Consider the following 56,988-nt stretch of genomic DNA (forward strand, 5'->3'; position numbering starts at 1 on the left):
GCGGCTTCGGCAAGGACGACTTCACCGAGGTCGCCGACGTGATCGCCGAAGCGCTCAAGCCCGGCTTCGACGAGTCCGCCAGCGCCAAGCTGCGGGCCCGCGTCGAGGCACTGGCCGCCAAGCACCCCCTCTACCCGAACCTGGACGGAGGTCGTTGATGGCACCGCGGACCCCTGGGGCCGATCTCCCCGAACACCCGGACTGGTTGTGGCGCACGCCCGATCCGAAGGCTTCCTACGACGTGGTGATCGTCGGAGCAGGCGGGCACGGCCTGGCCACTGCCTACTACCTGGCGAAGAACCACGGCATCACCAACGTCGCCGTGCTGGAGCGCGGCTGGTTGGCGGGCGGGAACATGGCCCGCAACACGACGATCATCCGCTCCAACTACCTGTGGGATGAAAGCGCGGGGTTGTACGAACACGCGCTGAAGCTCTGGGAGGAGCTGGAAGCGGAGCTGGAGTACCCGCTGCTGTTCAGCCAGCGCGGGGTGCTCAACCTGGCCCACTCGCTGCAGGACGTGCGCGACAGCGTGCGGCGCGTCAACGCCAACAAGCTCAACGGGATCGACGCCGAGTTCCTGGATCCCATGCAGGTGGCCGAGATCTGCCCGATCCTCAACACCTCGCCGGACATCCGGTACCCGGTGCTCGGCGCCACCTACCAGCCGCGTGCCGGTATCGCCAAGCACGACCACGTCGCCTGGGGGTTCGCCCGCGCTGCCGACCAGCTGGGGGTGGACCTGATCCAGGGGTGCGAGGTCACCGGTTTCGACGTGGTCGGTGACCGGGTGGTCGGGGTGCGGACCAGCCGGGGAGCGATCCGGGCCGGCAAGGTGGCGTTGGCCGCCGCCGGGCACACCTCGGTGCTGGCCGACATCCTGGGCTTGCGGCTGCCGCTGCAAAGCCACCCGCTGCAAGCCCTCGTGTCCGAACTGCTCGAACCCGTCCACCCCACCGTGGTCATGTCCAACGCCGTGCACGTCTACGTTTCTCAAGCGCACAAGGGCGAACTCGTCCTCGGCGCCGGGATCGACTCCTACAACTCCTATTCCCAGCGCGGCGCCTTCCACGTCATCGAGCGCCAGATGTCCGCCGCAGTGGAGCTGTTCCCGATCTTCGCCCGCGCCCACGTGCTGCGCACCTGGGGCGGCATCGTCGACGTGACCCCGGATGCCTCGGCCATCATGGGGCTGACCCCGTTCGACGGCCTCTACGTCAACTGCGGTTGGGGCACCGGCGGTTTCAAAGCAACCCCCGGTGTCGGCTGGTGCTACGCGCACACCATCGCCAACGACCGGCCGCACCCGCTCAACGCGCCGTTCAGCCTCGACCGCTTCACCACCGGTGCGCTCGTGGACGAGCACGGCGCCGCGGGCGTTGCCCACTAGAGAACCTCCTCGAACGCGGGGTGCGCGGCCGAACGAGTCGAGCCCGGCTCCGCAGCTCGGAAAACCCCTGGAGTCCCTGATGATGCTCATCCCCTGCCCGTGGTGCGGGCCGCGTGACGAGAACGAGTTCCACTACGGCGGTCAGGCGCACGTCGACTACCCGGACGACCCCGCGTCGGTGTCCGATGAGGACTGGGGTCGTTACCTGTTCTTCCGCAGCAACCCCAAAGGCGTGTTCGCCGAGCGCTGGGTGCACGTCTCCGGATGCCGGCGCTGGTTCAACGTGCTGCGGGACACCGTCACCAACGAGATCGAGTCCGGTTACCGGATGCAGGAGCGCGAGGAGGTCGCCCGGTGAACGCGCAGCGGCTACCAGCAGGAGGCCGAGTGGACCGCTCCCGTCCGCTGACCTTCCACTTCGACGGCGTGCAGCACCAGGGCTACGCCGGTGACACGCTCGCGTCGGCGTTGCTGGCCAACGGGGTCCACCAGGTCGGCACCAGCATCAAGTACGGCCGTCCGCGCGGCATCGCGGCCGCCGGGGTGGAGGAGCCCAACGCCCTGGTGCAGATCGAGGCGCCCTTCCCGGAACCGATGCTGACGGCCACCACCGTGCCGCTGTCGGACGGGCTGCGGGCGTCGGGCCTGTGCGGGCGTGGCCGGTTGGCCGCGGAAGCCGATCCCGCGCGCTACGACACCATGCACGCGCACTGCGACGTGCTGGTGGTCGGTGCGGGACCGGCCGGACTGGCCGCAGCGCGCCAGGCGGCGCGCACCGGGGCCAGGGTGATCGTCGCCGATTCCGACACCGAGTTCGGCGGGAGCCTGCTCGGTGCTCCCGAAGAGTTCGACGGCGCCCCGGCACTGGACTGGGTGCACCGGGTGACCGAGGAGCTGCGAGGCAGCGACGAGGCGCGCCTGCTCCCGAATACCACGGTTTTCGGGCTGTACGAGGACAACTACGTCGTCGCCGTGGAAAAGCGGACCGGCGGTGGGTCCCGCCAGCGGATCTGGCGCATCCGGGCGCGCGAGCTGGTGCTCGCCACCGGTGCCCACGAGCGTCCGCTCGTGTTCGCCGACAACGACCGGCCGGGCACGATGCTGGCGGGTGCCGCACGCACCTACCTCAACCGCCACGGAGTGCTGGTCGGCAGCCGCGCGGTCGTGTTCACCACCAACGACAGCGCATACTCTGCCGCGATCGAGCTGCACGACGCCGGCGTCGACATCGCCTGCATCGCGGAGGTCCGGGAGACCGCGCCGGTGCACTGGGCGGCGCGTTGCGCCGAGCGCGGCATCCGCATCCTGACCAGCCAAGCTGTCGTCGGCACCAGCGGTGTCGAGCACGTGACCGCAGCCCACCTCGCCGCGCTCGGCGAACCGAACCAGTACCGCAGCGAGGAGTGCGACCTGCTGCTGGTCTCCGGTGGCTGGAACCCCGCGGTGCACCTGCACAGCCAGGCTCGGGCCGGACTCCGGTTCGCCGCTGATCTCGGTGCGTTCGTCCCCGTCGAGACGGGCAAACCGGTGCGAACGGTCGGTGCAGCAGCGGGCCTGCTGACCACGCGCGAATGCCTGGCCGACGGAGCCGACGCCGCGACCGCGGCCAGCGAAAGGCTGGGCGTCGCAGCGGACCCGGTACCGATCCCGCGCACCCGGCCGGTTCCGGTCGAACCGGGGAAGCCGACCTGGCTCGTCCCCGGTGCGCAGGGTTGGGACCACCACTTCGTCGACCTGGCCAGGGACGCCACGGTGGCCGACGTCCGTCGCGCGACCGGCGCGGGCATGCGCTCCGTCGAGCACGTCAAGCGCTACACCACGATTGGCACCGCTCACGACCAGGGCAAGACCTCGGGAACGCTGGCCACCGGGGTCATCGCCGAAATCCTGGGCCTGGACCTCGCGGAACTGGGCACCACGACCTTCCGCGCGCCGTACGCGCCGGTCGCCTTCGCCGCGCTGGCGGGTCGTGAACGAGGCGACCTCTACGACCCGATCCGGGTGACGGCGATGCACGACTGGCACGTCGAGCAGGGGGCTCCGTTCGAGAACGTCGGCCAGTGGAAGCGCCCCTGGTACTACCCGCACCCGGGGGAGGACATGGCGTCGGCCGTGCTCCGCGAGTGCCGGGCGGTGCGCGAGGGCGTCGGCATCCAGGACGTGTCCACATTGGGCAAGATCGACGTGCAGGGACCGGACGCCGCTGAGTTCCTGGACCGGGTCTACACCAACATGATGAGCACGCTCAAGGTCGGCCGGATCCGCTACGGCCTGATGTGCAAGGCCGACGGCATGGTCTTCGACGACGGAACCGTGATCCGCATTGCTGCGGACCGGTATCTGATCACCACCACCAGCGGGGGAGCGGCGGCCGTGCTGGAGTGGCTGGAGGAATGGCTGCAAACCGAGTGGCCGGACCTCCGGGTGCACCTGACCTCGGTCACCGAGCAGTGGGCCACCGTCGCGCTGGTCGGGCCGAAGTCCCGCGCCGTGCTGGCCCGGGTGGCACCGGAGCTGGCCGTGGACAACGACAGCTTCCCGTTCATGTCCTGGCAGGACGCCGCGGTCGCCGGGCTGCGGGCCCGGGTGTGCCGGATCAGCTTCTCCGGTGAACTCGCCTACGAGATCAACGTTCCGCGCTGGCACGGACTCGCGCTGTGGGAGGCGCTGGTCGCCGCGGGCGAGCCGGAGGGCATCACGCCGTACGGAACCGAGACCATGCACGTCCTGCGCGCCGAGAAGGGATTCCCGATCGTCGGGCAGGACACCGACGGCACGGTCACCCCGCACGACCTCGGCATGAGCTGGGCGGTGTCGAAGAAGAAGCCCGACTTCATCGGCAAGCGGTCCTTCTCCCGAGCCGATACGGCGCGGGAGGACCGCAAGCACTTCGTCGGCCTGTTGCCCCAGGATCCGGACCTCGTGCTCGACGAGGGAGCTCAATTGGTCGAAGCCGCGGAACTGCCCGCACCACCGGTGCCGATGCTGGGCCACGTCACCTCCAGCTACCGCAGCGCGGTGCTGGAACGCGGATTCGCGTTGGCGCTGTTGGAGAACGGGCGGAACCGGATCGGTGAGTGCGTCTACAGCCCGGTCGGTGACCGGCTGGTTCCGGTCACCGTGACCGAGCCCGTGTTCTACGACAAGGAAGGAGCCCGCCGCGATGGCTGACACCGAGGCACTTACTCCGCTTGCTGACCGGGTGATCTCCACGGCCGATGCGACGGTCGCGCGGATCGCGGAGGTCCCGTTCCGGGCGCAGGTGGGACTGCGCGTCGATCCGAAGAGTTCGGCCGCCGAGCGGATCGCCACCGCCATCGGCGCGATGTTGCCGGGTGACCCCGGTGGCGTCGTGGTGACCCGCGATCTGGTGGTGCTGTGGCTGGGCCCCGACGAGTGGCTGATCATCGGCCCGGTGGGGGCGCAGGATCGGATCGAGCGGACGCTCAACTCGGCGCTCGGTGGCGGTTTCGGTGCTGTGGTGGATGTTTCCGCGCACCGCACCATCATCGAGGTGTCGGGGGAACGCGCTCGAGACCTGCTCAACTCCGGGTGCGCGCTTGACCTGCACCCGCGCGCATTCCCCGCCGGCCGGTGCGCGTCGACGTTGTTGGCGCGGGCGCAGGTCGTGCTCGTGTGCTGCGATGCCCGAGCGCCCCGGTACTGGGTCGTGGTGCGGGCGTCCTTCGCCCGCTACCTGGCCGACTGGCTGGCCGACGCGACCACCGAGTTCGCACCGGATGTCAACGACTTGGCGCAGTTGTGAGCATCAGTGTCTTCGACCTGTTCTCGGTGGGCATCGGGCCGTCGAGTTCGCACACCGTGGGGCCGATGCGGGCGGCCAAGCGGTTCGCGCGGCGACTGCGCGATGAGGGCCGGTTGCTGCAGGTCACACGGGTCAAGGCGGAGTTGTTCGGTTCGTTGGGGGCGACCGGTCACGGGCATGGCAGCCCGAAGGCGGTGCTGTTGGGCCTGGAGGGCCACAGCCCGGAGGTCGTGGATCCGGCCGCGGTGGCGGACCGGGTGGTCGAGATCGGTGCGACGGGGCGGTTGCGCCTGGACGGGACGCATGAGATCCGGTTCAACGGTGATCGGGATCTGGTGATGCACCGGCGTCGGTCGTTGCCGGTGCATCCGAACGGTATGCGGTTCACCGCTTTCGCCGGGGACGTCGAGCTGGACAGCGCGGTGTACTACTCGGTGGGTGGTGGTTTCGTCGTCGACGAGGACGCGACGGGGTCCGACCGGATCAAGCCGGATGAGACCGAGTTGCGGCTGCCGTTCCGCACTGGTGTGGAGCTGCTCGAGCGCACCGCGGAGTCGGGTTTGTCGATCAGCGGCGTGATGCTGGCCAACGAGTTGTCCTGGCGTGGCGAGGATGCCGTGCGCAAGGAGCTGTTGGAGATCTGGCATGTCATGCGGGAGTGCGTGGACAACGGTTGCCGCAACACCGGTGAGTTGCCGGGCGGGTTGAAGGTCAAGCGGCGGGCGGCGGAGCTGGCCGGGTCGTTGACCGCGCAGGACGATCCGCTGGAGTGGGTCACGCTGTTCGCGCTGGCGGTGAATGAGGAGAACGCGGCTGGTGGGCGGGTGGTGACTGCGCCGACCAACGGTGCGGCCGGCATCGTTCCGGCGGTGCTGCACTACTACACCCGGTTCGTGCCCGGTGCGGACGACGACGGTGTGGTGCGGTTCTTGTTGGCGGCCGGGGCTGTCGGGGTGTTGTTCAAGGAGAACGCCTCGATCTCCGGCGCGGAGGTCGGGTGCCAGGGCGAGGTCGGTTCGGCGTGCTCCATGGCCGCGGCCGGGCTGGCCGAGGTGCTCGGCGGGACGCCGCGTCAGGTGGAGAACGCCGCTGAGATCGCGATGGAGCACAACCTGGGGCTGACCTGCGATCCGATCGGTGGGCTGGTGCAGATCCCGTGCATCGAGCGCAACGCGGTGGCATCGGTCAAGGCGATCACGGCGGCGCGGATGGCGTTGCGCGGTGATGGCAACCACTTCGTCTCGCTGGACAAGGTGATCAAGACGATGCGGGAGACCGGCCGGGACATGAAGGTCAAGTACAAGGAGACGGCCCGCGGCGGACTCGCGGTCAACGTCATCGAATGCTGAACCGGCGCGGGGATTCGACTGGGTTCCCTGAACGGCATGGGTGGCGTGAAGATCTCCACCAGCGGTCCGCTGCGCGAGCGGAGCGTGCTGTGCGACCTTGTGGGGCGTCATTGCTGCAGCAGCGATTCGGAGCGAGTTCATGCTTGAGCGTGCCGGGAGTGCGGCATTCGACTACGACATGCACGGCGGGACCGCGCTGACCAGGGTCCAGTGGTACTTCCTCGACCGCGCGCGCCTGCCCGTGGCGGTCCAGCTGTGGGAGTTGCCGCCAGGCGGCGCGGAGGGCATGCACGCCCATCGCGAGGATGAACCGCTCGAAGAGCTCTACCTCGTCGTCGAGGGCACAGCCACGATGCGCGTCGACGAGCAGACCCACGTGCTCGGGCCGGGGGACGCGGTGCTCGCTCCCGTCGGATCCGATCACGACTTGCACAACACGGGCGGGACGGTGCTCAAGGTCGTGGTGGTCTGGGGGCGTCCGGCCGAGGCCGACTGGTCGAACTTCGGCACTGCCAGGGCGTCCCGCCAGGCGCGGGCCCGATCTGATCGAGACGAAGCCTGAACGCCTGAGACAGCCTGCTCAGTGCAAGCTGCAACGAGCTGATCCGGGTTCGCTGTTCGCGCGGCCGCGGCCCGCTTTCCTGTCGATCGAGACGATTATGTCAGTGGCAACTGAAATTAACCTTGAGTCGACCGCGGGCGGGGTGTCCCGTTGATCCGTGCGGATCAACGGGACACCGGTGCGATCACGTGTAGGGGCAGAGGTATGCGACCGTGTCGGTGATGCGCACGGTGAAGGACTCGTTGCCCTCGATCTGGAAGGAATCGCCTTCGCCGAAGGTCTTCCACTGGTCGGAGCCGGGCAGCTTCACGTCCCAGGAGCCTCGGGTGAGGATCATCCATTCCCGGGTCGGTGCTTCGAAGGTCCACTCGCCGGGTTCCATCACGCCGACGGTGAACTTGCCCTGCGCGTTGGCGAATTCGAGGCTGCGGACCTTGCCCTCGTAGTACTCGTTCTGCCCGATCATCGCGTCTCCGATCTTGCGGTTCGACGGCGGTGCGTCGAGGTGGCCTGACGTGTCCACGCTATGGGCGGCGTCAGACGGCAACAATCTCCGCGACGTACAAATCAACACCGCATTCTCGCCTCCTTGGCGAACTTCCGGAGCAGTACGCTGTCCGGCATGGCAAGTGCTGCTCGCGCGCTCACGGTCGCTGACGTTGTCGCTCTCGACGGGTTGCACCTATCGGTCGCGCATGCCGGATCTCGGATGGATGCGGTGGTCGACGCCCCGCACGTCGTCGAGCTCTGCTCGCCGGGGCCGTGGTTGGACGGCGGCGAGCTGGTGATGACCACGGGTGCGCTGCTCGGGCACGATGTGCGGGCTTGGTCGCAGTACTTCGACGAGCTCGTCGAGGGCGGTGTCGTCGCCCTCGTCGTCGGTCTCGGTCCGCAGGTGCCCTTCGACGAAGTGCCGGAGGTGCTCGTCGAGCTCGCTCGGGAGCGCGATCTGCCGCTGCTCACCGCTCCGGCCACGACGTCGTTCGTGTGCATCACGCGCGCGATCATTGCCGCGCAGGTCGAGTCCGAGCGGCTGGTCCTGCAGGAATCCTCTGCCATGCAGGTGCGGCTGACCGGGATCGTGTCGCGCGGTGGAAACATCGACGACCTGCTCGAGGAATGGCGTCAGTCGACGGGGGAGGGCGCCGGGGTGCTCGACCGGGTCGGGCGGGTGTTGGGGAAGAACTCGGGACTGGAAGCCGAGGTGCTCGAAGCGGTCAGCGCGAAGGTGCGCGAGGAGCCCCCGGGCCTTGGCGACCGGTTGTGTCTGTCCGGTGAGGACAGCGGTGCTGAGATCGTGGTGTCCCCGTTCTCAGGGGAGGCGACGGTGCGCGGCTACGCCGTGCGCACCTGCTCCCGACTGCCGAAGGCCGAGTTGGCGGTACCGACGCTGTTGTCCTTGCTGGCGCTCGAATTCGAGCGGCGCTGGTTCCTGGACGAACCGACCCGGCGTCGGCGGGCGCAGGTGTTCGCGAACCTGTTGGCGGTCGACGATGACGGCCGGGCCCGCGCCCTGCTCCGCGGACTCGGCGTCGAAGCCCGCGAACTGCGGGGAATCGCGGTCGAGGCGGACTCGGACACCCATGCCGAGGTGCTGCTCGACGATCTCGCCGTGGTGCTCGGCACGCCGTTGCTGCGGCACCGCGGCCGGCTGGTGGAATGCCTGGCGGTGGGGGAACCGCAGCGGATCCTGCAGGACTACGGGCTGAAGGTGCCGGTGGGGATCGGAACCGCGGTGTCCCCGGGTGGGGCATCGCGGACGATGCGCCAGGCGGCATCGGCGCTGGAGACCAGTCGTCGCACCGGGTCCCCGATCGAGTTCGTCGACGGCGTGGCGCACGAGTTCCTGCTCAAGGTCGCCGACACCGACTACCTCAGCGCGTTCGCCGGTGCGGTTCTCGCCCCGATCGAAGCCACCGGCAACGGCGAGGTGCTGCTCCGCACCCTGCACGCATGGTTGATCGAACGGCGGTCGGTCGAGGCCTGCGCCGAGCGGATGGGCGTGCACCGGCACACGGTCCGCAACCGGATCCACCGGATCACCCAGCTGACCGGACGCAGCCTTGAAAGCGTCGACGCGCAGACCGAGCTGTGGCTCGCGCTCAAGGCGCGCGGTTTCCGGGAGGACTGAGGCGCCGCGCTTCGCCGCAGCGGACATCTCGCGGTGCGATGTTGTCCGAGGCGGCGATTTACCAGCGATGAGGCCGCTGGCATCGTGTGTGCACCACACCGGGTGAGTGTCTTGAACCAGCTCTGAACGATCCCGGCGCCGTGCGGATCGAGGAGGCAGCTCATGTCCACCGCCACCACCAGCAGACCCGCTGCGGAGAACCGCGCGGTGCTGCGTCGAGTCGTCACCGCGGGCGGGGTCGGCACGCTGATCGAGTACTTCGACTACGCCTCCTACAGCTACCTGGCGACGACCATGGCGACGGTGTTCTTCCCGACCGAGGACCGCTCGGTGGCCCTGCTGAGCACCTTCGCCGTCTTCGCGCTGTCCTTCCTCGTCCGGCCGATCGGCGCACTGCTGTGGGGGTCGCTCGGAGACCGGTTGGGGCGCAAGCGGATCCTGGCGACGACGATCCTGCTCATGGCGGGTTCGACCTTCGCCATCGGCCTGATCCCCGGCTACGCCTCGATCGGTATCGCCGCGCCCGCCCTGCTGCTCCTGCTGCGGATGACGCAGAGCTTCTCGGCCTCCGGGGAGTACGCCGGGGCGGGCACCTTCATCGCCGAGTACGCGCCGGACCGCAAGCGCGGGCTGTTCACCAGCATGGTGCCGATGAGTTCGGCGGCCGGTTTCCTGCTGGCTTCGGCCATGACCACCACGCTGTACTCGGCGCTGTCCCCTGCGGCGATGGAGACCTGGGGCTGGCGGGTCCCGTTCCTGCTGTCCGGGCCGCTCGGTCTGGTCGGGCTCTACCTGCGGTTCCGCCTGGAGGAAACGCCGCAGTACCGCCGGCTGGTGGAAGCCGAACGGGCTGCTCGGCCCGCGCCGCAGCGGTCGAAGCTCGCCGATCTCCCGGGCATGGGCAAGCTGTTGCTGATCATGGCGCTCAACGCCGGTGGTTACTACCTGCTGCTCGGGTACGTGCCGACCTATCTCATCGAGCAGGTCGGCATGAGCGAGGCCGACTCGAACCTGGTCGTCATGATCGCCCTGGTCGCCTACGTCGCCATCATCCCGGTAACGGCGTCGCTGTCGGACCGGCTCGGCCGCAAGCGCATCCTGATCGCGGCCTGCGCGCTGCTCATCCTGCTGAGCTACCCGATGATGGTGGCGCTGTCCTTCGGTGGCATGGTGCTCACCACCTCCGTACTCGTCCTGCTGCTGGCCATGTTCTCGCTCAACGACGCGGTGTTTCCCGCCTTTTTCGCCGAAGCATTCGCCACCCGTTCCCGGTACCTGGGTTTCGCACTGCCCTTCAACGTCGGCGCCGTCCTGTTCGGCGGTGTCGCCCCCTACGCGGCGACTTGGTTGATCGCGCAGACCGGCAACTCGCATGCCCCGGCCTTCTTCCTCGTTGCGGTAGCAGCTCTGTCCCTCATCGGCGTCCTGCTCGCGAACGAAACCGCCCGAAAGCCCCTACCGGAGGATCGGGCGTCCTAGCTCGGGTCACCCGATGCGGGCGCGCAGCAGGATTCAAAACCCTTGCTGCGCGCCCACGTTCGTATTAGGAGAACGTTCCTGGTGAAGGACACAGGTGCTGCAGATCGCGACCGATCAAGTGGCGCACGTGCTTGGTTGTCCGGTGTCGTGGGCTGGTCCGGCCGAGGACGAGCACCTGGTCATGGGCGTGCATCACGGTCTCGAGTCCGGAACGGCGAGCAGCTGACGGCGCTTCGCCGATGGCGAGCGTTCCGGCGCTGGGGTCAGGAGTGCAGGGCGCCGTCGAAGACGGTGTCCAGCAGGATCTCGATCTCGTGCCAGAAGTCGAAGCTGGGCGGATCGTGGGAGATCCACCGGTAGAGCACTGAGAAGTAACCGACTGCGAGCAGGCGTCCGACGTGTTCGGGGTCGGCGCCTGGTCGCAGCTTCCCGGCGTCGGCGGAGTTTCCGATGACGTCGGCGAGTGCGTGTCCGAGCGCGGGGTCGACGATCAGGTTCGTCGCGCGCAGCCCGGGAAGCAGGAGGGCCATGGCCTCGGCGCGGGATTCCTCGTTGGTGGCCACGAGCTCGGCGAAGAACGTCCGGAGCTGCTCCTTCGCGTTCGCGGTGCCCGACACGCTTTCGGCGAGCACGCGTGCGGCGCGCTCGCGGCGGCGGAGCGTCCACTCCTCTAGGAAGGCCGCCTTGCGCGGGTAGTGGTTGAAGACCGTGGCCCTCGCGACGTCGGCGCGCTCGGCGATGTCGTCCATCGTCGTGCTGTCGTAGCCCCGGTCGACGAAGAGCTCGATGGCGGCGCGGAAGACGTGGTCTCGCCGTTGTTCCCGCTTGCGGGTCTGGCGGCTCTGCCCGGCAGGTGGCACCTGCTCGCCCGGTTCGGCATTCATCTCGGCGCTGCGCATTCGATCCCCACGTCGGCTTGAAATCTTGACACCCTCCAGTCGCCAACCCTATGGTGCGAAAAAACTTGGATCCAAGTCCAATAATGTACTCGAGTTCATGTTACTGGCTGCGTCCGCGCGCGACGTCCACGTCAGAACCAGCCGCACGACACCTCGGCCCGGCCGCTGGCCGGCGACGGGGGTGATCGCGGAGGAAGGGACTTCATGAGCAGCTCGACGTACGACAAGGGCCTGCACGACCTCGGGAACGGCTGCTACGCGTGGATGCTGCCCGACGGCAGCTGGGGGTGGAGCAATTCCGGGCTGATCACCGGTTCCGGCACCTCGCTCATGGTCGACACGCTCTTCGACCTCGCGCTCACCCGCGAAATGCTCGACGGCATCGCGCCGGTGCTCGGGCAGCACCCGCTCGGCACGCTGGTCAACACGCACTCCGACGGCGACCACGTCTTCGGCAACGAGCTCGTCGCGGCACGAGGTGTGGAGATCGTGGCGTCCGCGGCTGCCGCGGAGCTGATGACGCAGGAGGCGGTGGAGCAGCTCGCCGGGATCAAGAAGGTGGCCGGGCCGACCGGTGACTTCGCTCGGCACATCTTCGCACCGTTCGACTTCGAGGGGATCACCGCGACCGGGCCGGACCGGACGTTCGAGGGCGAGCTGGGCCTCGACGTCGGTGGCCGGGAGGTGTGGCTGATCCAGGTCGGCCCGGCGCACACCCCGGGCGACGCGCTCGTGCACGTCCCGGACGCGAAGCTGCTGTACGCGGGCGACATCCTGTTCGTCGGCGGCACGCCGATCGCGTGGGCCGGGCCGATCGACCGGTGGATCAACGCGCTCGACCGCATCCTCGACATGGACGTCACGACGATCGTGCCGGGGCACGGGCCGGTGTCCGGGAAGGCCGAGGTGTCGGCCATGCGCGAGTACCTCGTGTTCGTCGAAGCCGAGGCGCGCAAGCGGTTCGAGGACGGGCTCGACGTCGACGCGGCGATCGCGTCCATCGACCTGGGCGAGTACGGCGAGTTGCCGGAGCACGGCAGGCTCGCGCAGAACGTCATCAACGTCTACCAGCAGCTCAACCCGGACATGCCGCGCGAGGAACGGCTCCTCGTGCTCGGCCGAATCGCCGCGCTCGAGGGCTTCCCCGAGCTCGACGCCACCGCGGGAGGGAACGACTGATGCGTTTCGTCACCTACGCCTCGCCGGCCGGCGGAGACCGCGTCGGCTTGGTCGTCGACGACCAGGTGCTGGGCCTGGAGCCACGCGTGACGCTGCTCGACCTTCTCGACGCCGACGACCTCGCCGCTGCGGGGGAGCGGGCCGCAACCGCGCCGAGCGAGACGTTGCCGCTCGAAGGCCTCACGCTGCGCGCCCCGCTGCAGCCCCGGTCGATCCGCGACTGCACCGGGTTCCTCCAGCACCTGCGCAACTGCCAGGGCGCTGCCGACATCCCGGTCGACGAGCGGCACAACCAGTTCCCGGCGTTCTACTTCTCCAACGTGGCAGCCGTGATAGGCCCGCACGACGACGTGGCGATCTCGCCGGGCAGCGAGAAGTTCGACTACGAGCTGGAGATCGCGGCGGTCATCGGCCGGGCGGGCTCGAACATCCTGCTCCACCGGGCCGAGTCGCACATCGCGGGGTACCTGCTGCTGTGCGACTGGAGCGCCCGCGACCTGCAGATCAACGAAATGGCGATGCAGCTGGGGCCGGCCAAGGGGAAGGACGGGGCGAACACGTTGGGACCGATGCTCGTCACGCCGGACGAGATCGAGCCCTTCCGCAGCCGCAACGCGTTCGACCTCGGCATGGCCGGGTACGTCAACGACGAGTTGGTGAGCGAGGGCCGCTGGGACTCGATCGACTGGGGCTTCCCCGACATGATCACCTACACGTCGCGGGGCACCACGCTGCGACCCGGTGACGTCATCGGCTCCGGCACGGTGCCGAGCGGATGCCTGTTCGAGCACTTCGCGATGAACCCGGACGAGTTCAGGGGCTGGCTGCAGCCCGGGGACGTGGTGCGGCTGGTCGTCGAGCAGCTGGGCGAGATCCGCCATCGCGTGATCGAGGGGGAGAAGCCGCAACCGCTGAGCTCGGGCTTCTGAGAACGTCGGTGAGGGCGAGCCCCGTGTTCTGCTCCTCGATCATCGTCCTTTGTGGACTGCGCGGCGGCTCGAGCGGCCGCGCGCGCGAATCCTGCCAGGATCAACTGCGGATCCGGGTTGTAGAACTCGGCTTCAAGAGCTTCTGGATGCGGGTTAGGGGTGCTTCAATCAGGTGGTGACTGCCAACAGCCAATCTCCGAACGTCGTGACCAGTTGCCGGGTGATCGCCGCCAGTGCGGAGCGGATCTTCGAACTGATCGCCGATCCGGCACAACAGCCGCGGTGGGATGGCAATGACAATCTCGCCGAAGCTCCCGAAGGGCAGCGCGTGCGCGCCGTGGGAGAGGTGTTCACCGTGAAGCTCACCCAGGGCAGCGTCCGCGAGAACCGCGTGGTGGAGTTCGAAGAGGGACGTCGCATCGCCTGGCTGCCGTCCGAACCCGGCAAGCAGCCGCCCGGGCACCTCTGGCGGTGGGAGCTCGAACCGACCGCCGATGGTCGCACCCAGGTCTGCCACACCTACGACTGGTCCCACTTGACCGACGAGAACCGCCTGCCCCGCGCCCGCGCCACAACTGAGGACAGGCTCCGGGCCTCCCTGGACAGGCTCGCCGAACTCGCAGAATCCTAATCGACCACGAAGTCCGGCCGGACTACCGAAACCTGCTGGGACACGACCTCGAACTGCTGGGCGTCCAGTGGGTGCGTGGCGGCGGAACATCGCGAATTCCCTGCGGCGCGATGACCCTCGCACGCGGTGACGCTGCGGTGGGGCCAGCGCCGTCAGAGAGTTCGGTGGCCTAGTGCGGCGGAGATTCGCTGGGCGGCGCGGCTGACCACTTTGACCAGGCCGCGCATCCGGGCTGCGGGCATGTACGGGCGGGTGGCTGACACGCTGATCGCGCCCACCAGGGTTCCGGTGGCGTCGCGGATGGGGGCGGCTACGCAGCGGATGCCGGGCTCGTTGTCCTCCATGTCCATGGTCACCTGCGACGTCGCGTACTCGCGCATCCGGGCGGTGAACGTCTCGATGTCGTCGTTGGCCAGCGCGGGCTCCACCGAGGTCTCGGTTTCGTAGAGCTGTTCCCACTCCTGCGGCGAGTCCAGCAGCAGGGCCATGCCGACGCCGGTGCGGGTGAGCGGCATCCGGTGCCCGATCCGCGAGCGCATCTCCGCACCTCGGGAACCGGGCAGCTTGTCGAGGTAGAGCACCGACGAGCCGTCACGCACCGCCAGGTGGACGGTGTCCTGCAGCTGCTCCGACAGCTCTTCGAGGATCGGCCGGGCCACCACCGGCAGCGGGTTGCCGTGCAGCGCCTGGAAACCGAGTTCGATGAGCGTCGGACCGAGCACGTAGCCGCCCCGCCCGGATCGCAGGTACCCCTCGCGGACCAGCAGCTGCACCAGGCGGTGCGCGGTGCTGCGGCCCAGGCCGGTCCGCTCGACGAGGGTGCGCAGATCGGTGGCGCCGTCGGCCACTGCGCGCACTATCGCAAGCCCTCTGGCCAGGGTCTGGGTGCCCGGGGGAGCAGCGGAATCCTCGGTGACCATGATCCCGATCCTACATATGGGGACGGTGTTCGCATTATCGGGAAGAATCTCGCACAGTTCCGCCCATGACCGACGCCAGCCGCCTCCCGGGCCTGATAGCACTCGACTGGGGAACCTCCGCGCAGCGCGCCTGGCTGCTCGACCGCGTCGGCCGGATCATCGACGTCCGCCGCCCTGACCAGGGCCTGCTCGCCACCACGGAGGGCATCGACGTCCGCGACGGCCATGCGCGGGAACTCGCGTACGAGGCGGCGTTCTGGTCGGCCTGCGGTGACTGGGTCACCGCGCACCCGGACGTGCCGGTGATCGCCTGCGGCATGGTCGGCAGCGCCCAGGGCTGGGCTGACGCCGGCTACCGCACCGTTCCTGCCGACCTGCGCTTCGGAGCCGACGCGCTCGTGCGGGTGCGGCACCGTCGAGGAGTCGTCCACCTCGTGCCCGGTTTGCGGGTTCCGTCCGCCGCGGACGTGCCCGGCGACGTGATCCGAGGTGAGGAAGCGCAGATCATCGGTGCGCTCGAGGCGCTGGACGAGCCCACCGGAGTGGTCACCCTGGTCCTGCCCGGCACGCACAGCAAGTGGGTGAGGGTCGACAACGGCAAGGTGCTCTCCTTCACCACCGCGATGTCCGGCGAGCTGTTCGGCCTGTTGACCGCCGATGGGATCCTCGCCCGCACGGCCGTCGAACCACGTCGCGACGACGAGGCGTTCGCCCGCGGGCTGGTCGCCGGGCGCTCGCGCGGTCTGACGGCCGAGCTCTTCGGCGCCCGTCCGCTCGTGCTCGACGGCCTCCTGGATCCGGCGTCGGTGCACGACTACGTCTCGGGCGTGCTCATCGCCCACGAGGTCGCGCACCAGTTGCCGACCACCGCCCCGGGCCGGGTGCTGCTGTGCGGAACCGAGGACCTGTGCCGCCGCTACGAACGCGCGTTGGCCGCGCACGGCGTCGTCCCGACCGTGTTGACCGAGGACGTCGCAGCGCGCGGGCTCTGGCGGATCGCGTGCTCGACCGGACTCCACCACCCCGAAGCACAGGAGCAGCAATGGCAGTGAACGGCAGCGGACTCGTCGCGATCTTGCGCGGCATCACGCCGGACGAAGTGCTCGCCATCGGCGAGGTGCTCGTCGAGGCGGGCATCGACGCCATCGAGGTGCCGCTGAACTCGCCGGACCCGTTCACCTCGGTCGAGCGGCTGGCCGGATCCTTGGGCGGGAGCTGCGCGGTGGGGGTCGGCACGGTGGTCGACGTCGCGGACGTGCCGCGAGCCCACGCCGCGGGTGCGCGGATCGTCGTCGCGCCCAACACCGATCCCGCGGTCATCGCCGCAGCGGTGGAAGCGGGCATGCGGCCGTACCCCGGAGTGGCGACGCCGACCGAGGCGTTCGCCGCTGTCGCCGCCGGCGCGCGGCACCTGAAGTTGTTCCCCGCCGACGCGGTCGGGATGGCGGGGATGAAGGCGTGGCGGGCGGTCCTGCCACCGGACGTCGAACTGCTGCCGGTCGGCGGGGTCGACGAGACCAACCTCGCCGCTTGGGCGGCGGCCGGAGCGGGCGGGGCCGGGCTCGGTTCCGCGCTCTACAGGCCAGGGGACACCCCCGCACAGGTCGGTGCCCGGGCGGTCGCGATGCGGCGCGCCTGGGCGGGTGCCACCCGCTGAGTCGGCACCGGCAGCACTAGAAGAAGGAAAACGCACCAGATGAAGATCACGTCAATGACGACATACCAGGTGCCGCCGCGCTGGCTGTTCCTGAAGATCGAGACCGACGAAGGCGTCGTCGGGTGGGGCGAGCCGGTCCTGGAGGGGCGCGCCGACGCGGTGGCCGCCACCGTCGACGAGCTCTCCGACTACCTCGTCGGCCAGGACCCGTCCCGGATCGAGGACCTCTGGACGGTGCTCTACCGGGGCGGTTTCTACCGGGGTGGCGGCATCCACATGAGCGCGCTCGCCGGGATCGACCAGGCGCTGTGGGACATCCGGGGGAAGACGCTCGGGGTGCCGGTGCACGACCTGCTCGGCGGCCGGGTGCGCGACCGGATCAAGGTCTACTCCTGGATCGGCGGCGACCGCCCGGCCGAGACCGCCCAGGCCGCCCGGGCCGTGGTCGACCGCGGCTTCACCGCGGTCAAGATGAACGGCACCGAGGAGCTGCAGTACCTCGACAGCTGGGCCAAGGTCGACCAGTGCGTGGCCAACGTCGCCGCGGTGCGCGAGGCGGTCGGACCCGACGTCGGCATCGGTGTCGACTTCCACGGCCGGGTGCACCGGCCGATGGCCAAGGTGCTGCTGCGCGAGCTGGAGCCCTACCGGTTGATGTTCGTCGAGGAGCCGGTGCTGTCCGAGCACCTGGATGGCTTCGCCGACGTGCTGCGGAGCTCGCCGATCCCGATCGCGCTGGGGGAGCGGCTGTACTCGCGGTGGGACTTCAAGTCGGTGCTGGCCTCCGGCGCGGTGGACATCGTCCAGCCCGATCCTTCGCACTGCGGCGGGATCACCGAGGCCCGCAAGATCGCGCACCTGGCCGAGGCTTACGACGTGGCGCTGGCGCTGCACTGCCCGCTCGGTCCGATCGCGCTGGCCGCCTGCCTGCAGATCGACGCGGGCTGCTACAACGCCACGATCCAGGAGCAGAGCCTGGGCATCCACTACAACACCTCCAACGACCTGCTCGACTACCTGGCCGATCCGGCGGTGTTCACCTACGACGCCGGGCAGGTCGCGATCCCGACCGGCCCGGGGCTGGGCATCGAGATCAACGAGGAGTACGTGGCCGAGCGCGCAGCCGAAGGCCACCGCTGGCGCAATCCGGTCTGGCGGCACGCCGACGGTTCCGTGGCGGAGTGGTGAGCCGGATGACCGACACCGCATCGACCGCGGCGGCGCGGGCCTCGGGCACCGCCTCCCGCGCCCGCGTGCTCATCGCCGTGCTCTTGTTCGGCACGGTCGTGATCAACTACTTGGACCGCTCGAACCTGTCGATCGCGCTGCCGGCCATCGCCGAGGAGCTGGAGCTTTCCAAGGCGCAGCAGGGGTTGCTGCTCTCGGCGTTCGGCTGGACCTACGCGGCGATGCAGATCCCCGGCGGCTGGCTGGTGGACCGGATCCGGCCGCGAGTGCTCTACCCGCTGTGCCTGGTGCTGTGGTCGTTGGCGACGCTGTTCATGGGCATGGTCGGCGGGTTCGTCGCGCTGATCGTGCTGCGGTTGCTGGTCGGCGCGTGCGAGGCGCCGGCGTATCCGATCAACAGCCGGGTCGCCACGGTGTGGTTCCCGGAGCGGGAACGCGGCACCGCCATCGGCTTCTACACCTCTGGGCAGTTCATCGGCCTGGCGCTGCTGACGCCGGTGCTGTCCTGGTTGCAGTCGGCGGTGTCGTGGCACTGGGTCTTCATCCTCACCGGCCTGGTCGGGATCGTGTGGGGCGCGGTGTGGTACCTCGGCTACCGGGAACCGCGCGAGTCGCGAGCCAACGCCGCCGAGGTCGAGCTGATCCGCTCCGGCGGCGGCCTGGTCGACCTGGTCGACGAGCAGCCGCGGCGGGCCCGGATCACCCGCGGCGACCTCGCCACGGTGCTCGGGCGCAGGAAGCTGTGGGGCATCTACCTCGGCCAGTTCTGCCTGACCTCGACGCTGTGGTTCTTCCTCACCTGGTTCCCCACCTACCTGGTGGACTACCGCGGCATGGACTACATCAAGTCCGGGTTCCTGGCTTCGTTGCCGTTCGTGGCCGCGCTGGTCGGTGTGCTGACTTCCGGTGTGGTGTCGGACTTCCTGCTGCGGCGGGGCGCGTCGCTGGGCCTGGCGCGCAAGGCGCCGATCATCATCGGACTGCTGCTGAGCACGCTGATGGTGGGGGCGAACTTCACCGACTCGACGGCGCTGGTGATCGTGTTCCTGTCCGTGGCCTTCTTCGGCAACGGGCTCGCCTCGATCACCTGGTCGCTGGTCTCGGCGCTGGCACCGGAGCGGCTGCTCGGGCTCACCGGCGGGATGTTCAACTTCATCGGCAACCTGTCGTCGATCGCGACGCCGATCGTGATCGGTTTCCTGGTCACGGAGGACAGCTTCGCCCCGGCCTTCGGCTACATGACGGCAGTGACGGTGGCCGGGATCCTGTCCTACGTCCTGCTGGTCGGCCGAGTTGAACGGGTCGCCGAGCGCTGACCGAAATCCGGGGCTCCGTTGCGCGGAGCCCCGGAAAGGCGCCGGAAGACGACGTTTTCACCGCAAGCTTCCCGCCACCCGCCGTATCCTCTCCAGCAATTCCACACTGGACGATCAGTCATGACGGTTCTGGTGGGCAAGTCCGCACCGAAGTACGCCGCCGTGGTGGCGGTTATCGTGATCGTGATCAGGAATCCCGAGACTGCGGCGTCGGCGATTCGTGTCCCCTTTATCCCCGCGGCGGAGGGGCCGTGCGCGATTCGTCGAGGAGCGGTCGTGCAGCCGACCTCTTGATCGCCGCGATGGTCGGCGGGACGACATCGCGGGCGTCTGTGCGGTGCACCAGCCACGTGTTCATCGCGAGTTCGAGGTCCTCGATCGGCCTCCAGACCCAGCCGTCGAGCTGAGTGCGTGCTGTGTGGGAGCCGACCAGGACAGCATCTACCTGGGCTGCTTCGGCGCATGCGCGTGCGTGTTCGACGAAACGCGCGAAGATCCATTCGGGTTCGATCCCGGCCGACCCGGCTGCAGCGAGCACGCCGTCCTGCTGGGTGGGGATCTGCTCACGCGAGTGCACCAGAATCCGCAGCCGGTCGAGATCGACCAAGCGGTACTGCTGGGCACTGGCGAGCGGGTGGTCAGGCCGGATCGCGACGCCGAGGGGCTCGCTGCCGATCAGGATCGACCTGGTCTCCGCCGGGGGCAGCTGGTGCACCACAGCCACGTCGAGCCTGCCCTGCGTCAGCAGCCGCAGCTGCTCGGTGCTGCCGGCCTCGACGAACCGCACCGACGCGCTCGGCACTTCCGAGAGCAGTCGGCGGGAGACCTCGACGGTCCACTTCTGCGGCAGTCCCGGCGGCAGGCCGATGTGCACGAGCTCGCGCTGCGGTGACTCCGCGCGTACGACCTCGCCCGTCGAGTCGGCGAGAGCCAGGACTTGCCTGACGTGGGCGACGAATGTCCGACCGGACGGAGTCACCGCGGCACCGGTGGAACTGCGGTCGAAGAGCTTGACGTCGAGCTCGGCTTCGATGGCGCGGATCTGCCGGCTCAGCGCGGGCTGTGCGATGTGCAGCGCTTCTGCTGCGCGGCTGAACGACCCGTGGCGGGCAACTGCCAGGACGTATCGCATGTGACGCAGTTCCACGGGCACGAGTATCGCACCGGCGGTCATACCCAGGAGGCATAGCCGGGGTGTCTCAGCTGGTCTTGGACAGGGGTGGGTCTTGCGGCATTCACTTCTGGGCATGGTTGACATCGAGGAGAGGCGACCGTGAACCCGATCAGTGCCTGTTCGATCATGTTCTTCGACCGGACCCCCGACGAGGCGATCGCGTTGGCGGTCGAGACGGGGCTGGCCGGTATCGAATGGCGGGTGTCCGACGACGGGCCCGGAGCTGGAACCGACGTTTTCACCGACAACCGGTGCACCATCGGATTCGCCGAGGTCGCGGCGCTTGCAGATCGGTGCCGCCGGAGCGATGTGGAGGTCGTCGGGCTGGACACCTATGTCGAATGCGGTGATCTGAACGAGGCTCGGCGGGCGGCAGCCGCGGCCGCCGAGGCAGGAGTGCCGTGGTTCCGGTTCCGGGCCCCGTGGCGTGACGGAATGCCGTGGGGCGAGCACGCGGACCGTGCGCGCAGGTTCGTCGACGATCTGCAGGGGATCGTTTCCGGCTTTGATGTCCGAGCTCTGCTCGAGCTGCACCAGCGTTCGATATGCCCGAGCGCATCGCTGGCGCAGCGGATCGTCGCCGGCGCTGACCCCGCACTCGTAGGAGTGATCTACGATGCCGGAAACCTGCTGGTCGAGGGGTATGAAGACCACGGCACTGCGGTGGAGTTACTCGGGGAGCACTTGGCCCACGTGCACGTCAAGAACGCCCGCTGGGTACCCGCGGAAGCGGGGAAGCCTTGGGAACTGCGCTGGTCTCGCATGGACGACGGCGTGCTCGACGTCGGCTCCCTCCGGACGGCGCTGCACCGTGGCGGCTACGACGGCTGGCTGTCCCTCGAAGACTTCACCGCTGATCTGCCGCCCGAGGCTGCTCTGAAGGTCGGTCTGCAAGTCCTGCATGCTGCGGAGCCCGCGGTGGTGAACCCGTGACCGGCGGCCGGGTCGCCCTCGTCACGGGCGGGGCCGGGGCCCTGGGGGCCGCGATCGGCGAACACCTGACCGGGCAAGCCGAGGTGGTGCTGCTCGCCGACCGGGACCTCGACGGTGCGAAGGAGCGCTGTGCGAACCTGACGGGCATCGAGGCCTGCTACCTCGATGTCGCCGACGAGACGTCGGTCCAGGCCCTCGTCGAGATGGTCGAACAGCGCTTCGGACGGCTCGACGTGATCGTCAACAACGCCGCCGTCACCGCACCCCGCGGCATGGAGGCTCTTCGCCGTGACGACTGGGAACGCGTGATGGCCGTGAACGTCTGGGGACCGACAGCGCTGTGCCGCCAGGCCGTTCCCCTGTGGAGCTCAACGCGAACGGGTGGACGGGTCGTGAACATCACTTCCCGGACTTGGTTGTCGGGCGGGCCGATCGCCTACACGAGCTCGAAAGCCGCAGTTGTCGGCCTCACCCGCTCCCTGGCACTCGAACTGGCCCCGCTCGGGGTCACGGTCAACGCGGTCGCGCCCAGCATGGTGGCCACTCCCTTCACTCGAGCCAACCGCAGCGAGGAGGAGTACGCAGCTTTCGAAGCCAAGCACCTCGCGATGACTCCGATGCAGCGTTTCGCAACGCCGGCGGACATCGCGCACGCCGTCGGCTACCTCGCCTCCGAGGCGGCCGGTTTCGTGACCGGCGAGGTCCTGCACGTCTGCGGCGGCGCCCAACTGGCCCCATCGCCCTGATCCACGCAGTCCCACGGCCGGAGAACCGCCGTGGGAAGTCGTTCTCAACGAGGAGACGCAATGACGACCGATCTGAGCCCGACCCCGGCCGATGACGCGCCCCGCGCCGTTCCGAAGTGGACTCCCTGGGCGGTGACGGCTGCGGCAGCAGGAGCCCACGTCCTGGTGTTCGTCGACAAAGGACTGCTGGGGATCGTCGCCAAGCCGATTCGCGCCGAATTCGGCATGTCCGCGACGACCTATGGAATGATCAGCAGTGCGACCTACTTGCTCACCATGATCAGCTGCCTCTTGATCGGGCTTTCCGGACGACGCATCTCCACCCGAGTCGTCCTGCTCGGGTGCGGACTTCTCTGCACGATCGGACAGATCCCGGCGGCGCTCGCTGCCGGAGCGGTGATGCTCGTCCTGAGCCGGGTCGTGGTCGGCACCGCCGAGGGGCCGACCGTGCCACTGGCCCACAACGCGGCCTACTCCTGGTTCCCCGCCGACCGGCGCGGCATGCCGGCCGCCGTCATCACCAGCGGTGCGTCCTTCGCCAAAATCGCGCTGCTCCCCGTGATCTCCTTGCTCGTCGTGGCGTTCGGATGGCGAATCGGCTTCGTCGCGATCGGCGTCATCGCCGTGGTGTGGACGACCGTGTGGTTCTTCATCGGACGGCCCGGCCCGTACGCGGGCTCCGACCATTCGGCCGGTGGCGCGTCCTCGTCGGACCGAAGCTGGATGCGGGGCCTGCGAACACCGACCATGCTGGCCTGCCTGTTCGCCACCTTCGCTCAGGGAGCTCTCGCCGCGGTCGTTTTCACCTGGCTGCCGTCCTACTTTCAGAACGGGCTCGGCTACTCGGCGACGACGGCCGGGGTGCTGTTCGCCCTGCCGAGCGTGGCGGGGGTCGGGGCGTTGGTGCTGATCGGGGGGATCGGCGACCGGCTGATGCGCGCAGGAGCCTCGGCCAAGGTAGGCCGGGGCCGGGTCGGTGGGATCTGCCTGCTGCTCTCCGGTGTCGTGCTCGCTGCGATCCCGGCGATCGATGCGCCGGTGGTCGCCGTTGCTGCGGTCACCCTCGGTTATGGCTTCTCCGTCGCGGTCAACACGGTGACCTTCCCCGTCGTGTCGGAGCTGTTCTCCGCTTCGCGGCGGGCCGGTGCGCTGGCCATGATCACGGCAGCTTCGGCCGCTGCGGGAATCGTCAGCCCGCTCGTCGCCGGGCGACTCGTCGACACCGCAGCTGCACCCGGCAGCGGTTACACCGCATCCTTCCTGGTGTTCGGAACCCTGCTCGCCGTGGGCGGACTGATCTTCGCTCTGGCCGTGGACCCCTCCCGCGATCGGGCAGTTCGAGCTTGATCGGTCCTGAAACCTCCGCTCAACCGAATGGGCTGCGTGGGTGCCGGGCGCGGATCAGGTCGAGGGCGATCTCCCGGTTGTGCTCGTTGTCCAGGTGCGCGGCCTGTGCCGCCATCTCCTCGTCGCCGGCGACGATGGCGTGGAGCAGTGCGAGATGACCTCGCCAGACGTGTTCTGGGTCCGGGCTCGTCCGGTAGGCCCAGGAGAGCCGGCCGATCAGCGGTTCGACGCGTTCGGTGACGAAGCGATTCGCTGCGGTGCGCCTCAACAACGCGTGGAACTCGTGGTTGGTGCGGCCGATCGCTTGGGTGTCCCCGTTGTCGATGGCGCTGCGGTTGGCGCGGACGACTTCGTGGAGGGCGGTCGTGGCGGCCTCGTCGGCGTACCTGGTGGCCAACCGTGCTGCCAGGGCTTCCAAGGCACCGCGGACGTCGAACATCTCGTTGATCTCGTCGGCGTCCAGTTCGCGGACGACGACGCCTCCGGTGGGCGCCGCTACCAGGTAGCCCTCGGCTTCGAGGAGGCGCAGGGCTTCGCGGACGGGTACGCGGGAGACGTTCATCCGATCGGCGATCTCGCGTTCCAGCAGTCGTTGCCCCGGGTGCAAGCTGCCGTCCGAGATGCGGGTGCGGATCTCCCGTCGCACCCAATCGCGCAGCGCGTTCGGCAACTTGGCCGCGCAGTTCTCCGAGTGGTGCATCGACATCATCGTTCCTCGGGTTCAGGAGGTCGATCGATTCGGCGAGGCCGACTGCCAGCAGCACACCACAGGTGGACGGAGAAGGGTAGTGCGCACGTCCACTTCGCGCAGCCGTCGGCTCTCGCCGCTGGAACGGGCGATGCCCGCGGCATGGCCACGGGCATCGCCCCACGTTCGGCGCTGGCGTTCATTTCCCGCCAGCAGAGCGACTTGCTTCCGAGATGTCCTCCTCGGAATCCTGTTTGGACTTGCCGCGGCGCAGCGCCCGGTCGAGTTGCCGGCGGTCGAGCTGCTTCTCCCAGCGGGCGACGATCAAGGTGGCCACCACGTTGCCGATCAAGTTCGTCGCGGTTCGTCCCTTGGCCATGATCCGGTCCGGGCCCAGGATCAACACCGCCGCTGCTGCGGGGATACCACCGACAGCTCCGATGGTGGCGGTGAGCGCGACGAATGCCGATCCTGCGACCCCGGCCATCCCCTTCGAGGTCAGCACCGCGACGAGGATGATCGTGAGCAGCTCGGAGAAACCGAGATCGGTGCCCATGGCCTGGGCCAGGAACACCACCGACGCGGAGATGTAGATGGACGCGCCGTCGAGGTTGAACGAGTACCCGGTCGGCACCACCAACCCGACCACGGTCCGCGAGCAGCCCGCGTCCTCGAGCTTCTTGGTGATCTGCGGCAGCACCGCTTCCGAGGAGCCGGTGAACGCCGCGGTGACCAGCTCCTCGCGCACGTAGTTCACCACCCGCAGGAAGCCGACGCCGGTGGTCACCCGCAACAGCACCGCGAGGAGGACGAGGAACACCAGGATCGCCAGGTAGAACGCCCCGATCATCTTCCCGAAGCTGGTCAGCGATCCGAGCCCGTACTCGCCGACGGTGTAGGCCATGACACCGAACGTCGCGATCGGCGCCAGCTTCATCACCCAGGTCACGATCGTGAAGATGATGTCCTGCAGCTTCTCGATCAAGGACATCAACGGGCGGGCGCGTTCACCGGCGTGGATCATCGCGATGCCGAACAGCACGGAGAACAGCAGGACTTGGAGCAGGCTGTTCTCGGCGAAGGCGCCGATCACGCTTTCCGGGATGATGTCGAGGACGAACTCCGACGCGCTCGCCGGAGCACCCTCGGTCTTCTCCTGCACCGAGCCGGGGTCGAGCGTGGACGGGTCCACGTTGAACCCCTGGCCCGGCCCGATGATCTCGGTGATCACCAGGCCCACCACGAGTGCGGCGGTGGAGACGATCTCGAAGTAGATGAGCGCCTTCACGCCGATGCGGCGCAGGGTGGCGAGGTCACCGGCGCCGGCGATCCCGATCACCACGACGCAGAACACCAACGGCGCGATGATCATCTTGACGAGCTTGACGAAACCGTCCCCGAGCGGTTTGAGCGCGGCACCGAAATCCGGCCACACCGCGCCCACGACGGCACCCAGCACCAGTCCTGCCGCGATCTGGAAGAACAGCGACCGGTAGAAGGGCCTCTTCTCGGCTCCCGGAACTTTGCGCTTGGATGGCCACGGCATCGCGGATCACCCTCTTGCGTCGCTGTCGGCGTCCGCGATGCCGAGGCGTGCGTGCAGAGCCGCTGTTGTCGTCCGGTCGAGCAGTGCCTCGGCGTCGCGCAGCGTTGCAAGGGGGCGTGCGTCGGCGAACTTCTCCACCTGCGGAGCGGAGATGCCCAGACACGACAGTACTGTCCGCAGCTGTGCTTCCGGAAGCACGTTGATCCAGCGGATGCCGCGTTCCCGGGATCCGGCGCTCGAGCAGTGACCGAGCAGCCGCAGCCTGGCGAGGCCTCCGTCGGGGAAGATGTTCAGGCGGACATGGGTGGCCTGCTTCCGGGTTTCGGTGTGGAAGCGGTGCAGCTGATCGGGCTGGAGTCGCTGGCGGTCGACGATCGTCCACCACGCCGTCGGATCGTCCAGGTCGTTGGTAGCGGCGTCGCAGGCCAGCAGGGAACAGGATTCCGGCGCGTTGCCGATGTAGCGCGAGGTGTCGACGATCACCTGGTGGATGTGCCCTGGCGCTGCGAGGCGGACGGTCAACCAGTCGTGGCCGTCGTCGCGGCGCCGCTTGGTCTCCCACCCGTCCTTGGTCGTGCGAGCGGTTCCCGGGGTGATGACGTTGGACGCCGGGTTGAAGAACCCGTCGCTCTGCTCGATGACCCGTCCGCCGTTCTCCAGCGCGGCCATGTCCCAGGAAAGTCCGCTGAAGTCGAGCGGGTCCGGTACGGCTTCGCCGTGCACCCGCAGGCGGGCGACCCCGCCGTCGGGGTGGATGCACAACCGCACGTGCGTGAACCTGGTCCGCGCGTGCACCGGGTAGGCGTTCTCGGTGTCGCCTTCGCAGGGAGTTTCCGCGACGATGTCGACCCATTCGGCTTCCGCGAGCTCTTCCGGACCGGGGTAGCCGTCCAGCGCGCATGCTTGCACGGAGACGCGGTCGGGGTAGTTCCCCCGGAAGAACGCGGTGTCCACGACGACGCCGTGGACGATTCCGGGGACTCCCAACCGGACCACGGCCCAGTCGTGTCCTGCGGTGCGCCTGCGGCGGGTTTCCCAGCCGTCGTAGATCCCACCGCGGTTCCCGGATTGCCCTTTGCAGGAAACGGGCGCTTCGGGTTTGATCAGATTTTCCTTCTCGACGAAGAACTCGTCGTTGGTGAGCACGACGCTACCGCCGATGTTGCGGGAGGCGAGATCCGTGAAATGGGCGAAATCGACCACGGCGCGGCCTTTCGTGTTGTCCTTGAACGGGATTCGCGGACGGATTCGGTGAGCCGTCCGTCGGTGGAGTTGAGTTTCGCCAGGCGGGCCAACCGTTTCAAGGAATCGCGGGTATACAAATCTGGTATACGCGCGGTTTCCTTGAACACGAGGCTGCCTGCTCGCAAGCTGTCTTCGAACACCGGAGTCCGTCTGTCGCGTGAGGTTGCGACCGTCCGGTGCGGCTGTCTGGAGGGCCGGCCGGGAGTGCGTCGGTGCTGAATTTGACGCTTGCTCCTGTGGCGGCCGGCGTTGCTCTGTCAGGAGGTTGATCGTGGTACATCTGTTCGTCAGCGGAGGAGCTCTGCGCGGGGGAGGAGCGCACCGGTACATCGAGGGTTGCCCGTTCATCGGTGAATTGCGCACCGCTCCGCGTTATCGGTTCGTCTGCGTGCGCAACAGGTTTCCGGCCTTGTGGCCGGTGTCGCACGACGGCGCCGAGATTCGGGGCGAGGTCTACGACGTCCCGCTGGATCGACTGCGCGACCAGTTCCTCCCCAATGAATCGCCCGAGCTCGAGCTCGGTGTCATCGAGTTGGAGGACGGGACGGCGTCATTGGCGATGTTGCTCCGGCAAACCGAGCGGATCCCCGGAAAGTACGAAGACATCACCGGTTACGGCGGCTGGCGCAGTTATCGCGACGAGGTTCCGCCGGCCAGCGCCAAGTCGTCCGGGCGCGACATGGGAAGATGATGGCGGGATCGCGTGCATTGCGCGGTGCGGCGAGCGGTTTCGCTTTTTTCCTCGGCGTTCTCGAGAAGATCGGAAACCGGGTCCCGCAACCGTTCGTGTTGTTCTGCTGGTTGTTCGCTTTCGTGGCCGTTGCGTCCACGGTCGCGGATCTGCTGGGCGCCTCGGTCGCGGTTCCTGGAAAGGACCAGGTCCTCGATGTGCGAGGAGTGCTGTCCCTGGACGGGCTCCGCTACCTGCTCGGCCACGTCATCACGAATTTCATCGATTTCCCCGGACTCGGCAACATCTTCGTCATGGTGATGGCGGTGAACGTCGCCATGGGATCCGGATTCCTCGAAGCTGGTGTGCGATGGCTGCTTTCGCGCGTTCCGGGCTGGGGGGTTCCCTACGCCGTGGCGTTCGTCGCGGCGCAAGGCCACGTCTTCTCCGACGCGTCCTACTTCGTGATCGCTCCGCTCGGCGCGGTCGCCTTCAAGGCGACGGGCCGCAACCCGCTGGCCGGGCTGATCGGCGCGTACGCGTGCCTGCAAGGTGGCTACGCAGGCGGCTTCGTCATCGGCACGTTGGACGCCACCTACATCGCGATCACCGACGCGGCGGTGCAGCTCGTTCCGGGCTTGCCGCCGGTGGACGTCCACATCGCGATGAACTACTTCTTCACCGCGGCAGTGGGCGTGATCTTCCCGCTGGTGGGCGGTTGGCTGATAGCGCACGTGCTCGAACCCCGCTTGCCGAGCCGTGAGGAGGAACCGGCGGAACACGTCGAGCTGGCCGCCGACCAGCGGCGTGGTCTCGTGGTGGCGTTGACGGCGGCCAGCGCGTTCCTGGTGCTCCTCGCCCTCGGTGCGCTGGTGCCGGGCGGGCCGTTCCACGGCTCCGACGGGACGTTGCTCTCATCGCCGTTGCTGGAGAACCTGGTGGCGGTCATCGGGGTGGCTTTCGTGCTGGTGGGGGTCGTCTTCGGCTTGGTCGCCGGGACCCTGACGAAGGAGAACAGCCTCCAAGTCCTGATGACCAGGGGAATGCGGGACATCGCCGGCCCGACCGTGGTGGTCTTCGTGATCGCGCAGGTCTTCGGCATCCTGACCTGGAGCAACCTCGGCAGCGTTCTCGCCATCGGGCTGGCCGACCTGGCGAAGTCGTCGCACGTCGACGGCTTCCTGGCGTTGCTGCTCATGGTCTGCGTCTCGGCGACCCTCAACATGGTGATCACCGGCGGTGGCGCGTTGTGGTCCCTGGTCGGCCCCGTGATGGTGCCGAGCCTGATGCTGCTGGGGCTTTCGCCAGCGGTGATCCAGGCCGCACATCGGATCGGGGACTCGACGACAACGCTGATCACCCCGATGTCGGTGTTCCTGATCGTCCTGCTGAGCATGGCGCGGGAGTACGAACCCGGCCTGCGGCTCGGAACGCTGATGACCCGGCTCGCCATCTTCGTCGTCCCGTACTTCGCGGTGTGGCTCGGCGTGCTCGGAATCTTCTACTTCTTCGACCTGCCGCTGGGCCCCGGAGCCGGGGTCGAGCTCGGCGCGCGTTGATCCAAGCTCTGCGAACCTGGAGGTTGCACCCCATGTCAGAACTGGCCCACCTCGTCGACCTCGCTTCGATCCGCCTGGGCGGCGCGGCCGTCGCCGCCAACGACGAGACCTTCGGCGGGAAGGACCACCTCCTCGACCCGCTGCCCCCGAAGTCGCACGCGGAGCACACCGGGCTCCGCGGCGAGCTCTACGACGGCTGGGAAACCCGCCGGAGCCGGAAGCCCGGCAACGACTGGGTGATCGTGCGTCTCGGCGCCGCCGGCATCGTCCGGGAGGTCGTCATCGACACGAGCTTCTTCAGGGGAAACTGCCCCAAGGCGTGTTCGGTGCAAGCCTGCGGCGTGGACGGCTACGCGTCGTCCGAGGAACTGGCCGCCCGCGATGATCTCGAATGGACGACTCTGGTCCCGGAAAGCCCCGTGGAGCGGGACAGCGTGAACCGGTTCCAGGTGGCGGTCGAGCGCCGGTTCACACATGTACGGCTGAACATCCACCCCGATGGTGGAATCGCGCGCCTGCGAGTCCTCGGCGACGTCGTCCCCGACCCGCGCCGCTTCGTCGGTGTGTCGCTGGATCTGGCAGCTCAAGCCAACGGCGGCGTCGTGCTCGACTGCAGCGACCAGTTCTTCGGGAACCCGCTCAACATCAACGCGCCCACACCGGTGCTGCGCCACGAGAAGGGATGGGAATCCACCCGCCGACGCGGGCCTGGGCACGACTGGATCGACCTCCGCCTGACCGGGAGGGGAATCGTCCGGCAGGTCGAGTACGACACCACTTACTACCGGGGCAACGCCCCGGAGAGCTTCCGGTTGCTCGGATGCGATGCCGAGCAGGCGGACCCGGCGAATCCGGGGTCGTGGTTCGAGCTGCTGCCGCACACCTGCGGACTGCACGACGCACCGCACTGGTTCTCCGTGCCCGATCCGCGTCCCACCACCCACGTACGTCTGGAGATCTATCCGGACGGAGGTGTTTCGCGGCTCAGGCTGATCGGTGAGCTCGACGCGCTCGGCCGGGGAGCTACCGGTATCCGTTGGCTGAACGCGCTGCCTCGAGCCAACGCCATCGCGGCTCTGATCTCGCTGGGCGCGAACGCTGAGACGGCGGTCGAACTGGCCGATTCCCGGCCGTTCGGCACCGCGGACGACCTCTGCGCTGAACTGGAAGCGCTGTCCTCCGGAGGTTCGGGACATGTCGCTGGCACGCTGGCAGTCCTTCTCGGCCGTTAGCGCTGGTAGACGAGGGCGAGGGGCGGTCCGTCGACACCGGTCGCCGTCTCCGTCAGCCCGGTGATCTGGTCCTGGTTGCCGTGCTGTTTATCCGTTATGGGGAACTCATCCCGGAGGGGGGAGGCGCAGCAGCGCGAGCTGGAGCAGTGTCCCCGCGTAGGTGGATTTTTTGTCACGGTGACGAAATTCGGTAGGTTCTCTGCTCCTGCCGGATCCTGGAGGAGGATTTGCTCGGATGGGGACCGAGCTTTTCACTTCCGTCGGCGCTTCGGCGGATTCTCCATGGGTACGCCGTCTTCGGAGAGCGGTGGGGAGGGCAGGTCCGCGCTCGAGGTGAGCGGTGCCGCCCCGGTCAGGGGTCTTCCGGCCGGCTCTTTGAGGAAGAGGGTGCTCACGAGCCCGATCGCACCCGCGCCGATGAGGTAGTAGCCGGGCCAGTCGAGGTTCCCCGTCGTGGTCACCGCGACTCCGATGATCGTGGGGGCGGTCCCGGCGAAGGCCGACACGAAGACGTTGAAGATGATCGCCAGGCTGCCGTACCGGATGAAGGTGGGGAAGAGCGTGGGCAGGGTGGACGGGGTCACCGCTGCGAAGCAGAGCAGCGCGAAACCCATGATCAGCAAGCCGGTGACCTGACCGGCGAGGCCCGTCTGCAGCAGCCACACCGACGGCAGGCCGAACAGGACGAGCGACGCGCTGCCGGTGATCAGGATCGGTTTCCTGCCGATCCGGTCGCTGAGCTTGCCGACGAAGACGATGACGATCAGCATCGCCAGCATGACGGCGACCTGCAGCGTGGCTGCCAACGCTCCGCTGGTTCCGCTCCCGCCGTGTGCCGGCAGGGTCGCTGTCAGGTAGGTCGGCACGTAGTTCGTCAGCACGTAGTTGGTGACGTTCCAGGCCACGATCAGCCCACCGGCGATCAGGACCGCCGAGCGGTAGTGCTTCACCAAGATCTGGAACACGCGCCGGAGCGCCATGGTGGCCATCGCCGGCGAGCGCTCCATCTGCTGCCGGAACGCCGGGGTCTCCTCGAGGTCTCTCCGGAGGTAGAGCCCGGTGACGCCCAGCGGGAGGGCGAGCATGAACGGGATCCGCCAGCCCCACGCCAGCAGATCGTCCTCCGGCAGCGCGGCCACCAGGATCGACGTGATACCGGCGCCGAGCATGTACCCGATGAGCGTGCCGAATTCCAGCAGGCTCCCGAGGGAGCCGCGCCGCTGGTCCGGGGCGTACTCGGCGACGAGCGTCAGGGCTCCGACGTACTCGCCGCCCACCGAAAAGCCTTGGAGCATGCGGATGAACAGCACGATCAGCGGCGCTGCGATGCCGATCGCGCCGTAACTGGGAACGAGCCCGAGCAGCGCGGTCGCGACCGTCATGAGCAGGACCGTGGCGGACAGGACTCTGGTGCGGCCGAAGCGGTCTCCCAGCGGTCCCAGGATGATTCCGCCGAGCGGGCGGACCAGGAACGCGGCGGCGAAGGTGCCCAGGGTGAACACCGGTGCCCACTCGCCGGCATCGGGGAAGAACACCCGGTCGAGGGCGAGGGCGATGTAGGAATAGGCGCCGAAGTCGTACCAGGTGGCGATGTTGCTCAAGGTCGCGGCCGTTGTCGCGCGACGAATCGTCTGCGCGTCCTCGATGGCCAACTCGCCGCCCGGTCCCCGAGGTACGGGAGCGCCGTTCACCCCGCCGCTCCAGTCGGCAGGCCGCCCGATCGGGACGTTCGAGGAGGTCGACGCATGATCACCTTCGGTCCGCACAACTGATATATCTGTTCAAGCTAATAGGTGTGTCTTGGGTGGTCAAGCTTTTCCGGCGCCGGCTACGGGCCTGCGAGGTCCTGCAGGCGTTCGAGGATCTCCTCGGCCGCCTCGCCGAGAACTCGTGCCACGGCGGGGAAATCGGTCCCGCGGAGGTGCTGGCTGTCGGCGGAGACGCTCAGCGCTCCGGCCATGCGCCCGCCGGGGCCCCGCACCGGGACCGCGACGGAGCGGAGCTCGGCCTCGAACTCGCCGACCGCGGTTGCCCAGCCTCGGTCGCGGACCCGGTTGAGGTCGGCGGTCAGGGCGCCCCGGGAAATGATGGTGTTCTCGGTGAAGCGGGGCAGCGGTTGCCGCAGGACTTCCTCGAGCTCCTCGAACCCGAAGTTCGCCAGCAGCACTTTTCCGCACGCAGTCGCGTGCAGCGGCACCCGGAGGCCGATCCAGTTGCGCTCCGTCCGGGGCTCCTGGGTGACGGTGGTGGCACCACCGCCCTCGAGGACGCTGAGGCTCACGGTCCCGTGCAGTTCGGACGACAGTCGGGCGCAGATGGACTTGCTCTCCCTCGCGATGTCCAGCTGTGCCGTGGTGGCTCCGGCGAGCCGGACGATGCCGAAGCCGAGCTGGAACTTCCCGCGAGACCCCACCTGCTCGACGAACCGGAACTTCTCCATGGTGGTCATCAGGCGGGACACGGTCGACTTGTGGACCCCCAGCTCGCGCGCGAGCTCGGTGACGCCGGAGGGCCCGTGTTGGGCCAGGAGGGTGAGCATGGACAGCGCCCGATCCACGGCTTGGGTGGCGGTCCGCGGCTCGGCGGCCGCTGCGGGCTCGCTCTTGTTGTGCATCCTGCAACTCCGAACTCGGCGCGGGTTGATTTGGGATCGGTTAATTGACGGGAAACGATAAGTGCCGGATGCTCTGTTGCGAATCGCACGTCGTGTTCCGCAATGAGCAACAGGAGCAACGATGATCTTAGTTGGCGCGGTGGCCGATATTCCGGTCGGGGAGTCTGTACGCGTGCAGGGCAGCGTGGCAATCGCGGTCTTCAACGCGGACGGCACCTTCTACGCGATTGACGACACGTGCACCCATCAGGATGCGTCGCTGTCGGACGGTTGGCTCGAGGACTGCGCGGTCGAGTGCCCCTTGCACGCCGCCTGCTTCGACCTCCGCACTGGAAAGCCCAGCGGGCCGCCTGCGCGGAAGCCCGTGCGAACGCACGAGGTGGTCATCGTCGACGGGCAGGTGTTCGTTAGCGAAACGGTCGAAGTCGGCGCGGATGCCGGCGCGGACGTTGCCGGAGCGGTTGGCGAAGGGGTTCGTTGATGCAGACGATTGCCGTTGTCGGCGCGTCCCTCGCCGGGCTGACCGCCACCCGGTCCCTGCGCGATCAGGGATTCGAGGGGCGCATCGTCGTGGTCGGCGACGAGGTCCACGCGCCCTACGACCGACCGCCGCTGTCGAAGGAGTTCTTGGCCGGGACGGTTTCGGAAGACGATCTGAAACTGGCGACGCCCGAGGACGACGAGCTGCGCGCGGACTGGCGCCTCGGGCGCACCGCGACCGCTCTCGACACCGGTGATCGGGCGGTGGTGCTCGACGACGGTGAGCGGATCGCGGCCGACGGCGTGGTGCTGGCGACCGGCGCCCGGGCCAGGAGCCTCCCCTGGGACCTGCCGAAGGGCGTGCACACCCTCCGCACGCTCGACGACGCAGTGGCGCTGCGCGAGGAGCTGGTCGCGGGAGCCCGCCTGGTCGTGATCGGCGCGGGGTTCATCGGCTCCGAGATCGCCTCGACGGCGGTGGGCCTGGGTGTCGAAGTCGACGTCGTCGAAGCCGCGGCCGTGCCGCTGCTGAAGCCGCTCGGTGCCGAGATGGGCGAGATCTGCGCCGGGTTGCACGCCACGAAGGGAGTGCGGCTGCACACCGGCGCCACGCTCGCCGAATTCGTCGGCGGTGATCAGGTGACGGGCGTCCGCTTGTCCGACGGTCGCGAACTGCCCGCCGACGTGGTGGTGGTCGGGATCGGCGCGGAACCGTGCGTGGAATGGCTGAGCGGGTCGGGCGTCGAGCTTGACGACGGTGTCGTGACCGACGCGCAAGGCGTCACGAACGTCCCCGGCGTCATCGCGGTGGGGGACTGCGCCAACTCCCACCGCACCTTCCTCGGCGCGACGCGCCGCATGGAGCACTGGACCAACGCCCTGCAGCAGCCGGTCGCCGGGGTGTCCGCCCTCCTCGGCCGGGACTACGCACCGCCGGCGCACCACGAGGTGCCGTACTTCTGGTCGGACCAGTACGGCCACAAGATCCAGTTCGCCGGCCGCCGCACCGAGGGTTCCAAGGTCGAAGTGCTCGAGGGGAGCCTCGAAACGCTCGACTTCCTCGTGCTCTACCGCGATCAGGACGGGAACCCGGAAGGGGTTCTCGGGATCGATCGCGCCCGCTCGTTCGGGAGGTGGCGCCGCCAGCTGGCGGGATTCCTGCCGGCGGTGCGCTGACCGCACTCGTGCAGTCCCCTCCGCGGTCCTCGGGTGCGAAAGGCTCGTCTGCTCCTTGAGCCTTTCGCACCCCGGAGCCGCGCCGACTGTTCATCGCAGCATTGCAGCAGAAGGAAAGGATCGTTCGTGAGCTCCGTCGAAGCCCACGGCCAGCAGAAGCCGGAATCCGCGTCCAGCCTGATCCCGACCCTGCCGGGATCGCACTACACCGACGAAGCGGTCTTCGAGCTCGAGAAGTCCCGGATCTTCCAGAGCAACTGGTTCGCCGCGGCCCGCAGCAGCGACATCCCCTCGCCGGGCAGCTTCCGCAACGTCGACGTCGGCGGGGAGAGCGTGCTGATCGTGCGCGGTCGCGACGGTGCGTTGAGAGCCTTCCTCAACGTCTGCCGGCACCGCGGTGCGCGCTTGTGCACCGAGGAGACCGGATCGGTCCGCAAGTCCCTGCAGTGCCCGTACCACGCGTGGACCTACGGCCTCGACGGTTCGCTCATCGCCGCGCCGAACCTGACTTCCATGAAGGACGTCAACCGCGACGAGTACGGACTCATCGGCGTCGCTTTGAAGGAGTGGCTCGGAACCGTCTGGGTCTGCCTCGCCGACGAGCCGCCGTCCTTCGAGGACGCCGTGCAGGGCGCGGTCACGGCCAGGATGGGTGATCCCGACGCCATCGACGGCTGGGGGATCGACCAGCTGGTGGTCGGCAAGCGGATCACCTACGACGTGAAGGCGAACTGGAAGCTCATCGTCGAGAACTTCATGGAGTGCTACCACTGCGCGACCATCCACCCCGAGCTGACCGAAGTGCTGCCCGAGTTCGCCGACGGCTACGCGGCGCAGTACTTCGTGGGGCACGGGGCGGAGTTCGGCGAGGAGATCACCGGGTTCACCGTGGACGGCCAGGGCGGGTTCGACACCCTCTCCGGCGTCGACGAGGACCACGACCGGCGCTACTACGCGATCACGATCAACCCGCAGGTGTTCATCAACCTCGTCCCGGACCACGTGATCTTCCACCGGATGTACCCGGTGGCCGTGGACCGGACGATCGTCGAGTGCGACTGGCTCTACACGCAGGAGCTCATCGACAGCGGTGTCGATCTGTCCCGTTCGGTGGAGCTGTTCCACCGGGTCAACCAGCAGGACTTCGACGCGTGCGAGCGCTGCCAGCCGGCGATGTCCTCGCGGGCTTACGCCGCGGGCGGAGTGCTGGTTCCCAGCGAGCACCACATCGGTGAGTTCCGGGACTGGGTGGCGTCCGCGATCGCGGGCTGAGACCCGCTGGAAGCCGGGCGAACCCGGTGCGCGTCCCTGCGCCGTGAAATGACCGCACTGCGCTCTGGACTGATATACCAGACGCATGTCACAGTGGGCGTCGCAATCGCGTTCTAGCCCCCGGGTCCGGGGGCTAGCATCCCGAATCCTGGTCCGAGCCCGACCACCGGCGGCTGCGCCGGTGGTCGAGCGACCAGCACGAAGAAGGAGAAAGGCTTTATGCCACAAGAGGTCCGCGGAGTCGTCTCGCTCGCGCAGGGCAAGCCCGTCACGGTCGAGACGATCGTGATCCCCGACCCCGGCCCCGGTGAGGCCGTCGTGCAGGTGCAAGCGTGCGGGGTGTGCCACACGGACCTGCACTACCGGGAGGGCGGGATCAACGACGAATTCCCGTTCCTGCTGGGGCACGAGGCCGCAGGCATCGTGGAATCGGTCGGTGAGGGCGTCGTCAACGTCGCTCCGGGCGATTACGTGATCCTGAACTGGCGCGCGGTCTGCGGGCAGTGCCGCGCCTGCAGCAAGGGCAAGCCGCAGTACTGCTTCGACACGCACAACGCGACGCAGAAGATGACGCTGGCATCGGGGCAGGAGCTGAGCCCGGCGCTGGGGATCGGAGCCTTCGCGGAGAAGACCCTCGTGGCCGCCGGGCAGTGCACCAAGGTCGACCCGCGGGTGAAGCCGCAGGTGGCGGGGCTGCTCGGATGCGGCGTGATGGCCGGCATCGGCGCTGCGATCAACACCGGGGGAGTGGGCCGCGGTGATTCGGTCGCCGTCATCGGCTGCGGAGGCGTCGGCGATGCGGCCATCGCGGGCGCGGAGCTCGCCGGCGCGAGCACGATCGTGGCGGTGGACCGCGATCCGCGGAAGCTCGACCAGGCCCGGGAATTCGGTGCCACGCACTTCGTCGACGCGCGGGAGACCGATGTCGTCGAGGCGATCCGGAGCCACACCGGGGGATTCGGCGCCGACGTGGTGGTCGACGCCGTGGGGCGCCCGGAGACCTGGAAGCAGGCGTTCGAGGCCCGCGACCTGGCCGGCACGGTCGTGCTCGTCGGTGTGCCGACGCCGGACATGATGGCCCCGGAGCTGCCGCTGATCGAGTACTTCGGCCGCGGCGGTGCGCTCAAGTCCTCGTGGTACGGCGACTGCCTGCCCTCCCGCGATTTCCCGGCACTGGTCGACCTGCACCTGCAGGGCCGGTTGCCGCTGGAGAAGTTCGTGACCGAGGAGATCTCCCTCGACGCGGTCGAGGACGCCTTCGAGAAGATGCACCGCGGTGACGTGCTGCGTTCGGTGGTGGTCCTGTGAGCCCGATCGAGCACCTGGTCACCTCGGGCACCTTCTCCCTGGACGGGGGCACCTGGGAGGTCGACAACAACGTCTGGCTCATCGGCGACGAGCGCGAGGTCCTCGTCATCGACCCCGCGCACGACGCCGAGGCGATCGCCGAGCGGATCGGCGATCGCCGGGTGACGGCGATCGTGTGCACCCACGCCCACGACGACCACGTCGGCCAGGCGCCGGTGCTGTCGGACAGCTTCGACGCGCCGATCCTGCTCGACCCGGCTGAAGCACCGCTGTGGAAGCTGACGCACCCGGACCGGCAACCGGACCGGGAGCTGTCGGACGGCCAGATCATCACCGTGGCCGGGATCGACCTGCGCGTCCTGTCGACGCCGGGGCACTCACCGGGCTCCGTCTGCCTCCACGCCCCCGAGCTGAAGACGCTCTTCACCGGGGACACCCTGTTCCAGGGCGGACCCGGTGCCACCGGGCGGTCCTACTCCAGCTTCGACACGATCATCAGCTCCATCAGCCGCAACTTGCTTGCGCTGCCCGGTGAAACCACTGTCCACACCGGACACGGCGGCTCGACCACCATCGGTGCCGAGGCGCCGCACCTGGAGGAGTGGATAGCCCGGGGGTACTGACCGCCGGGCATTCCGGAGAAGTCGTCCTCGGACTGTTGACCGAGCGTGCGACGGCCCTTAATTTGACATGTAACTGATATATCAAACACCGAACACAGATACACCGGGAGGTCGGCCGCATGTCCGTAACGGTTGATCGTCAAGGGGCGCCGAGCGCCGAGAACGTGCTCGGTCTCCCCCTGGCGGAGACGGACCCGGAGGTCCATGCGGCCGTCAACCGGGAATTGGCCCGGCAGCGCGACACGCTGGAGATGATCGCGAGCGAGAACTTCGCGCCGCTGAGCGTGATGCAGGCCCAGGGCTCGGTGCTGACCAACAAGTACGCCGAGGGGTACCCGGGGCGCCGCTACTACGGTGGTTGCGAGAACGTCGACGAGATCGAGCAGCTGGCGATCCACCGCGTCAAAGCGCTCTTCGGAGCCGACTACGCGAACGTGCAGCCGCACTCCGGCGCCCAGGCGAACTCCGCGGTCATGTCCGCGCTGCTGGAACCGGGCGACACCTTCCTCGGCCTGGACCTCGCGCACGGCGGGCACCTGACCCACGGCATGCGCCTGACCTTCTCGGGGAAGTACTTCGACGCCGTTGCGTACCACGTGCGCGAGGACGACCACCTCGTGGACATGGACGAGGTGGAGCGGCTGGCGAAGGAGCGGCGGCCCAAGCTGATCATCGCGGGCTGGTCGGCCTACCCGCGGCAGCTGGACTTCGCGGAGTTCCGGCGGATCGCCGACGAGGTCGGTGCCTACCTGATGGTGGACATGGCCCACTTCGCCGGACTGGTGGCAGCGGGTCTGCACCCGTCCCCGGTGCCGCACGCGCACGTGGTCACCTCGACCACCCACAAGACGCTCGGAGGACCGCGCGGTGGGGTCGTGCTCGCTCAGGGGAGCCTGGCGAAGAAGCTGAACTCCAGCGTCTTCCCGGGGCTGCAGGGCGGTCCGCTCGAGCACGTGATCGCGGGCAAGGCGGTGGCGTTCAAGCTCGCCGGAGAGGCCGCCTTCCGCGAGCGGCAGGAGCGCACCCTCACCGGCGCGAGGATCCTGGCCGACCGGCTGCTGCTGGAGGAGAAGGTCGGCGTGGTGTCCGGTGGCACCGACGTCCACCTGGTCCTGGTCGATCTCCGCAACTCCGAGATGGACGGGAAGCAGGCCGAGGACCGGCTGCACCGGGTCGGCATCACGGTGAACCGGAACGCGGTCCCGTTCGACCCGCGGCCGCCGATGGTCTCCTCCGGCGTCCGCATCGGAACTCCGGCGCTGGCCGCGCGGGGCTTCGACGAAGAAGACTTCCACGAGGTCGCGGACATCATCGCGCTGGCGCTGCGCCCCGAAACGCCGCAAGCCGGCCTCGACGCCCTCACCGAGCGCGTCGCGAACCTCGCCCAGAGCCGTCCTCTGTACCCGGAGCTGCAGGCATGAACACGAACAGCACGCCGCCCGGCGCGGATCTGCCCGAACACCCGGACTTCCTCTGGCGCAACCCGGAGCCGAAGAAGTCCTACGACGTGGTCATCATCGGTGGTGGCGGGCACGGTCTGGCAACCGCGCACTACCTGGCCAAGAACCACGGCATCACCAACGTCGCCGTGCTGGAGAAGGGGTGGCTCGCGGGCGGCAACATGGCCCGCAACACCACGCTGATCCGGTCCAACTACCTGTGGGACGAATCGGCCGCGATCTACGAGCACGCCTTGAAGCTGTGGGAAGGGCTGGAGGACGAGCTCGGCTACCCGATCCTGTTCTCCCAGCGCGGTGTGCTCAACCTAGCCCACACCGAGCAGGACATCCGGGATTCGGTCCGGCGGGTCGAGGCCAACAAGCTCAACGGCATCGATGCCGAGTGGCTGAGCCCGGAAGAGGTCAAGCAGGTCTGCCCGATCGTCAACATCTCCGACGACATCCGCTACCCGGTGCAGGGCGCCACCTACCAACCCCGGGCGGGGATCGCCAAGCACGACTACGTCGCTTGGGGATTCGCCCGCAGTGCGGACGAGGCCGGTGTCGACCTGATCCAGGACTGCGAGGTCACCGGGTTCACAGTGGACGGTGAGCGGGTGACCGGCGTGCGCACCAGCCGCGGTGACATCGCCTGCGGGACCGTCGCGCTGTGCTCCTCGGGGCACACCTCCGTCCTGCTGGACAAGCTCGGTGTCCGCACGCCGCTGCAGTCGCACCCGTTGCAGGCCTTGGTGTCGGAGCTGCTGGAGCCGGTGCACCCGACCATCGTGATGTCCAACGCCGTGCACGTGTACGTCTCCCAGGCGCACAAGGGCGAGCTGGTGATGGGTGCGGGCGTGGACTCCTACAACGGCTACGGACAGCGCGGCGCTTTCCACATCATCGAGCGGCAGATGGCCGCTGCCGTGGAGCTGTTCCCGGTCTTCGCCCGCGCACACCTGCTGCGCAGCTGGGCGGGGATCGTCGACGTCACCCCGGACGCGAGTCCGATCGTCGGGCGCACACCGTTCGAGAACGTCTACGTCAACTCCGGTTGGGGGACCGGGGGGTTCAAGGTCACGCCGGGGCTCGGCTCGTGCTACGCGCACACCATCGCGCACGGCGAGCCGCATCCGTACGTCGCGCCGTTCAGCCTCGACCGCTTCACGACCGGAGCGCTCGTCGACGAACACGGCGCAGCTGCCGTCGCCCACTGAAACCGAGGACTGCTAGCTATGCAACTGATCCACTGCCCTTGGTGCGGCCCCCGCGAGGAGGTCGAGTTCCACTACGGCGGCCAGGCCGACGTCTCCTACCCGGAGACCCCTGCCGATCTGTCGGACCAGGAGTGGGCCGAGTTCGTGTTCTACCGCGACAACAACAAGGGGCCGTTCCCCGAGCGGTGGTGCCACAGCACGGGCTGCCGACGCTGGTTCAACGCCGTCCGGGACACCCGCACGTACGAGTTCCTCGCCGTCTACCGAGTCGGTGAACCGGTGCCCAGCGTTCCCGGCATGGAACCCACGAAGTCAGAGGTGCGGTCATGAGGAGCCTTGTGTCAACCCCAGCTCTCCTCAACCGCACCTCAGGGGACCGTGATGCAAACCAGCCACAAGAAACCGCACGACGGGAGATCGGTCTGGACGCAACCACCACTGTGAATCGCGGAGAGGCGGGACAGGCATGAGCCGGATTGATGGGTACGGCCGCATTGACCGCAGCCGTACGCTGACCTTCACCTTCGACGGGCGCACCTACACCGGTCACCCGGGCGACACCTTGGCCTCCGCCTTGCTGGCCAACGACGTCCGCCACATCGGCACCAGCGTGAAGCTGGGGCGGCCGCGCGGGATCGGCGCAGCGTGGACCGAGGACCCGACGGGCCTGGTGCAGATCGAGGAGCCCTTCCCGGAACCGATGCTGCAAGCGGCCGCGGTCGAGCTGACCGACGGGCTGGTGGCTCGCGGCGTCAACGGTCAGGGGCGCCTCGCCGAGGAACCCGATCCCGCGCGCTACGACCGCAAGCACACGCACGTCGACACCCTGGTGATCGGCGCCGGCCCGGCGGGGCTGCTCGCCGCGCGCAGCGCCGCCCGCGCCGGGGAGAGCGTCGTCCTGGTCGACGATCGTGCTACCGCTGGCGGCAGTCTGACCGGTGCGGAGCGGATCGACGGACGGCCGGCGCTGGACTTCGTGGCGGAGGTCGTCGCCGAGCTGGCCGCGAACCCGGAGGTCCTGCACCTGCAGCGCACCACGGCCTTCGGCCAGTACGACGACGGGTTCGTGCTCGCCCTGGAGCGCCGCACCGACCACCTCGGTTCCGCAGCGTCCGCGAATCGCAGTCGGCAGCGGGTGCACCGCATCCGCGCGCTGAAGGTGGTCGTCGCGGCCGGTGCGCACGAGCGTCCGATCGTGTTCGAGAACAACGACCTCCCCGGAATCATGCTCGCGTCGGCGGCGCGGGACTACCTGCACCGCTACGGCGTGCTCGCGGGGCGGCAGGTCGTCGTGTTCACCAGCGACGACTCCGCCTACTCCGCGGCGATCGACCTCTCCAGCGCCGGTGCGGACGTGAAGGTCCTCGACGCCAGGGACGAACTGCCGCCGGAGTGGGCGGCGCGTGCGGCGGAACGGGGTGTCGAGGTTTCGGCGTCCACAGTGGTCATCGGTGCTGAAGGCGAGGAGCACGTCAGCGCGGTGGTCGCGCGCAACGCCGACGGCGAGGTGCGAATCCCTGCCGACCTGCTGCTCGTCTCGGGTGGTTGGAACCCGGCGGTGCACCTGTTCAGCCACGTCAAGGGTGCGCTGGCCTACGACGCCTCGCTCGGTTCCTTCCGGCCGTCCGGGAGCTTGCCCGGCATCACGGTGATCGGTGCTGCCAACGGCACCCTCGACCAGGCCGGCGTCGTGCAGGACGGGGCCGGTGCGGAGGCGCCGGCGGTCGACTCGGAACCGTCGCGCACGCCGACGAAGGTGATCTGGCGGACCGACGGCGACCCGGACAAGCAGTTCGTCGACATCCAGCGCGACGCCACGGTGAGCGACATCGCCCGCGCGGTCGGTGCCGGGTTGCACTCGGTCGAGCACGTCAAGCGCTACACCACGATCGGCACCGCTCACGACCAGGGCAAGACCTCGGGCGTGATCGCCTCCGGCATCACCGCCGAACTGCTGGGCCGTCCGATCGAGGAACTGGGCACCACGACCTTCCGGCCGCCGTACACACCGGTCGCCTTCGCGGCTCTGGCCGGGCGGGAACGCGGCAACCTGTTCGACCCCGAGCGGATCACCGCGGTGCACTCCTGGCACGTCGACGCCGGCGCGGTGTTCGAAGACGTGGGTCAGTGGAAGCGAGCCCGCTACTACCCGGAGCCCGGCGAGGACATGGACACCGCGGTGCTGCGGGAGTGCGCGGCGACGCGGGCCGGTGTCGGCATCCTCGACGGCTCCACGCTGGGCAAGATCGACGTCCAGGGTCCGGATTCCGGTGTGTTCCTCGACCGGATCTACACGAACATGATGAGCACCCTCAAGGTCGGCCGGGTGCGCTACGGCGTCATGTGCGGCAACGACGGCATGATCATCGACGACGGCACGGTGCTGCGCATCGACGAGAACCGCTTCCTGGTCACCACGACCACCGGCGGAGCGGCGATGGTCCTGGACTGGATGGAGGAGTGGCTCCAGACGGAGTGGCCGGAGCTGCGGGTGCACCTCGCGTCGGTCACCGAGCAGTGGGCGGTCTTCCCGGTCGTCGGGCCGCGTTCGCGCGAGGTGGTCGGCGAGGTGTTCCCCGAGCTGGACGTGTCCAACGACGCGTTCCCGTTCATGTCGTGGCAGGACACCACCCTCGACGGCGTTCCCGTCCGAGTCGCCCGGATCTCGTTCTCCGGCGAGCTGGCCTACGAGGTCAACGTCAACTCCTGGTACGGGCTTTCGCTGTGGAAGCGGTTGCTGGAGGCGGGGAAGCGCTTCGGCATCACGCCGTACGGCACCGAGACGATGCACGTGCTGCGCGCCGAGAAGGGCTACCCGATCATCGGGCAGGACACCGACGGCACGGTCGCGCCCCAGGACCTCGGCATGAACTGGGTGGTGTCGAAGAAGAAGGAAGACTTCATCGGCAAACGCTCGTTCTCCCGGGCCGAGAACCTGAACCCGCTGCGGAAGCAACTCGTCTCGCTGCTCCCGACGGATCGGCGCACCAAGTTGCGCGAAGGCTCGCAGATCGTGGAACTCCGCGCGGACGGGACCCTTCCCGAACCGCCGGTCCCGATGCTCGGCCACGTCACGTCCAGCTACCACAGCGCTGAGCTCGGCCGGCCGTTCGCGCTGGCGCTGGTGAAGAACGGCCGCGCCCGCGTCGGCGACCTGGTGCACGTCCCGGTGGACGGCGCGCTCGTCGAGGCGGAGATCGGCGAAACCGTGCTGGTGGACCCGGAAGGAGCACGCCGAGATGGCTGAAACCCTGTGCGCGACGCACCCCCTGGAAGCCTGGAAGCACGCGCTGGCCGGGCTGACCTGGGCGATCGACGGGCTGGTGGTCAAACCCGAGGAACTCGTGTCCGCGGTGGACCTGCGCATCGACGCCACCGGCCCGGGTGCCGCGGCGGTGGAGCACGCGTTGGGCTCGGCGCTGCCCGTCGAACCCAACACCTGGACCTCCACGCCCGAGGGCCAGATCGTCTGGCTGGGCCCGGACGAATGGCTCGTGACGAGCACCGTCTCCCGCCCGCACGAGCTGGAGGATTCGCTCATCAAGGTCGTGTCCGCCCACGACGGCGCGGCCGTGGACGTGTCCGCGCAGCGCACCTCGATCCGGTTGAGCGGCGGGCTGGCACGCGAACTGCTGTCGTTCGGGTGCTCGATCGACCTGCGACCCGCTGCGTTCCCGAAGGGATCGAGCGCGCAGACCGGCATCGGCCAGACCGGGGTGCTGATCCTCGCCCTGGGCGGCGACGACTTCCGGCTCTTCGCCCGGCCGTCGTTCGCCGGGTACCTCGCGGACTGGCTGCTCGACACGGCCGAGGAATTCCGCACCACCAAGTAGCTCGAGGTCGGCCGTGATCGTGGGCACGGCCGACCTCCCACCCCCCAAGCACCCTCCGCGCGGTCACCGCAGACCGTCCAGTTAAGGAGAGCCCGCCATGAGCACCACCCCTCGTGTCGTCATCATCGGCGCCGGGATCGTCGGCGCCAATCTGGCTGACGAGCTCACCGAGCGCGGCTGGACCGAGGTCACCGTCCTCGACCAGGGACCGCTGCCCCTCACCGGTGGCTCGACCTCGCACGCACCCGGCGTCGTCTTCCAGACCAGCCCCTCCAAGACCATGACCGAGTTCGCGACCTACACGGTCGAGAAGTTCAAGAACATCGAGGTGGACGGCGACCGGTGCTTCAACCAGGTCGGCGGACTCGAAATCGCTACCACCCCGGAACGGCTCGCGGACCTGCACCGCAAGCAGGGCTGGGCGACCTCCTGGGGCGTCCCCGCCGAGGTCGTCGGGCCGGAGCGGTGCGCGGAGCTGCACCCGCTGCTCGACCCCGAGCGCGTTCTCGGCGGTCTCCACACGCCGACGGACGGACTCGCCAAGTCACCCCGAGCCGTCGCCGCCCTCATCCGCCGGGCTGAGGCCCGCGGAGCGGTGTTCCGCGGTTCCACCTGCGTGACGGAGGTCCTGCAGCAGGGCGGCCGCGTCACCGGGGTGCGCACGAGCGGCGGCGAGGAGATCGCCGCGGACATCGTCGTCTCCTGCGCCGGTTTCTGGGGCAAGGCCGTCGGCGAGCTGGTCGGCATGAAGGTGCCGCTGCTCCCGCTGGCCCACCAGTTCGCGCGCACCGGGCAGATCGCCGAGCTCGTCGGGCGCAACGACGAGCAGACCGAGGCGAGCCTGCCCGCCCTCCGCCACCAGGACCGCGATCTCTACTTCCGGGAGTACAACGACTGCCTCGGCATCGGCAGCTACGCCCACCGCCCGATGCCCGCGCGGCTGTCGGAGCTGCCCGAGGTCGACGGCGAGGACGTCAGCGAGGCGGCGATGCCGTCGATGCTGCCGTTCACCGAGGAGGACTTCGCCGCCTCGTGGGAGCACAGCAAGGAGCTGCTCCCGTCGCTGCGGAACGCGAAGATCGACTCCGGGTTCAACGGGATCTTCTCCTTCACCCCCGACGGCGGACCGCTGGTCGGCGAGTCGCCGGAGGTCGCCGGGTTCTGGGTCGCCGAAGCCGTGTGGGTGACCCACTCCGCCGGTGTCGCCCGCGCCGTCGCGCAGCTGCTGGTGAACGGCCGCAGCGAGACCGAGCTCCACGGGTGCGACGTCAACCGGTTCGACGAGATCCAGACGACCGATGCCTACGTCGACGAGACCTCGCAGCAGAACTTCGTGGAGATCTACGACGTCCGGCACCCGCTGCAGCCGAAGTTCTCACCGCGGGACCTGCGCGTGAGCCCGTTCCACGCGCGGCAGAAGGAACTGGGCGCGTTCTTCCTGGAGTCGCACGCGTGGGAACGGCCGCACTGGTACGAGGCCAACGCCCGCCTGGTGAAGGAGCTGCCGACCGAGTGGCAGCCGCCGTCGCGCGACGCGTGGTCGGCGATGTTCCACTCGCCGATCGCGGCGGCCGAGGCGTGGAAGACCCGCACCGCGGTCGCCATGTACGACATGACCTCGCTCAAGCGCATCGAGGTCAGCGGGCCCGGGGCGGTCGCGTTCCTGCAGCGGCTGACCACCGGCAAGATGGACAAGTCGGTCGGCTCGGTGACCTACGCCCTGATGCTCGACGCGGCCGGCGGCGTTCGCTCCGACGTCACCGTCGCCCGGCTCGGCGAGCAGCTGTTCCAGGTCGGGGCCAACAGCAACCTCGACGTGGACTACTTCCTGCGCGAGGCCCCGGACGACGGCAGCGTCCAGATCCGCGACATCACCGGCGGTACGTGCTGCATCGGCGTGTGGGGGCCGCTCGCCCGGGACCTGGTGCAGCCCTTGAGCGGCGACGACTTCTCCCACGAGGCGCTGAAGTACTTCCGCCTCAAGCACGCGCACATCGCCGGCATCCCGGTCACCGCGATGCGGCTGTCCTACGTGGGCGAACTCGGCTGGGAGATCTACACCAGCGCCGAGTACGGCCAGCGGCTCTGGGACGCGCTGTGGGAAGCCGGGCAGCCGCTGGGCGTCATCGCCGCGGGGCGCGCCGCGTTCAACAGCCTCCGCCTCGAGAAGGGCTACCGGTCGTGGGGCAGTGACATGACCACCGAGCACAACCCGTACGAGGCCGGGCTCGGATTCGCCCTGAACAAGAAGAAGACCGAGTACGTCGGCTACGACGCGGTCGCCGACCTCAGCGCTGACACCGTCACCCGCCGCCTTTCGTGCCTGACCGTCGACGACGGCCGCAGTGTGGTGCTGGGCAGCGAACCGGTCTTCGTCGACGGCGAGCCCGCCGGCTACGTGACGTCGGCAGCTTTCGGCCACACGATCGGCAAGCCGATCGCCTACGCGTGGCTGCCCGCATCGGCCACGCCGGGGACTTCGGTGGAAATCCAGTACTTCGACCGGAAGGTGTGCGCCACCGTCGCCGTCGAACCGCTGGTCGACCCGGAGATGACCCGCATTCGCCGCTGATCCCAGAGCCGGGGTGCGCGGTCTGAAGCGGTCAGTGGCCGCGCACCCCACCCGATTCCGCAGTCCTGCACCACTTTCCAGCCCGCCGAGAAGGAAGACCGATGCCATGCGCAGGGAAACCCTCGAAAGTTTTCTGGGCTCGCTCGCAGCCCGGGTAGCGGCCCCGGGCGGTGGGGCGAGCGCCGGGTTGCACGCTGCTCAGGCCGCCGCACTGGTCGGGATGGTCGCCCGCTACAGCGACGGCGAGAAGTACTCCGAGCACGCCGCGACGATCACCGCGGTGCGGAACGACACCGACGAGCTCCGCGAGCTCGCACTGACGCTGGCCGAAGACGATGCCTCCGCTTTCGGAGCGGTCGGGTCGGCGTACGCGCTCCCGCGGTCCACCGACGAGCAGAAGGACATCCGGTCGCGTGCGATCGCGGCGGCCCTGGTCGAGGCCGGCCGGGTGCCCGCGAGGGTGGTCGCGGTCGCCGAGCAGGTCGTCGGCCTGGCCGAGCAGTTGCTCCCGGTCGGAAACCGCAACGTCATCAGCGACATCGCTGCTGCTGCGGAAGCAGCCCGCGCCGCGGCGACCACCGCGCGCGTCAACGTGGAGGTCAACCTCAACGGGATCAGCGGCGCCGAGGAGCGCACCGAGCTGATCGCCGCCATCGCCGAAGTCGACGACATCGCCGCGCGCGCGGACAAGGTCACCGCCGCAGTACGGGAGGTAATCGGACGATGACCGGACAACTCGTTTCCGACGAGCCGACCACGGCGGTGCTCAGCGGGACTGCGCTCGCCAAGGAGATCCGCGCCGGTGTGACAGCGGCAGCGGAAGCACTCGCGGGAGCCGGCACACCGCCGCGCTTGGCGGTGGTCGTGGCCACGGACGACGAATCCACCGCCTGGTACGTCCGCTCGATCGCGAACGCCGCGTCCAAGACCGGAATCCGGTGCGACATCGTCGATCTCGGCCCTGCGGCGACGCCCGACCAGATCCGCGGCCGGCTCACCGCGCTGAGCGCGGACACGTCGGTGCACGGGATCATGCTGCAGACCCCGCTGCCCAGCGGAGCGTCCGTCGAGGACCTGGCGGCTTCGATCGCCCCGGAGAAGGACGTGGACGGCGCCAATCCGGTGTCGCTGGGGCGGCTCAGCGCCGGCATGCCCGCTTTCGTGCCGGCGACCGCCGCGGCGGTGATGGAACTGCTGGACCACTACGAGATTCCGCTGGCCGGGCGCCGGGCCGTCGTCGTCGGACGCTCCAACGTGGTCGGCAAACCCGCGGCCCAGCTGCTGCTGCAGCGCGATGCGACCGTGACCGTGTGCCACCGCCACACCCGTGATCTCGCCGCGCACACCCGTCCCGCCGAGATCCTCGTGGTGGCCGTCGGCCGGATCGGCTTGATCGGTGCTGAGCACGTCAACCCCGATGCCGTCGTGATCGATGTGGGAACCAACCCGACCGCTGACGGCGGTTTGGCCGGTGACGTGGACGAGCTCGAAGTGGCTGGTTCGGTGGCCGGGTTGACCCCGGTGCCCGGCGGAGTCGGACCGGTGACGACAGCGCTGCTGCTGCGGCACGTGGTCGAATCGGCTTCGCGGAGCTCGGCATGACCGGCCCGCTGGCAACTGCCGTCGACTCGAGGGTTCCCGCAGCCGCGGTCGGGAAATTGCTGCGAATGCTCCGCGGTCCGCGCAAGCTGGTGTGCGGAATCCTCAACGTCACACCGGATTCGTTCTCCGACGGCGGCGCCTACTGGCACAGCGGCGCCGCCGTGTGGCGCGGACTCCGCTTGGTCGAAGAAGGCGCTGACATCCTCGACGTCGGCGGTGAATCCACGCGACCGGGCGCCTACCCGCCCAGTGTTGCCGAGGAGCTCGACCGCGTGGTGGGGGTCGTCGAGCAGCTGGCGCGGCGGACGGACGTTCCGCTGTCGATCGACACCTCGCGACCGGAGGTGATGCGGGAAGCCGTGGCTGCGGGCGCAACGCTGATCAACGACGTGCGCGCGCTCCGCCATCCCGGTGCGGTCGAGATGGCGGCGGATCTGGGAGTGCCGGTGTGCCTGTCGCACATGCTCCGGCCGCCGAACCTGATGCAGCGCGACCCGAGCTACGACGACGTGCTCGTCGAAGTGGCCGAGTTCCTCCGGGAGCGGATCGAGGTGTGCGTGAGCGCGGGCATCCCGCGCGAGCACATCGTGGTCGACCCGGGGTTCGGATTCGGCAAGACCCTCGAGCACAACCTCGCCTTGCTGCGGTCGCTGAGCACGTTCACCGAGCTCGACGCACCTGTGATGGCCGGCTTGTCGCGCAAGGCGATGCTCGGCCAGATCACCGGACGGCCGGTCGGGGACCGGGGGGCGGCTTCGGTCACCGCAGCCGTGCTGGCGGCGCAGCGCGGGGCGAAGGTGCTCCGGGTGCACGACGTGGCGGCCACGGCCGACGCGCTCAAGGTGCTCGACGCCGTCGAGGCCGGTGAAGGGGCGGTCAGATGATCGCCCGGATCGCCTTCTCGAATCCGGTGACGTGGTCCCTGGCGATCTTCTCGGCCTTCCGGCTGTCACCGTCCGCGACCGCGCGCAGCAGGCCGACGTGCTCGTCGACGTGCCGGTCGAAATGGGTGATCCGCTCCAAGAACACGCAGAAGATCCGCGTGGCGAGGTTGTTGTAGCGCACCAGGGTGTCTTCCAGGTGGGGATTGCCCGCGGCGCGGTAGATCGAGCGGTGCACCCGCAGGTCCCACTGCATCAGCTCGTGGCGCGACTTGAGCATCGCGTCGTCGTCCTGGATGGCGTCGGCCAGCTCGGCCAGCTTGGTGCGCATGACCGCAGGCGCGTTCTCGGCGGCGCGGCGGGCGGCCAGCGGCTCGAGGTGCGTGCGGATGTCGGAGATGTAGGCGAGGTCGGTGATGTCGACACCGGTGGCGAAGGTGCCGCGGCGCGGGTAGGAGACCACCAGCCGATCCACCTCGAGGCGCTTGAGCGCCTCGCGGACGGGGGTGCGGCCGATGCCGAGGGCGTCGCTCAGGGCGAGGTCGTCGATCGGGGCCATCGGCGGGATGTCCAGCATGATCAGCTGGTCCTGGATGGCGGCGTACGCGCGCTCGGCCATCGAGGTGGGTGCTGGTTCGAGCTCGTGCGGGGCAGCGGTCACGAGAGCCATCTTAGGGGCTGAAATCCGCATGGACCTATACCACCATTTCTTAGGTGTACCTCTTGCATGAGACTGATATATTAATCCAATATCTCATGGTATCGACGCGACCAGGGAGCCGCCGATGACCATCTCCGTGTTCGACCTGTTCAAGGTCGGGATCGGGCCCTCGAGCTCGCACACGGTCGGCCCGATGCGGGCCGCTTATCTGTTCGCCACACGGCTCCGCGAGTCCGGAATGCTGGACCGGGCAACGCGCGTGCGGTGCGAACTCTTCGGATCGCTCGGTGCCACCGGGCACGGGCACGGAAGCGTCAAGGCCGTGGTGCTCGGACTGGCCGGCGAGCAACCGCACCTGGTCGACCCGGTGGCCGCCGACCCCGCGGTCCAGCGGGTGCGCGAGGAGCGCCGGATCGAGCTCGCCGGAAAGCACGAGATCGCGTTCTCCGTCGATGACGACGTGGTCCTGCACCGCCGGAAGCGGCTCGACTTCCACAGCAACGGCATGGTGTTCGCGGCCTTCGGCGCGGACGGCAGCGAACTCGACCGGCGCGAGTACTACTCGGTCGGCGGCGGATTCGTGCTCGACGAGGACGAGACGGGACGACCGGTGCTCGTCGAGGACCAAACGCCGGTTCGGTACGCGTTCACCACCGGCGACGAGCTGCTCGCGTTGACGAAGGTGACCGGGCTGGGCATCAGCGACATCATGCTCGCCAACGAGCTGTCCTGGCGGTCGGAGGAGGAGATCCGCGCCGGACTCCTGCACATCTGGTCGGTGATGCGCGAGTGCGTGGACCGCGGCACGCACACGGAGGGGACGCTGCCCGGCGGGCTCAAGGTCCGCCGTCGCGCTGCGAAGCTGCTGGCGCAGCTGGAGGTCAACGGGAACGAAGCAGACCCGCTGCACGCGATGGAGTGGGTCATGCTGTTCGCGCTCGCGGTGAACGAGGAGAACGCGGCGGGCGGCCGCGTGGTCACCGCCCCGACCAACGGAGCAGCCGGGATCGTGCCGGCAGTGCTGCACTACGGCCAGAAGTTCCTGCCCGAGTTCGACGACGACGACGTCGTGCGGTTCTTGCTGACCGCGGGCGCCATCGGCGTGCTGTTCAAGGAGAACGCGTCCATCTCCGGCGCTGAGGTCGGTTGCCAGGGGGAGGTCGGTTCGGCGTGCTCGATGGCCGCCGCCGGGCTCGCCGAGATCATCGGCGGTACCCCGGAGCAGGTGGAGAACGCCGCCGAAATCGGCATCGAGCACAACCTGGGACTGACCTGCGACCCGGTCGGCGGGCTGGTGCAGATCCCCTGCATCGAGCGGAACGCGGTCGCATCGGTCAAAGCGATCACCGCGGCCCGGATGGCGGTGCGCGGCGATGGCGCGCACCACGTGTCGCTGGACAAGGCGATCAAGACGATGCGCGAGACCGGCGCGGACATGAAGGACAAGTACAAGGAGACCGCCCGCGGCGGGCTGGCTCTCAACATCGTGGAGTGCTGAGGAGATCCGCATGAGTCACACCTTCACCCTCACCTTGAGCTGCCCGAACCGCACGGGCATCGTCCGCGCCGTCAGCGGCTACCTGTTCGAGCGCGGTTGCGACATCGGTGAGCACCAGCAGTTCGACGACGCCGTGCGCGACCGGCTGTTCATGCGCACCCAGGTCACGGCGCCGGAGGGCGTCGACCTGGAGGAGATGTCGCGCGAGTTCGCGCCGGTGGCCGCCGAGTTCCAGATGACCTACGAGTTCAGCGCCAACGCGAACGCCCGGATCCTGGTCATGGTCTCGAAGCTCGGCCACTGCCTGAACGACCTGATCTTCCGCTGGCGGGCCGGGAGCCTCGGCGCCGACATCGTCGCGGTGGTGTCCAACCACGAGGACCTGCGCCCGATGGCGGATGCCGCCGGCTTGCCCTTCGTGCACGTCCCGGTCACCCCGGAGACGAAGGAAGCCGCGGAGGCGCGCCTGCTGCAGCTGGTGGACGAGTACGACGCCGAACTGGTGGTGCTGGCGCGGTACATGCAGATCCTCTCCGACGAGACGAGCAAGGCCCTGCACGGCCGCGCCATCAACATCCACCACTCCTTCCTGCCGGGCTTCAAGGGCGCCAAGCCCTACCACCAGGCGTACGACCGCGGTGTGAAGCTGGTCGGTGCGACCGCGCACTACGTCACCTCCGACCTGGACGAGGGGCCGATCATCGAGCAGGAGGTCATCCGGATCGACCACACCTACGACCCCCGTGCGCTGCAAACCGTGGGACGTGACGCCGAAGCGCTAGCGCTGTCCCGCGCGGTGCGCTGGCACTGCGAGCGCCGGGTGCTGCTCAACGGCCACAGCACTGTCGTCTTCCCATGACCGCTGTGACGCCGGGTCGTTGACCGGCGCAACTGAAGATGCCACGTCGGCACCGGATTGTGTCTGGTGCACGAGGTTTTACCGCGCTACCAACCGATTTCGACCCGCTGAGCTCGCACGGAGCGAGAGCGCGTCGGCCGCGTCCGAGCCGGCGCGCGTTCACGCCAGTCGGCTCTCTTGAACGAGATGTGTTGTCCCACCACGAGAATGAGGTTGCCATGACGACGACCGGACCGACCGAGACCGGGTTGACCGAGAGCCTGCTGCCCACCCTGTCCGGCCAGTACTACACCGATCCGGCGATCTTCTCGCTGGAGCAGTCCCGGATCTTCGAGAAGCAGTGGTTCTGCGCGGTCCGCAGCGGCGACCTGGTCGAGCCGGGTGCGTTCCAAACCGTGCAGATCGGGCGGGAGAGCGTGCTCATCGCCCGCGACCGGCGCGGCGGGCTCAACGCGTTCCTGAACGTGTGCCGGCACCGCGGGGCGCGGTTGTGCACCGAGGAGCAGGGGCAGGTGAAGCGTTCCTTCCAATGTCCCTACCACGCCTGGACGTACGGGCTGGACGGAACCTTGGTGGCAGCGCCGAACCTCACCAGCATGCCGGACGTGGACCGCACCGAGTTCGGGCTGACGCGGCTGCACCTGCGCGAGTGGCTCGGCTACGCCTGGGTGTGCCTGGCCGAGGAGCCGCCGTCCTTCGAGGACACCGTGATCGCCGACGTGGGTGAACGGCTCGGCGACGCCGGGGAGATCGACGCCTACGACATCGCAGCGCTGAGCCTGGGCAAGCGGATCCACTACGACGTCAAGGCGAACTGGAAGCAGATCATCGAGAACTTCATGGAGTGCTACCACTGCGCGACGATCCACCCGGAGCTCACCGAGGTGCTCCCCGAGTTCGCCGACGGCTTCGCGGCCCAGTACTACGTCGGGCACGGCGCGGAATTCGGTTCGGACGTCGAAGGGTTCACGGTGGACGGCAGCGAGGGGCTCGACCGGCTGCCCGGGGTCGGCGAGCACCAGGACCGCCGCTACTACGCGATCACCGTCAAACCGCAGGTGTTCATCAACCTGGTGCCGGACCACGTGATCCTGCACCGGATGTTCCCGGTGGCACCGGACCGCACGCTGATCGAGTGCGACTGGCTCTACCTGCCCGAGGTCGTCGAATCGGGTCGCGACTTGTCGCGCTCGGTGGAGCTGTTCGACCGGGTCAACCGGCAGGACTTCGACGCGTGCGAACGCTGCCAGCTGTCGATGGACTCGAGCGCCTACGCCCAGGGCGGCGTGTTCGTGCCCAGCGAGCACCACATCGCGGCCTTCCACGAGTGGGTCCAGGACCAGATCGGCGAGACCAAGGCGTAATTGCAATGAGGTTTTTCCATCCTCGTTCTGCGTGGCGGTGTGGGTAGCGGAACCTCAGCGCCCGCCTGGACTCCGGGTGCCCGACTTTATGTATGCCTCGCCACGCGGTGCCGGTTGCGCTTCGCGGTCGCAGTCCGGGCAGGATGAAAAAGGCTCAATGTGAGTGAAGTCCACTGCGAATCCCCGTCATGGCGGTGTCATGTCGGGGATTCGCAGTGGAATTCAGACGCAGGGCCGAGAGCGCTGTTGCTGGCCACGTTATTGACGAGGTGGGCGGTCGAATCATCAGGTAGCCTGGTGTCGTGCTTGGGCAGAAGCGATTTCTCGACCCCCGGCCGGGACACGGCCGCGGGGTCTTCTGCGTGCGCCGATAGCACTCCAGGTCTCCGCAGGCACGGCCGGGGGAAGTTCTCATCCTTCGCCGGCCCGCAACCGTTTCGGAGACCTTCCCATGTCGCATGCCGACTACCTGACCCCTGACCAGCTTTCCCGCGCGCTGAACATGCGCGACCTCACCGATCCAGCTCAGGGCGGGCACGCCGTTCAAGTCCTTCTCGACGCTGTGGTGAGCGCGTTGCAGACGGAGTGGGGCAGCACGGTCCGCTACGTGCGCAACTCACCGATCGTGCCGGTGCGGGAGAACTACGACCGCCTCGGCTACGACGCCGGTGACGTCACCCGCGCCCGCCGATATACCCGCTACATCAGCCCGACCGTGATGCTGCGCCGCCACACGAGCGCAGAGCTGCCGGTCGCGCTCGAAGACTACGCAGGCCGGACCGGAGTCGATGAGCTGATCGTGGCTCCTGGTCTCGTCTACCGCCGCGACGTGGTCGACCGCAGCCACGTCGGCGAGCCGCACCAGGTGGATCTCTGGCGTCGTCCTGCGGGCCGTCGACCGCACGGTCATCTCGGACCAGGCCAACGTGATCCGCAACAGGATCTACCGCGCCGTGCACGAGGGGCCGGTGATGGAGGTGATCTGAGCGCCGCGGGAGAGACGAAGCGCAACAGCTGACGAGGTGCCTCGCGTGGAACGAGGCACCTCGTCGCGGACGTCGGTCGCTAGCTCCTCCCGGACTTCTCGGTCTGATCCTCCACTGCCGCGGGGGATCCGGGGAGCGGTTCGTTGGCGGATTCCTTGGTGAACCACATCGAGATCGCGCCGATGGCACCGGCGCCCATGAGGTACCAGGCCGGCCACATGACGTCGCCGGTGGTGGCGATCAGCGCGGTCATGACCGAGGCGACGGTCCCGCCGAACAGGGACACCGAGGTGTTGAAGGAGATGGACAGCGCGCCCTGGCGGACACCTGTCGGGAACAGAGCTGGAAGGGTCGAAGGCATGGTGGCGCTGAACACCACCAGCATCAGGCCCATGATCAGGAGTCCGGTGAAGACAGTTCCGGTCGTGTTGTGCTGGATGAGCAGCACGGACGGGACCGAGAGCACCACCAGGGCGATGCATCCGCTGAGGATCACGGGTTTGCGGCCGACGCGGTCCGAGTACCGGCCGATGGAGGTGATGACCACCAGCATGATCACCATGACAGCGATCTGCAGCAGGTAGGACTCGGTTTCACCGATGCTCGGCGGCAATACGTCGGAGAGGTAGGTGGGCATGTAGGAGGTGAGCATGTAGTTGGTCACGTTGAACACCAGCACCAGGCCACCGCACTTCAGCATGGCCGGCCAGTGCTGCACGAAGATCGTCCGGATCGCCTTCTTGGCGTGCTGCTCCCTCTGATCGGCATCTTCGACGAGTTTCGCGAACGCGGGGGTCTCCTCCAGCTTCATGCGCAGGTACAGGCCCACGATTCCCAGCGGCCCGGAGACCAGGAACGGGATCCGCCACCCCCACGACAGCAGATCGTCGTGGGACAGCGTCGCGCTGAGGACCATGACGACGAGCGCGCCCAGGATGTAGCCGACCAGGGTGCCGAACTCCAGCCAGCTGCCCAGGAAACCACGGCGCCTGTCGGGTGCGTATTCGGCGATGAACGTCATCGCACCGCCGTACTCGCCACCGGTGGAGAAGCCCTGGACGAGCCGGGCGAGCAGCAGCAGCATCGGCGCGGCGACGCCGATCGTGGCGTAGCTGGGGATGATCCCGATGCAGAAGGTGCCGACCGCCATCAGGATCATCGTCGTGGCGAGCACGCGGGTGCGTCCGATCCGATCGCCGAGCGGGCCGAAGAACATCCCGCCCAGCGGCCGCACGAGGAAGGCCGCTGCGAAGGTGCCGAAGGTGGCCAGCAGCTGCGCGGTCGGGCTGGATTCCGGGTAGAAGACCTTGCCGATGGTGGTCGCCATGTAGGCGAAGACCCCGAAGTCGAACCACTCGGTGACGTTGCCGACCGCTGCTGCGGTGACCGCGCGTTTGACCAGTGCCGGGGCGACCACTGTGGAGGATTGCGGGGTGCGTTTTTCCGTTGGAACGTCCGCTGACATGGTGTTCGGCACCTGGCGCGGTGCCGCCTCCTTTCAACGATGGGTTCCTGATGGGCGATTTGGGCCGATCAGGCGAAAATTGCGTTGGAAATGGGAGAGGAGCGGATTGCGGGTGAGAGGGGCTGATGTTGCGCGATGTGCCTTCAGCTCGTTTTCGGCCGCGACGAAGCCGCTTCGCCGGCACTGGCTGTGCTGACGTGGCTCGTGAGCGAAGTTTCATTTGTTGCGCAATGGGCAACTTATCTCGCTGAATGCAACAGCTTTGCCTCGTGCGAAGGTCTTGTCAAGGGCGGCAGTGGCGCTCGGCCCGCTCAGATCGTTGAACGCGAGTGTCCTGACCTGCGAAAACGCGGATCATGCGTGACAGTAGATTGATATATCAACCCACGATCAGCGGTTCCAGATGTGGTGCCAAGGGGTTGACGCTGACCCGGTGATTCCGCACGATGTGTGAACCCGGAGGCCGCTCGCGGTCACCTGCACGGGAATAAGCGCGGTTCCGCTGGAAAGCGGGCGCACCGCATTGGACATTCTGGTCACCGGTGTTCGTTCTGGACGTTCCGGCTCCTGGAGGCGAATTGCTCGCATTGATCGACAATGGG

The 56,988-nt window shown here is 68.4% G+C and carries 51 protein-coding genes and 1 pseudogene; 41 read left to right on the forward strand and 11 right to left on the reverse strand.

All coding sequences use genetic code 11. The features are described 5' to 3' along the window. The 7 genes and pseudogenes from OU415_RS08445 to OU415_RS08475 form a co-directional block, all read left to right on the forward strand. A pseudogene (locus OU415_RS08445) lies at positions 1-158 on the forward strand (serine hydroxymethyltransferase); the annotation flags it as partial. Beyond that, complete coding sequence (locus tag OU415_RS08450; RefSeq protein ID WP_270948043.1) at positions 158-1,390, forward strand: sarcosine oxidase subunit beta family protein; 1,233 nt, start codon at positions 158-160, stop codon at positions 1,388-1,390. The pseudogene OU415_RS08445 and the gene OU415_RS08450, both read left to right, overlap by 1 nt. Before the next feature lie 79 nt (positions 1,391-1,469). Continuing rightward, entirely contained in the window at positions 1,470-1,748 is a 279-nt protein-coding gene (locus tag OU415_RS08455) for a sarcosine oxidase subunit delta (RefSeq protein WP_270948044.1), read from the forward strand. Positions 1,749-1,777: 29 nt separating this feature from the next. After that, positions 1,778-4,561, forward strand: a complete 2,784-nt coding sequence (locus OU415_RS08460) for a 2Fe-2S iron-sulfur cluster-binding protein (protein ID WP_270948045.1) — start codon at positions 1,778-1,780, stop codon at positions 4,559-4,561. Then, positions 4,554-5,156 carry a sarcosine oxidase subunit gamma gene (locus tag OU415_RS08465; RefSeq protein ID WP_270948046.1) on the forward strand — a complete coding sequence of 201 codons (603 nt, stop codon included), beginning with the start codon at positions 4,554-4,556 and terminating at the stop codon, positions 5,154-5,156. The genes OU415_RS08460 and OU415_RS08465 overlap by 8 nt, the downstream gene beginning before the upstream one ends. Beyond that, positions 5,153-6,505 (forward strand): L-serine ammonia-lyase, encoded by a 1,353-nt coding sequence (locus tag OU415_RS08470; protein WP_270948047.1) that lies wholly within the window; start codon positions 5,153-5,155, stop codon positions 6,503-6,505. The genes OU415_RS08465 and OU415_RS08470 overlap by 4 nt, the downstream gene beginning before the upstream one ends. Positions 6,506-6,644: 139 nt before the next feature. Further along, positions 6,645-7,067: a cupin domain-containing protein gene (locus OU415_RS08475; protein ID WP_270948048.1), complete on the forward strand. Its 423-nt coding sequence runs from the start codon at positions 6,645-6,647 to the stop codon at positions 7,065-7,067. A 184-nt stretch (positions 7,068-7,251) separates the two neighbouring features. Here the strand turns inward: OU415_RS08475 and ppnP are convergent, their stop codons facing one another. Beyond that, positions 7,252-7,533 carry a pyrimidine/purine nucleoside phosphorylase gene (gene ppnP / locus OU415_RS08480; protein WP_270948049.1) on the reverse strand — a complete coding sequence of 94 codons (282 nt, stop codon included), beginning with the start codon at positions 7,531-7,533 and terminating at the stop codon, positions 7,252-7,254. Between the two features lie 156 nt (positions 7,534-7,689). Here ppnP and OU415_RS08485 point away from each other — a divergent pair, with 156 nt between their 5' ends. The 3 genes from OU415_RS08485 (at position 7,690) to OU415_RS08495 (ending at position 10,903) form a co-directional block, all read left to right on the forward strand. After that, a complete protein-coding gene (locus OU415_RS08485) occupies positions 7,690-9,198 on the forward strand; it encodes a PucR family transcriptional regulator (protein ID WP_270948050.1) in 1,509 nt (502 codons plus the stop codon). A gap of 162 nt (positions 9,199-9,360) precedes the next feature. Then, positions 9,361-10,677, forward strand: coding sequence for an MFS transporter (locus OU415_RS08490; protein WP_270948051.1), 1,317 nt, complete (start codon positions 9,361-9,363; stop codon positions 10,675-10,677). Between the two features lie 94 nt (positions 10,678-10,771). After that, on the forward strand, positions 10,772-10,903 hold the full coding sequence (locus tag OU415_RS08495) for a hypothetical protein (RefSeq protein WP_270948052.1): 132 nt from the start codon (positions 10,772-10,774) through the stop codon (positions 10,901-10,903). A 37-nt stretch (positions 10,904-10,940) separates the two neighbouring features. Here OU415_RS08495 and OU415_RS08500 read toward each other — a convergent pair whose 3' ends face one another. Then, positions 10,941-11,576 carry a TetR/AcrR family transcriptional regulator gene (locus tag OU415_RS08500; RefSeq protein ID WP_270948053.1) on the reverse strand — a complete coding sequence of 212 codons (636 nt, stop codon included), beginning with the start codon at positions 11,574-11,576 and terminating at the stop codon, positions 10,941-10,943. Positions 11,577-11,780: 204 nt separating this feature from the next. Here OU415_RS08500 and OU415_RS08505 point away from each other — a divergent pair, with 204 nt between their 5' ends. The 3 genes from OU415_RS08505 to OU415_RS08515 all read left to right on the forward strand — a co-directional run bounded on the left by OU415_RS08505 (position 11,781) and on the right by OU415_RS08515 (position 14,315). Beyond that, a complete protein-coding gene (locus OU415_RS08505) occupies positions 11,781-12,755 on the forward strand; it encodes an MBL fold metallo-hydrolase (protein ID WP_270948054.1) in 975 nt (324 codons plus the stop codon). Then, positions 12,755-13,684: a fumarylacetoacetate hydrolase family protein gene (locus tag OU415_RS08510; RefSeq protein WP_270948055.1), complete on the forward strand. Its 930-nt coding sequence runs from the start codon at positions 12,755-12,757 to the stop codon at positions 13,682-13,684. Before OU415_RS08505 ends, OU415_RS08510 begins: the two co-directional genes overlap by 1 nt. Before the next feature lie 172 nt (positions 13,685-13,856). Beyond that, positions 13,857-14,315: an SRPBCC family protein gene (locus tag OU415_RS08515; RefSeq protein ID WP_270948056.1), complete on the forward strand. Its 459-nt coding sequence runs from the start codon at positions 13,857-13,859 to the stop codon at positions 14,313-14,315. A gap of 152 nt (positions 14,316-14,467) precedes the next feature. On the opposite strand, the gene OU415_RS08520 is transcribed toward OU415_RS08515, so the two are convergent. After that, positions 14,468-15,235, reverse strand: coding sequence for an IclR family transcriptional regulator (locus tag OU415_RS08520; protein WP_270948057.1), 768 nt, complete (start codon positions 15,233-15,235; stop codon positions 14,468-14,470). Between the two features lie 65 nt (positions 15,236-15,300). Here OU415_RS08520 and OU415_RS08525 point away from each other — a divergent pair, with 65 nt between their 5' ends. From OU415_RS08525 to OU415_RS08540, 4 genes are read left to right on the forward strand one after another with little or no spacing between them, the layout of a single operon-like run. Next, positions 15,301-16,287, forward strand: a complete 987-nt coding sequence (locus OU415_RS08525; protein ID WP_270948058.1) for a 2-dehydro-3-deoxygalactonokinase — start codon at positions 15,301-15,303, stop codon at positions 16,285-16,287. Continuing rightward, positions 16,278-16,892: a 2-dehydro-3-deoxy-6-phosphogalactonate aldolase gene (locus tag OU415_RS08530; RefSeq protein ID WP_270948059.1), complete on the forward strand. Its 615-nt coding sequence runs from the start codon at positions 16,278-16,280 to the stop codon at positions 16,890-16,892. The genes OU415_RS08525 and OU415_RS08530 overlap by 10 nt, the downstream gene beginning before the upstream one ends. A 39-nt stretch (positions 16,893-16,931) precedes the next feature. Beyond that, on the forward strand, positions 16,932-18,080 hold the full coding sequence (gene dgoD, locus OU415_RS08535) for a galactonate dehydratase (protein ID WP_270948060.1): 1,149 nt from the start codon (positions 16,932-16,934) through the stop codon (positions 18,078-18,080). 5 nt (positions 18,081-18,085) lie between these two features. After that, complete coding sequence (locus tag OU415_RS08540; RefSeq protein WP_270948061.1) at positions 18,086-19,396, forward strand: MFS transporter; 1,311 nt, start codon at positions 18,086-18,088, stop codon at positions 19,394-19,396. A gap of 229 nt (positions 19,397-19,625) precedes the next feature. Here OU415_RS08540 and OU415_RS08545 read toward each other — a convergent pair whose 3' ends face one another. Beyond that, entirely contained in the window at positions 19,626-20,543 is a 918-nt protein-coding gene (locus tag OU415_RS08545; RefSeq protein ID WP_270948062.1) for a LysR family transcriptional regulator, read from the reverse strand. 126 nt (positions 20,544-20,669) lie between these two features. Here OU415_RS08545 and OU415_RS08550 point away from each other — a divergent pair, with 126 nt between their 5' ends. From OU415_RS08550 to OU415_RS08560, 3 genes are read left to right on the forward strand one after another with little or no spacing between them, the layout of a single operon-like run. After that, positions 20,670-21,503 carry a sugar phosphate isomerase/epimerase family protein gene (locus tag OU415_RS08550; RefSeq protein WP_270948063.1) on the forward strand — a complete coding sequence of 278 codons (834 nt, stop codon included), beginning with the start codon at positions 20,670-20,672 and terminating at the stop codon, positions 21,501-21,503. Next, complete coding sequence (locus tag OU415_RS08555; protein WP_270948064.1) at positions 21,500-22,249, forward strand: SDR family NAD(P)-dependent oxidoreductase; 750 nt, start codon at positions 21,500-21,502, stop codon at positions 22,247-22,249. Before OU415_RS08550 ends, OU415_RS08555 begins: the two co-directional genes overlap by 4 nt. Positions 22,250-22,309: 60 nt before the next feature. Further along, positions 22,310-23,596: an MFS transporter gene (locus OU415_RS08560; RefSeq protein ID WP_270948065.1), complete on the forward strand. Its 1,287-nt coding sequence runs from the start codon at positions 22,310-22,312 to the stop codon at positions 23,594-23,596. 19 nt (positions 23,597-23,615) lie between these two features. Here OU415_RS08560 and OU415_RS08565 read toward each other — a convergent pair whose 3' ends face one another. The 3 genes from OU415_RS08565 to alc (OU415_RS08575) all read right to left on the reverse strand — a co-directional run bounded on the left by OU415_RS08565 (position 23,616) and on the right by alc (OU415_RS08575) (position 27,033). After that, positions 23,616-24,302: a GntR family transcriptional regulator gene (locus OU415_RS08565; protein WP_270948066.1), complete on the reverse strand. Its 687-nt coding sequence runs from the start codon at positions 24,300-24,302 to the stop codon at positions 23,616-23,618. A 181-nt stretch (positions 24,303-24,483) separates the two neighbouring features. Further along, the gene (gene dctA / locus OU415_RS08570) at positions 24,484-25,830 is read right to left on the reverse strand and encodes a C4-dicarboxylate transporter DctA (protein ID WP_270948067.1); all 1,347 of its coding nucleotides are present in this window, start codon (positions 25,828-25,830) and stop codon (positions 24,484-24,486) included. A gap of 6 nt (positions 25,831-25,836) precedes the next feature. Further along, positions 25,837-27,033: an allantoicase gene (alc, locus tag OU415_RS08575; RefSeq protein ID WP_270948068.1), complete on the reverse strand. Its 1,197-nt coding sequence runs from the start codon at positions 27,031-27,033 to the stop codon at positions 25,837-25,839. A gap of 313 nt (positions 27,034-27,346) precedes the next feature. On the opposite strand from alc (OU415_RS08575), the gene OU415_RS08580 reads away from it, so the two are divergent. The 3 genes from OU415_RS08580 to alc (OU415_RS08590) are packed head-to-tail and all read left to right on the forward strand — an operon-like array spanning position 27,347 to position 30,536. Continuing rightward, positions 27,347-27,766, forward strand: coding sequence for an allophanate hydrolase-related protein (locus OU415_RS08580; RefSeq protein ID WP_408641823.1), 420 nt, complete (start codon positions 27,347-27,349; stop codon positions 27,764-27,766). Further along, on the forward strand, positions 27,766-29,304 hold the full coding sequence (locus OU415_RS08585) for an AbgT family transporter (protein WP_270948192.1): 1,539 nt from the start codon (positions 27,766-27,768) through the stop codon (positions 29,302-29,304). Before OU415_RS08580 ends, OU415_RS08585 begins: the two co-directional genes overlap by 1 nt. 32 nt (positions 29,305-29,336) lie before the next feature. Next, positions 29,337-30,536 carry an allantoicase gene (alc, locus tag OU415_RS08590; RefSeq protein WP_270948070.1) on the forward strand — a complete coding sequence of 400 codons (1,200 nt, stop codon included), beginning with the start codon at positions 29,337-29,339 and terminating at the stop codon, positions 30,534-30,536. A gap of 251 nt (positions 30,537-30,787) precedes the next feature. Here alc (OU415_RS08590) and OU415_RS08595 read toward each other — a convergent pair whose 3' ends face one another. Both OU415_RS08595 and OU415_RS08600 read right to left on the reverse strand, forming a co-directional pair. Beyond that, entirely contained in the window at positions 30,788-32,227 is a 1,440-nt protein-coding gene (locus tag OU415_RS08595; protein WP_270948071.1) for an MFS transporter, read from the reverse strand. Positions 32,228-32,364: 137 nt separating this feature from the next. After that, entirely contained in the window at positions 32,365-33,150 is a 786-nt protein-coding gene (locus tag OU415_RS08600; protein ID WP_270948072.1) for an IclR family transcriptional regulator, read from the reverse strand. Positions 33,151-33,271: 121 nt separating this feature from the next. Here OU415_RS08600 and OU415_RS08605 point away from each other — a divergent pair, with 121 nt between their 5' ends. The 14 genes from OU415_RS08605 (at position 33,272) to folP (ending at position 49,556) form a co-directional block, all read left to right on the forward strand. Beyond that, on the forward strand, positions 33,272-33,631 hold the full coding sequence (locus tag OU415_RS08605; RefSeq protein WP_270948073.1) for a bifunctional 3-phenylpropionate/cinnamic acid dioxygenase ferredoxin subunit: 360 nt from the start codon (positions 33,272-33,274) through the stop codon (positions 33,629-33,631). After that, the gene (locus OU415_RS08610; RefSeq protein ID WP_270948074.1) at positions 33,631-34,806 is read left to right on the forward strand and encodes an NAD(P)/FAD-dependent oxidoreductase; all 1,176 of its coding nucleotides are present in this window, start codon (positions 33,631-33,633) and stop codon (positions 34,804-34,806) included. The genes OU415_RS08605 and OU415_RS08610 overlap by 1 nt, the downstream gene beginning before the upstream one ends. Positions 34,807-34,932: 126 nt before the next feature. Further along, positions 34,933-36,078: an aromatic ring-hydroxylating oxygenase subunit alpha gene (locus OU415_RS08615; protein ID WP_270948075.1), complete on the forward strand. Its 1,146-nt coding sequence runs from the start codon at positions 34,933-34,935 to the stop codon at positions 36,076-36,078. A 219-nt stretch (positions 36,079-36,297) separates the two neighbouring features. Then, on the forward strand, positions 36,298-37,386 hold the full coding sequence (locus tag OU415_RS08620) for an S-(hydroxymethyl)mycothiol dehydrogenase (RefSeq protein ID WP_270948076.1): 1,089 nt from the start codon (positions 36,298-36,300) through the stop codon (positions 37,384-37,386). Then, on the forward strand, positions 37,383-38,009 hold the full coding sequence (locus OU415_RS08625; RefSeq protein WP_270948077.1) for an MBL fold metallo-hydrolase: 627 nt from the start codon (positions 37,383-37,385) through the stop codon (positions 38,007-38,009). Before OU415_RS08620 ends, OU415_RS08625 begins: the two co-directional genes overlap by 4 nt. A 119-nt stretch (positions 38,010-38,128) precedes the next feature. Continuing rightward, positions 38,129-39,430: a serine hydroxymethyltransferase gene (locus OU415_RS08630; protein ID WP_270948078.1), complete on the forward strand. Its 1,302-nt coding sequence runs from the start codon at positions 38,129-38,131 to the stop codon at positions 39,428-39,430. Further along, on the forward strand, positions 39,427-40,665 hold the full coding sequence (locus tag OU415_RS08635; RefSeq protein WP_270948079.1) for a sarcosine oxidase subunit beta family protein: 1,239 nt from the start codon (positions 39,427-39,429) through the stop codon (positions 40,663-40,665). Before OU415_RS08630 ends, OU415_RS08635 begins: the two co-directional genes overlap by 4 nt. 18 nt (positions 40,666-40,683) lie before the next feature. Then, positions 40,684-40,995, forward strand: coding sequence for a sarcosine oxidase subunit delta (locus tag OU415_RS08640; RefSeq protein WP_270948080.1), 312 nt, complete (start codon positions 40,684-40,686; stop codon positions 40,993-40,995). A gap of 136 nt (positions 40,996-41,131) precedes the next feature. Next, positions 41,132-43,912, forward strand: coding sequence for a 2Fe-2S iron-sulfur cluster-binding protein (locus OU415_RS08645; RefSeq protein ID WP_270948081.1), 2,781 nt, complete (start codon positions 41,132-41,134; stop codon positions 43,910-43,912). Beyond that, positions 43,905-44,498, forward strand: coding sequence for a sarcosine oxidase subunit gamma (locus OU415_RS08650; protein WP_270948082.1), 594 nt, complete (start codon positions 43,905-43,907; stop codon positions 44,496-44,498). Before OU415_RS08645 ends, OU415_RS08650 begins: the two co-directional genes overlap by 8 nt. Positions 44,499-44,595: 97 nt before the next feature. After that, positions 44,596-47,070: a GcvT family protein gene (locus OU415_RS08655; RefSeq protein ID WP_270948083.1), complete on the forward strand. Its 2,475-nt coding sequence runs from the start codon at positions 44,596-44,598 to the stop codon at positions 47,068-47,070. 106 nt (positions 47,071-47,176) lie between these two features. Next, entirely contained in the window at positions 47,177-47,797 is a 621-nt protein-coding gene (locus OU415_RS08660; RefSeq protein WP_270948084.1) for a cyclodeaminase/cyclohydrolase family protein, read from the forward strand. Beyond that, positions 47,794-48,672 (forward strand): bifunctional 5,10-methylenetetrahydrofolate dehydrogenase/5,10-methenyltetrahydrofolate cyclohydrolase, encoded by an 879-nt coding sequence (locus OU415_RS08665; protein ID WP_270948085.1) that lies wholly within the window; start codon positions 47,794-47,796, stop codon positions 48,670-48,672. Before OU415_RS08660 ends, OU415_RS08665 begins: the two co-directional genes overlap by 4 nt. After that, positions 48,669-49,556, forward strand: a complete 888-nt coding sequence (folP, locus tag OU415_RS08670; RefSeq protein WP_270948086.1) for a dihydropteroate synthase — start codon at positions 48,669-48,671, stop codon at positions 49,554-49,556. The genes OU415_RS08665 and folP overlap by 4 nt, the downstream gene beginning before the upstream one ends. Here folP and OU415_RS08675 read toward each other — a convergent pair. Continuing rightward, positions 49,549-50,223, reverse strand: a complete 675-nt coding sequence (locus tag OU415_RS08675) for a GntR family transcriptional regulator (RefSeq protein ID WP_270948087.1) — start codon at positions 50,221-50,223, stop codon at positions 49,549-49,551. The two genes, folP and OU415_RS08675, sit on opposite strands and share 8 nt — an antisense overlap. A 115-nt stretch (positions 50,224-50,338) precedes the next feature. Between OU415_RS08675 and OU415_RS08680 the strand changes: the two genes are divergently transcribed. The 4 genes from OU415_RS08680 (at position 50,339) to OU415_RS08695 (ending at position 54,953) form a co-directional block, all read left to right on the forward strand. Then, on the forward strand, positions 50,339-51,712 hold the full coding sequence (locus OU415_RS08680) for an L-serine ammonia-lyase (RefSeq protein WP_270948088.1): 1,374 nt from the start codon (positions 50,339-50,341) through the stop codon (positions 51,710-51,712). Positions 51,713-51,722: 10 nt separating this feature from the next. Beyond that, on the forward strand, positions 51,723-52,571 hold the full coding sequence (gene purU, locus OU415_RS08685) for a formyltetrahydrofolate deformylase (protein WP_270948089.1): 849 nt from the start codon (positions 51,723-51,725) through the stop codon (positions 52,569-52,571). Positions 52,572-52,789: 218 nt separating this feature from the next. Then, positions 52,790-53,935 (forward strand): aromatic ring-hydroxylating oxygenase subunit alpha, encoded by a 1,146-nt coding sequence (locus tag OU415_RS08690; protein WP_270948090.1) that lies wholly within the window; start codon positions 52,790-52,792, stop codon positions 53,933-53,935. A gap of 451 nt (positions 53,936-54,386) precedes the next feature. Next, positions 54,387-54,953: a tRNA ligase subunit PheS family protein gene (locus OU415_RS08695; protein ID WP_270948091.1), complete on the forward strand. Its 567-nt coding sequence runs from the start codon at positions 54,387-54,389 to the stop codon at positions 54,951-54,953. 47 nt (positions 54,954-55,000) lie between these two features. Here OU415_RS08695 and OU415_RS08700 read toward each other — a convergent pair whose 3' ends face one another. Continuing rightward, positions 55,001-56,386: an MFS transporter gene (locus OU415_RS08700; protein WP_270948092.1), complete on the reverse strand. Its 1,386-nt coding sequence runs from the start codon at positions 56,384-56,386 to the stop codon at positions 55,001-55,003. Between the last annotated feature and the right edge of the window lie 602 nt (positions 56,387-56,988).

Source organism: Saccharopolyspora oryzae (assembly GCF_027853915.1).
Taxonomy (GTDB): domain Bacteria; phylum Actinomycetota; class Actinomycetes; order Mycobacteriales; family Pseudonocardiaceae; genus Saccharopolyspora; species Saccharopolyspora oryzae.

What these genes read in the sequence shown, in the direction of transcription:
- OU415_RS08450 (WP_270948043.1), top strand. Translation starts at nt 158, where the DNA reads ATGGCACCGCGGACCCCTGGGGCCGATCTCCCCGAACACCCGGACTGG.
- OU415_RS08455 (WP_270948044.1), top strand. Translation starts at nt 1,470, where the DNA reads ATGATGCTCATCCCCTGCCCGTGGTGCGGGCCGCGTGACGAGAACGAG.
- OU415_RS08465 (WP_270948046.1), top strand. Translation starts at nt 4,554, where the DNA reads ATGGCTGACACCGAGGCACTTACTCCGCTTGCTGACCGGGTGATCTCC.
- OU415_RS08475 (WP_270948048.1), top strand. Translation starts at nt 6,645, where the DNA reads ATGCTTGAGCGTGCCGGGAGTGCGGCATTCGACTACGACATGCACGGC.
- ppnP (WP_270948049.1), bottom strand. Translation starts at nt 7,533, where the DNA reads ATGATCGGGCAGAACGAGTACTACGAGGGCAAGGTCCGCAGCCTCGAA.
- OU415_RS08485 (WP_270948050.1), top strand. Translation starts at nt 7,690, where the DNA reads ATGGCAAGTGCTGCTCGCGCGCTCACGGTCGCTGACGTTGTCGCTCTC.
- OU415_RS08490 (WP_270948051.1), top strand. Translation starts at nt 9,361, where the DNA reads ATGTCCACCGCCACCACCAGCAGACCCGCTGCGGAGAACCGCGCGGTG.
- OU415_RS08500 (WP_270948053.1), bottom strand. Translation starts at nt 11,576, where the DNA reads ATGCGCAGCGCCGAGATGAATGCCGAACCGGGCGAGCAGGTGCCACCT.
- OU415_RS08505 (WP_270948054.1), top strand. Translation starts at nt 11,781, where the DNA reads ATGAGCAGCTCGACGTACGACAAGGGCCTGCACGACCTCGGGAACGGC.
- OU415_RS08510 (WP_270948055.1), top strand. Translation starts at nt 12,755, where the DNA reads ATGCGTTTCGTCACCTACGCCTCGCCGGCCGGCGGAGACCGCGTCGGC.
- OU415_RS08520 (WP_270948057.1), bottom strand. Translation starts at nt 15,235, where the DNA reads ATGGTCACCGAGGATTCCGCTGCTCCCCCGGGCACCCAGACCCTGGCC.
- OU415_RS08525 (WP_270948058.1), top strand. Translation starts at nt 15,301, where the DNA reads ATGACCGACGCCAGCCGCCTCCCGGGCCTGATAGCACTCGACTGGGGA.
- OU415_RS08530 (WP_270948059.1), top strand. Translation starts at nt 16,278, where the DNA reads ATGGCAGTGAACGGCAGCGGACTCGTCGCGATCTTGCGCGGCATCACG.
- dgoD (WP_270948060.1), top strand. Translation starts at nt 16,932, where the DNA reads ATGAAGATCACGTCAATGACGACATACCAGGTGCCGCCGCGCTGGCTG.
- OU415_RS08540 (WP_270948061.1), top strand. Translation starts at nt 18,086, where the DNA reads ATGACCGACACCGCATCGACCGCGGCGGCGCGGGCCTCGGGCACCGCC.
- OU415_RS08560 (WP_270948065.1), top strand. Translation starts at nt 22,310, where the DNA reads ATGACGACCGATCTGAGCCCGACCCCGGCCGATGACGCGCCCCGCGCC.
- OU415_RS08565 (WP_270948066.1), bottom strand. Translation starts at nt 24,302, where the DNA reads ATGTCGATGCACCACTCGGAGAACTGCGCGGCCAAGTTGCCGAACGCG.
- dctA (WP_270948067.1), bottom strand. Translation starts at nt 25,830, where the DNA reads ATGCCGTGGCCATCCAAGCGCAAAGTTCCGGGAGCCGAGAAGAGGCCC.
- OU415_RS08585 (WP_270948192.1), top strand. Translation starts at nt 27,766, where the DNA reads ATGGCGGGATCGCGTGCATTGCGCGGTGCGGCGAGCGGTTTCGCTTTT.
- alc (WP_270948070.1), top strand. Translation starts at nt 29,337, where the DNA reads ATGTCAGAACTGGCCCACCTCGTCGACCTCGCTTCGATCCGCCTGGGC.
- OU415_RS08600 (WP_270948072.1), bottom strand. Translation starts at nt 33,150, where the DNA reads ATGCACAACAAGAGCGAGCCCGCAGCGGCCGCCGAGCCGCGGACCGCC.
- OU415_RS08605 (WP_270948073.1), top strand. Translation starts at nt 33,272, where the DNA reads ATGATCTTAGTTGGCGCGGTGGCCGATATTCCGGTCGGGGAGTCTGTA.
- OU415_RS08610 (WP_270948074.1), top strand. Translation starts at nt 33,631, where the DNA reads ATGCAGACGATTGCCGTTGTCGGCGCGTCCCTCGCCGGGCTGACCGCC.
- OU415_RS08620 (WP_270948076.1), top strand. Translation starts at nt 36,298, where the DNA reads ATGCCACAAGAGGTCCGCGGAGTCGTCTCGCTCGCGCAGGGCAAGCCC.
- OU415_RS08630 (WP_270948078.1), top strand. Translation starts at nt 38,129, where the DNA reads ATGTCCGTAACGGTTGATCGTCAAGGGGCGCCGAGCGCCGAGAACGTG.
- OU415_RS08635 (WP_270948079.1), top strand. Translation starts at nt 39,427, where the DNA reads ATGAACACGAACAGCACGCCGCCCGGCGCGGATCTGCCCGAACACCCG.
- OU415_RS08640 (WP_270948080.1), top strand. Translation starts at nt 40,684, where the DNA reads ATGCAACTGATCCACTGCCCTTGGTGCGGCCCCCGCGAGGAGGTCGAG.
- OU415_RS08645 (WP_270948081.1), top strand. Translation starts at nt 41,132, where the DNA reads ATGAGCCGGATTGATGGGTACGGCCGCATTGACCGCAGCCGTACGCTG.
- OU415_RS08650 (WP_270948082.1), top strand. Translation starts at nt 43,905, where the DNA reads ATGGCTGAAACCCTGTGCGCGACGCACCCCCTGGAAGCCTGGAAGCAC.
- OU415_RS08655 (WP_270948083.1), top strand. Translation starts at nt 44,596, where the DNA reads ATGAGCACCACCCCTCGTGTCGTCATCATCGGCGCCGGGATCGTCGGC.
- OU415_RS08660 (WP_270948084.1), top strand. Translation starts at nt 47,177, where the DNA reads ATGCGCAGGGAAACCCTCGAAAGTTTTCTGGGCTCGCTCGCAGCCCGG.
- OU415_RS08665 (WP_270948085.1), top strand. Translation starts at nt 47,794, where the DNA reads ATGACCGGACAACTCGTTTCCGACGAGCCGACCACGGCGGTGCTCAGC.
- folP (WP_270948086.1), top strand. Translation starts at nt 48,669, where the DNA reads ATGACCGGCCCGCTGGCAACTGCCGTCGACTCGAGGGTTCCCGCAGCC.
- OU415_RS08675 (WP_270948087.1), bottom strand. Translation starts at nt 50,223, where the DNA reads ATGGCTCTCGTGACCGCTGCCCCGCACGAGCTCGAACCAGCACCCACC.
- OU415_RS08680 (WP_270948088.1), top strand. Translation starts at nt 50,339, where the DNA reads ATGACCATCTCCGTGTTCGACCTGTTCAAGGTCGGGATCGGGCCCTCG.
- purU (WP_270948089.1), top strand. Translation starts at nt 51,723, where the DNA reads ATGAGTCACACCTTCACCCTCACCTTGAGCTGCCCGAACCGCACGGGC.
- OU415_RS08690 (WP_270948090.1), top strand. Translation starts at nt 52,790, where the DNA reads ATGACGACGACCGGACCGACCGAGACCGGGTTGACCGAGAGCCTGCTG.
- OU415_RS08695 (WP_270948091.1), top strand. Translation starts at nt 54,387, where the DNA reads ATGTCGCATGCCGACTACCTGACCCCTGACCAGCTTTCCCGCGCGCTG.
- OU415_RS08700 (WP_270948092.1), bottom strand. Translation starts at nt 56,386, where the DNA reads ATGTCAGCGGACGTTCCAACGGAAAAACGCACCCCGCAATCCTCCACA.